General features: G+C 35.6%; 50 protein-coding genes (2 of these 50 running past the window's edge). 39 read left to right on the top strand and 11 right to left on the bottom strand.

The features are described from left to right. Together ABC382_RS11925 and ABC382_RS11920 are read right to left on the bottom strand one after the other, a co-directional pair. On the bottom strand, positions 1-49 hold the 5' portion of the coding sequence (locus ABC382_RS11925) for an ABC transporter permease (protein ID WP_274795716.1). 1,448 nt of this gene lie to the left of the window's left edge; 49 of the gene's 1,497 nt are visible here — the first part of the coding sequence; its start codon is at positions 47-49; its stop codon lies off the left edge, out of view. Positions 50-62: 13 nt separating this feature from the next. Further along, positions 63-1,493, bottom strand: coding sequence for an ABC transporter permease (locus ABC382_RS11920; RefSeq protein ID WP_313469383.1), 1,431 nt, complete (start codon positions 1,491-1,493; stop codon positions 63-65). 121 nt (positions 1,494-1,614) lie between these two features. Here ABC382_RS11920 and ABC382_RS11915 point away from each other — a divergent pair, with 121 nt between their 5' ends. The 13 genes from ABC382_RS11915 to ABC382_RS11855 all read left to right on the top strand — a co-directional run bounded on the left by ABC382_RS11915 (position 1,615) and on the right by ABC382_RS11855 (position 16,453). After that, positions 1,615-3,354 (top strand): ABC transporter ATP-binding protein, encoded by a 1,740-nt coding sequence (locus ABC382_RS11915; RefSeq protein WP_412926833.1) that lies wholly within the window; start codon positions 1,615-1,617, stop codon positions 3,352-3,354. Between the two features lie 363 nt (positions 3,355-3,717). Continuing rightward, positions 3,718-4,500, top strand: a complete 783-nt coding sequence (locus ABC382_RS11910; protein ID WP_407132910.1) for a thermonuclease family protein — start codon at positions 3,718-3,720, stop codon at positions 4,498-4,500. A 571-nt stretch (positions 4,501-5,071) separates the two neighbouring features. Then, entirely contained in the window at positions 5,072-6,223 is a 1,152-nt protein-coding gene (locus ABC382_RS11905) for a Gfo/Idh/MocA family protein (RefSeq protein WP_341385632.1), read from the top strand. 19 nt (positions 6,224-6,242) lie between these two features. Beyond that, complete coding sequence (locus tag ABC382_RS11900) at positions 6,243-7,235, top strand: ABC transporter permease (RefSeq protein ID WP_313469374.1); 993 nt, start codon at positions 6,243-6,245, stop codon at positions 7,233-7,235. Between the two features lie 13 nt (positions 7,236-7,248). After that, positions 7,249-8,127: a carbohydrate ABC transporter permease gene (locus ABC382_RS11895; protein ID WP_313469372.1), complete on the top strand. Its 879-nt coding sequence runs from the start codon at positions 7,249-7,251 to the stop codon at positions 8,125-8,127. Between the two features lie 19 nt (positions 8,128-8,146). After that, positions 8,147-9,760, top strand: a complete 1,614-nt coding sequence (locus ABC382_RS11890; RefSeq protein ID WP_412926832.1) for an extracellular solute-binding protein — start codon at positions 8,147-8,149, stop codon at positions 9,758-9,760. A gap of 216 nt (positions 9,761-9,976) precedes the next feature. Next, positions 9,977-10,642 (top strand): YesL family protein, encoded by a 666-nt coding sequence (locus tag ABC382_RS11885; RefSeq protein ID WP_412926831.1) that lies wholly within the window; start codon positions 9,977-9,979, stop codon positions 10,640-10,642. Further along, the gene (gene nagA / locus ABC382_RS11880; protein ID WP_412926830.1) at positions 10,639-11,817 is read left to right on the top strand and encodes an N-acetylglucosamine-6-phosphate deacetylase; all 1,179 of its coding nucleotides are present in this window, start codon (positions 10,639-10,641) and stop codon (positions 11,815-11,817) included. Before ABC382_RS11885 ends, nagA begins: the two co-directional genes overlap by 4 nt. A gap of 69 nt (positions 11,818-11,886) precedes the next feature. After that, the gene (locus ABC382_RS11875) at positions 11,887-12,618 is read left to right on the top strand and encodes a GntR family transcriptional regulator (RefSeq protein ID WP_313469364.1); all 732 of its coding nucleotides are present in this window, start codon (positions 11,887-11,889) and stop codon (positions 12,616-12,618) included. Between the two features lie 66 nt (positions 12,619-12,684). Next, positions 12,685-13,527, top strand: a complete 843-nt coding sequence (locus tag ABC382_RS11870) for a class II fructose-bisphosphate aldolase (protein WP_322611331.1) — start codon at positions 12,685-12,687, stop codon at positions 13,525-13,527. Further along, positions 13,524-14,453, top strand: coding sequence for a 1-phosphofructokinase (pfkB, locus tag ABC382_RS11865; RefSeq protein WP_313469360.1), 930 nt, complete (start codon positions 13,524-13,526; stop codon positions 14,451-14,453). The genes ABC382_RS11870 and pfkB overlap by 4 nt, the downstream gene beginning before the upstream one ends. 40 nt (positions 14,454-14,493) lie before the next feature. Further along, on the top strand, positions 14,494-15,489 hold the full coding sequence (locus ABC382_RS11860; RefSeq protein ID WP_313469358.1) for an SIS domain-containing protein: 996 nt from the start codon (positions 14,494-14,496) through the stop codon (positions 15,487-15,489). Between the two features lie 88 nt (positions 15,490-15,577). Continuing rightward, on the top strand, positions 15,578-16,453 hold the full coding sequence (locus tag ABC382_RS11855; RefSeq protein WP_313469356.1) for an ROK family protein: 876 nt from the start codon (positions 15,578-15,580) through the stop codon (positions 16,451-16,453). A 450-nt stretch (positions 16,454-16,903) separates the two neighbouring features. Here the strand turns inward: ABC382_RS11855 and ABC382_RS11850 are convergent, their stop codons facing one another. Both ABC382_RS11850 and ABC382_RS11845 read right to left on the bottom strand, forming a co-directional pair. Then, a complete protein-coding gene (locus tag ABC382_RS11850) occupies positions 16,904-18,001 on the bottom strand; it encodes an ABC transporter ATP-binding protein (protein ID WP_313469354.1) in 1,098 nt (365 codons plus the stop codon). Between the two features lie 83 nt (positions 18,002-18,084). Further along, complete coding sequence (locus ABC382_RS11845) at positions 18,085-18,990, bottom strand: PucR family transcriptional regulator (protein ID WP_412926829.1); 906 nt, start codon at positions 18,988-18,990, stop codon at positions 18,085-18,087. 305 nt (positions 18,991-19,295) lie between these two features. Between ABC382_RS11845 and ABC382_RS11840 the strand changes: the two genes are divergently transcribed. Beyond that, positions 19,296-19,475 (top strand): thermonuclease family protein, encoded by a 180-nt coding sequence (locus ABC382_RS11840; RefSeq protein ID WP_322611332.1) that lies wholly within the window; start codon positions 19,296-19,298, stop codon positions 19,473-19,475. A gap of 111 nt (positions 19,476-19,586) precedes the next feature. Here ABC382_RS11840 and ABC382_RS11835 read toward each other — a convergent pair whose 3' ends face one another. Next, positions 19,587-20,462 carry a glycine betaine ABC transporter substrate-binding protein gene (locus ABC382_RS11835; RefSeq protein WP_322611333.1) on the bottom strand — a complete coding sequence of 292 codons (876 nt, stop codon included), beginning with the start codon at positions 20,460-20,462 and terminating at the stop codon, positions 19,587-19,589. 227 nt (positions 20,463-20,689) lie between these two features. Between ABC382_RS11835 and ABC382_RS11830 the strand changes: the two genes are divergently transcribed. From ABC382_RS11830 to ABC382_RS11800, 7 genes are all read left to right on the top strand, one after another. Continuing rightward, positions 20,690-21,262, top strand: coding sequence for a manganese efflux pump (locus tag ABC382_RS11830; protein ID WP_274795721.1), 573 nt, complete (start codon positions 20,690-20,692; stop codon positions 21,260-21,262). Between the two features lie 313 nt (positions 21,263-21,575). After that, positions 21,576-22,103, top strand: coding sequence for a YceI family protein (locus tag ABC382_RS11825; protein ID WP_274795722.1), 528 nt, complete (start codon positions 21,576-21,578; stop codon positions 22,101-22,103). Between the two features lie 185 nt (positions 22,104-22,288). Further along, positions 22,289-23,230, top strand: coding sequence for an NAD-dependent epimerase/dehydratase family protein (locus ABC382_RS11820; protein WP_312504810.1), 942 nt, complete (start codon positions 22,289-22,291; stop codon positions 23,228-23,230). A gap of 103 nt (positions 23,231-23,333) precedes the next feature. Further along, a complete protein-coding gene (locus tag ABC382_RS11815; protein ID WP_412926828.1) occupies positions 23,334-24,611 on the top strand; it encodes an AAA family ATPase in 1,278 nt (425 codons plus the stop codon). Next, a complete protein-coding gene (locus tag ABC382_RS11810) occupies positions 24,608-25,183 on the top strand; it encodes an RloB family protein (protein ID WP_274795725.1) in 576 nt (191 codons plus the stop codon). Before ABC382_RS11815 ends, ABC382_RS11810 begins: the two co-directional genes overlap by 4 nt. A gap of 141 nt (positions 25,184-25,324) precedes the next feature. Further along, on the top strand, positions 25,325-27,391 hold the full coding sequence (locus tag ABC382_RS11805; RefSeq protein ID WP_341385640.1) for a catalase: 2,067 nt from the start codon (positions 25,325-25,327) through the stop codon (positions 27,389-27,391). 27 nt (positions 27,392-27,418) lie between these two features. After that, complete coding sequence (locus ABC382_RS11800) at positions 27,419-27,778, top strand: hypothetical protein (RefSeq protein ID WP_412926827.1); 360 nt, start codon at positions 27,419-27,421, stop codon at positions 27,776-27,778. A 28-nt stretch (positions 27,779-27,806) separates the two neighbouring features. Here the strand turns inward: ABC382_RS11800 and ABC382_RS11795 are convergent, their stop codons facing one another. After that, positions 27,807-27,962 carry a hypothetical protein gene (locus ABC382_RS11795; RefSeq protein ID WP_274795727.1) on the bottom strand — a complete coding sequence of 52 codons (156 nt, stop codon included), beginning with the start codon at positions 27,960-27,962 and terminating at the stop codon, positions 27,807-27,809. Between the two features lie 209 nt (positions 27,963-28,171). Here ABC382_RS11795 and ABC382_RS11790 point away from each other — a divergent pair, with 209 nt between their 5' ends. The 7 genes from ABC382_RS11790 (at position 28,172) to ABC382_RS11760 (ending at position 40,132) form a co-directional block, all read left to right on the top strand. Beyond that, entirely contained in the window at positions 28,172-29,560 is a 1,389-nt protein-coding gene (locus ABC382_RS11790; RefSeq protein WP_412926826.1) for an aldehyde dehydrogenase, read from the top strand. A gap of 313 nt (positions 29,561-29,873) precedes the next feature. Beyond that, positions 29,874-31,340: a UDP-N-acetylmuramoyl-L-alanyl-D-glutamate--2,6-diaminopimelate ligase gene (locus ABC382_RS11785; RefSeq protein ID WP_341385641.1), complete on the top strand. Its 1,467-nt coding sequence runs from the start codon at positions 29,874-29,876 to the stop codon at positions 31,338-31,340. A gap of 135 nt (positions 31,341-31,475) precedes the next feature. Then, the gene (locus tag ABC382_RS11780) at positions 31,476-33,053 is read left to right on the top strand and encodes a peptide chain release factor 3 (RefSeq protein WP_312504803.1); all 1,578 of its coding nucleotides are present in this window, start codon (positions 31,476-31,478) and stop codon (positions 33,051-33,053) included. 188 nt (positions 33,054-33,241) lie between these two features. Next, positions 33,242-36,295: an efflux RND transporter permease subunit gene (locus ABC382_RS11775; RefSeq protein WP_341385642.1), complete on the top strand. Its 3,054-nt coding sequence runs from the start codon at positions 33,242-33,244 to the stop codon at positions 36,293-36,295. 18 nt (positions 36,296-36,313) lie between these two features. After that, complete coding sequence (locus ABC382_RS11770) at positions 36,314-37,399, top strand: SDR family oxidoreductase (RefSeq protein WP_274795732.1); 1,086 nt, start codon at positions 36,314-36,316, stop codon at positions 37,397-37,399. A gap of 322 nt (positions 37,400-37,721) precedes the next feature. After that, a complete protein-coding gene (locus ABC382_RS11765; protein WP_412926825.1) occupies positions 37,722-38,486 on the top strand; it encodes a TerC family protein in 765 nt (254 codons plus the stop codon). A gap of 290 nt (positions 38,487-38,776) precedes the next feature. After that, positions 38,777-40,132 carry a TrkH family potassium uptake protein gene (locus ABC382_RS11760; RefSeq protein WP_274795735.1) on the top strand — a complete coding sequence of 452 codons (1,356 nt, stop codon included), beginning with the start codon at positions 38,777-38,779 and terminating at the stop codon, positions 40,130-40,132. A 316-nt stretch (positions 40,133-40,448) separates the two neighbouring features. On the opposite strand, the gene ABC382_RS11755 is transcribed toward ABC382_RS11760, so the two are convergent. Next, the gene (locus ABC382_RS11755) at positions 40,449-42,188 is read right to left on the bottom strand and encodes a B12-binding domain-containing radical SAM protein (RefSeq protein WP_274795736.1); all 1,740 of its coding nucleotides are present in this window, start codon (positions 42,186-42,188) and stop codon (positions 40,449-40,451) included. Positions 42,189-42,498: 310 nt separating this feature from the next. Here ABC382_RS11755 and ABC382_RS11750 point away from each other — a divergent pair, with 310 nt between their 5' ends. Then, positions 42,499-43,866: an ATP-binding protein gene (locus ABC382_RS11750; RefSeq protein ID WP_274795737.1), complete on the top strand. Its 1,368-nt coding sequence runs from the start codon at positions 42,499-42,501 to the stop codon at positions 43,864-43,866. Positions 43,867-43,987: 121 nt separating this feature from the next. After that, positions 43,988-44,434 (top strand): MarR family winged helix-turn-helix transcriptional regulator, encoded by a 447-nt coding sequence (locus tag ABC382_RS11745; protein WP_274795738.1) that lies wholly within the window; start codon positions 43,988-43,990, stop codon positions 44,432-44,434. Positions 44,435-44,528: 94 nt separating this feature from the next. Here ABC382_RS11745 and ABC382_RS11740 read toward each other — a convergent pair whose 3' ends face one another. The 3 genes from ABC382_RS11740 to ABC382_RS11730 all read right to left on the bottom strand — a co-directional run bounded on the left by ABC382_RS11740 (position 44,529) and on the right by ABC382_RS11730 (position 46,165). Then, positions 44,529-45,218 carry a hypothetical protein gene (locus tag ABC382_RS11740; protein WP_274795739.1) on the bottom strand — a complete coding sequence of 230 codons (690 nt, stop codon included), beginning with the start codon at positions 45,216-45,218 and terminating at the stop codon, positions 44,529-44,531. Positions 45,219-45,279: 61 nt separating this feature from the next. After that, a complete protein-coding gene (locus tag ABC382_RS11735; RefSeq protein WP_274795740.1) occupies positions 45,280-45,897 on the bottom strand; it encodes a CPBP family intramembrane glutamic endopeptidase in 618 nt (205 codons plus the stop codon). 79 nt (positions 45,898-45,976) lie between these two features. Then, a complete protein-coding gene (locus ABC382_RS11730) occupies positions 45,977-46,165 on the bottom strand; it encodes a YkvS family protein (RefSeq protein WP_412926824.1) in 189 nt (62 codons plus the stop codon). Positions 46,166-46,289: 124 nt separating this feature from the next. Between ABC382_RS11730 and ABC382_RS11725 the strand changes: the two genes are divergently transcribed. The 3 genes from ABC382_RS11725 (at position 46,290) to ABC382_RS11715 (ending at position 47,907) form a co-directional block, all read left to right on the top strand. Beyond that, positions 46,290-46,478: a hypothetical protein gene (locus tag ABC382_RS11725; RefSeq protein ID WP_274795741.1), complete on the top strand. Its 189-nt coding sequence runs from the start codon at positions 46,290-46,292 to the stop codon at positions 46,476-46,478. A 92-nt stretch (positions 46,479-46,570) separates the two neighbouring features. Then, a complete protein-coding gene (locus tag ABC382_RS11720) occupies positions 46,571-46,747 on the top strand; it encodes an aspartyl-phosphate phosphatase Spo0E family protein (RefSeq protein ID WP_274795742.1) in 177 nt (58 codons plus the stop codon). A gap of 293 nt (positions 46,748-47,040) precedes the next feature. Then, positions 47,041-47,907, top strand: coding sequence for an NAD(P)-dependent oxidoreductase (locus ABC382_RS11715; RefSeq protein ID WP_274795743.1), 867 nt, complete (start codon positions 47,041-47,043; stop codon positions 47,905-47,907). Positions 47,908-47,972: 65 nt separating this feature from the next. Here ABC382_RS11715 and ABC382_RS11710 read toward each other — a convergent pair whose 3' ends face one another. Beyond that, entirely contained in the window at positions 47,973-48,365 is a 393-nt protein-coding gene (locus ABC382_RS11710) for a DoxX family protein (protein WP_274795744.1), read from the bottom strand. A gap of 154 nt (positions 48,366-48,519) precedes the next feature. Between ABC382_RS11710 and ABC382_RS11705 the strand changes: the two genes are divergently transcribed. The 6 genes from ABC382_RS11705 to ABC382_RS11680 all read left to right on the top strand — a co-directional run. Next, complete coding sequence (locus ABC382_RS11705) at positions 48,520-48,840, top strand: winged helix-turn-helix transcriptional regulator (RefSeq protein WP_274795745.1); 321 nt, start codon at positions 48,520-48,522, stop codon at positions 48,838-48,840. Between the two features lie 756 nt (positions 48,841-49,596). Beyond that, positions 49,597-50,919, top strand: a complete 1,323-nt coding sequence (locus tag ABC382_RS11700; RefSeq protein ID WP_412926823.1) for an MFS transporter — start codon at positions 49,597-49,599, stop codon at positions 50,917-50,919. A 65-nt stretch (positions 50,920-50,984) separates the two neighbouring features. Then, complete coding sequence (locus ABC382_RS11695; RefSeq protein WP_274795747.1) at positions 50,985-51,887, top strand: chemotaxis protein; 903 nt, start codon at positions 50,985-50,987, stop codon at positions 51,885-51,887. A 163-nt stretch (positions 51,888-52,050) separates the two neighbouring features. Continuing rightward, positions 52,051-53,598, top strand: a complete 1,548-nt coding sequence (locus ABC382_RS11690; RefSeq protein ID WP_407132936.1) for a Ppx/GppA phosphatase family protein — start codon at positions 52,051-52,053, stop codon at positions 53,596-53,598. After that, a complete protein-coding gene (locus ABC382_RS11685; protein WP_274795749.1) occupies positions 53,595-55,751 on the top strand; it encodes an RNA degradosome polyphosphate kinase in 2,157 nt (718 codons plus the stop codon). The genes ABC382_RS11690 and ABC382_RS11685 overlap by 4 nt, the downstream gene beginning before the upstream one ends. A 29-nt stretch (positions 55,752-55,780) precedes the next feature. Next, positions 55,781-57,671: the 5' portion of a putative bifunctional diguanylate cyclase/phosphodiesterase gene (locus tag ABC382_RS11680; RefSeq protein WP_274795750.1), read on the top strand. 116 nt of this gene lie beyond the right edge of the window; 1,891 of the gene's 2,007 nt are visible here — the first part of the coding sequence; it begins with the start codon at positions 55,781-55,783; its stop codon lies beyond the right edge, outside the window.

Raw genomic sequence — 57,671 nt, 5'->3', positions numbered from 1 at the left:
ATTCCTGTGTGATCTTCAAGAGTAGTTTGACATGTAAGATGTTTTTCACAGGTGATCCTCCTTTAAGACTTCTTCATTTTTGAGCGAATGCGTGGATCAAAAAAGGCATACATGATATCAATTACTAAATTGACAATTGAGATCGTGATGGCAATATAAACAACGCCTCCAAGAATGGCCGGAATATCGGGGATAAATTGTTTATCGACGATATAGCTCCCAATCCCACTAATGTTGAATACCTTTTCCGTTACAGATGCGCCTCCCAACATACCCCCAAAAAGAAGTCCAATCACCGTAATAATCGGAATCATGGCATTACGAATGGCATGTTTTGAAATCACTTTAAATTCATTTAAGCCTTTTGCTTTTGCAGTAATAATATAATCCTCGTGTATTACCTCAAGCATGCTCGATCTTGTCATTCTGGCAATGGATGCCGTAATGGATGTTCCCAAGACGATAATTGGCATGATGAGCGATAACCAATTATGAGGATTATAGGTTGCTGGAAACCACTGTAGCTTTAATGCAAAAGTCAAAATAAAAATTAAACCTTGCCAAAAGCTTGGGATAGATAATCCGATTAAAGCAATGAACATAAATGTATAATCCAAATAGGAATTTGGACGAACTGCTGAAATAATACCGACTGGAATGGCAATTGCAATAGCCATTAATAATGACAAAACGGCTATTTCCAATGTGACAGGAAATTTAGTAGCAATGCTGTGCGTAATATCTTCTTTACCTGCAAAGGATGTGCCTAAATCAAATGTAAATAGGCCTGATAATGCGTTCCATAGCTGAGATAAATAAGGTTGATCCAAACCGTGAATCCGATTAAAGTTTGCAATTTGCTCTGGTGTTGCTTCGACTCCAAGAAGATTTCTTGCTGGATCGAATGGTGATAAATACAAAATAGTAAATACTAAAGTAGCCACACCAACAATAACAATGAAGCTTTGCAAAATACGTTCAATGATAAATTGCAGGAATGGATTCGCAAATAAGATAAGTACTACATAAAATAAAACAGCTGGTAGAAAGGTAAGAGCAACAAATCGTTTGTTTGTTAGTAGATGAATAAAAAATTGGTCATAAGTTAATTGTTTTATGCCATCTTTAAGTAAATCTTGCTCTACTTGCTGTTGGAGCTTTCCTTGAGCTAATTGCTTAGCTGTTGCCTGAATTTGTGACGCTGCTACTGCCTCTTTAAAAAAATTGGCCTTTGCTATTTCTTGTTGTTCGAAATCTTTTTGCCAATGGGCAACCAATCCATTCTCCAGGTAGTGCTGACTACGCAATGCAAAAGCCTGATCAAAGGTATTAGAATGATTCCTTTTCCGATAAATAAAGTATGTAAAAGGGTGGACTAAAATACTAAAAAGAAAAAGAATGAATTGATAAGGCTTTTGATGCATTAGTTTTTGATAAACCATAGAAAAGAAAATAAATTCTTTTGGTTTTAGATGAATTTTTGAAGTAACCATGCATTTCCTCCAAACGTAAATAAAATATTCAGTGGTATATTGTATAATTCCTATCAGTATTGTAAAGTATGGATTATACTTGAAAGTAAGTCAATCACTAATTTTAAAAAGGATGGGTCGAATGAGTGAAAAGCTTTTAGAAATCAATGATCTGCGCGTGTCCTTTATCACAGGAGAGACAGAATTTGAAGCGGTGAAGGACGTGAGCTTCCATCTAAATAAGGGTGAAACACTCGGAATTGTGGGAGAGTCAGGTAGTGGGAAAAGTGTAACGGCACGTTCCATTATGCGTTTATTGCCATCACCACCTTCATTTCTGAAATCTGGCACGATTGTGTTTAAAGGGCAAGAACTCACTGAATTAAGTGAAAAACAAATGGAGGGGATTCGTGGACAAGATATTAGTATGATTTTTCAGGATCCGATGACCTCTACAAACCCTACTATTCGAATAGGGGATCAAGTGGCTGAAAGTTTAATCAAACATCAGTCCATGTCAAAAACAGAAGCCTATCAGCAAACAATAGAATTATTAAAACTTGTTGGCATTCGAGATGCAGAAGAACGGTATCGACAATACCCTCATGAATTTTCAGGTGGTATGCGTCAGCGCGTGATGATTGCCATGGCCCTCGCATGTAACCCCTCACTACTTATTGCAGATGAGCCAACAACAGCACTCGATGTAACCATTCAAGCTCAAATTTTAAAATTGATGCGAGATATGCAAAAGAAAATGGGGACATCTATTATTTTAATTACGCATGATTTGGGCGTTGTTGCCGGTATGTGTGATCGAATCATTGTGATGAAAGAGGGGGAAATTGTTGAACAGGGTACAACAGAAGAGATTTTTGCAAATGCTCAACATCCGTATACCCAAAAATTATTGAATGCGTTACCAAAGCTACATGAGAAAAAGCAGCCAAAAGAAATGGCCAATATTCAGGCGGGTATTGATAAACATAAGCCACTAATCGAGGTAACACATTTATCAAAGGAATTCTCATTAGGCCGAGGTCAAACGCTGAAAGCAGTTAATGATTTATCATTTTATATATACCCTGGTGAAACACTAGGCCTGGTGGGTGAATCGGGTTCTGGTAAATCTACCACTGGTCGAACAATACTACAGCTTCATCAGCCTACAAACGGTGAAGTTTTGTATCAGGGGATACCCGTAACAAGGCTAACGAAAAAGCAATTAAAGGCCATGCGCCGACATATGCAAATTATTTTCCAAGATCCATATTCATCGTTAAATCCTCGCAAAAAAATTCTAGATATTATTGGGGAGGCTCTTGATATTCATGGCTTAGTAAAGAACCATGAAGAGAGACGACAACGAGTAGAGGAATTGCTAGAGCTTGTTGGTTTAAAGAAAGAACATTCTATGCGTTATCCTCATGAATTTTCAGGTGGTCAACGACAACGTATAGGTATTGCTAGAGCATTAGCAGTTGAACCAAATTTTATCGTTTGTGATGAGCCCTTATCAGCACTAGATGTTTCGATTCAAAAACAAATTGTGGATTTATTGAAGGAATTACAACATAAACTAGGTTTGACGTATTTATTTATTGCACATGATTTATCAATGGTGAAACATATCAGTGATCGTGTAGCAGTCATGTATGGTGGTAAAATTGTAGAATTAGCGGAAAGCGAGGAGTTGTATACTAACCCTCAGCATCCCTATACACAAGCATTATTACGCTCTATTCCAATTCCAGATCCGAAAATTGAGAAACAGAAATATAATGACGCTGAACATACAGAAGATATGAAAGTTCGATACGAAGTAGAAAATAGTCAACTAGTAGAGGTCTCTCCGAATCATTGGGTAGCTGTATCAATGTGATAGCTTGGAAAGATAATGTCTCCAATTTTATTCAGAAATCTTCGTTTGTTTTATGTTTAAAATATCGTATATCTATACCTAAGAGATTATGTATTTACAGTACATAATCTTTTTATTTTGAAAAATTCCTGAATCTATCTAAAAGGAACTAAGGCATGTTATTATTAGTTTAAATAAATAACTGAGGGAGATAATAGTGAAGCAATCAGATATTAAGACACTAATAACTAGTGGAACAATAATTTTGGCTGTTGTTTTATATTTAATATTTAAATAAATATATGTATGAAAATCTTCAGTTGTTACAATGGCTGAAGATTTTTTATTACAGTAACATTTTTATATGGAAAGAGGAATAAATTTATGAAAAAAGTTTTCTTTTTATTATTGCTTTCAACACTACTAATAAGTGCTTGTACAGAAGAAACTACAATACGTAATGACAACCAGAATCAAATTGTATCAGAAGCCTCTAAAGAAGCAGGTTCAAAGCACAATATAAAATCCTTTGAAGAATTTCCACTTGAAGGGGTAATAGATGGAGATACATTGAAAATACAATATAATGGTTCAACTGAGAAGGTAAGGCTACTATTAGTTGATACACCTGAAACTAATCATCCTAGTTTAGGGGAACAACCTTTCGGCCAAGAAGCCAAAGAATTTACTAAGCAATTATTAAAAGATAAAAAAACAGTATACTTAGAATTTGATGTTTCATATAGAGATAAATATAAGAGACTTTTAGCTTACGTTTACACAGATGAAGGTATTAATATTCAAGAAGAACTTTTGAAAAATGGACTTGCCCGTGTAGCTTATATATACGAACCAAATACTAAACATGTTGATTGGTTTGAAACAGTACAAAGAACTGCTCAACAACAGGCAATAGGTATATGGTCAGTTGAGAATTATGTAACGGATAGAGGATTTAGAAAAGAAGTATTTAATAGTAAGGATGAAAATAAAAATAATAACTACAATAATAAATCACAATGTAATATAAAAGGGAATATCAATGCTAAAGGTGCTAAAATTTATCATTTACCTGGCCAACAGAATTACGAAGATGTAAAAGCAGAAGAGCTATTCTGTTCTGTAGTCGAGGCTGAAAATGCAGGTTTTAAGGCAGCAGAAAGATAATATGAAGTTCATCACTAATTCAATAGCTGAGTTTGGTATTTCACTAAACTCTGCTATTTTTATTTTTGTAAATTAGTAGATTTAAATACAAATAAAACGACATTTCAAGTTAACTATTTAGCACTCAAAACTTGCAAAAAGGAAGTAGATGCTATAAAAAATAACAATTGGAGAGGTTCTGTCTCTAAATTAAAAGCTTCCTAGATAGGATACTTTTATATGAAGGTAATTTAAAAGTCTTTATTTTCGGAATTTTTTTATTTATTTTAAAAGAAAAGTGTAATGGATTGAGCTATTGAAGAAGTGATATACTTTCTAATTTTTTGAACGAGTTAACTCATATTGATACCAAATAGTTTATACAGGCGGATAAAACCTGGGGTATTGACATATTAAGTGTTAGAATTATATATTTATTCCAGTTAAATTTTTAGAATATTCATTACATACTTATAATTTAACTTGTACCTACAACGTGTTGACGTGTAGTTGTGTTGTTATGGATAGTTAGTCTAATTTGTAAACGTTTTCGAAATACATGGGCAAAAGTAAGATAAAAGGGGGAATTATAATGAAAAAATTACGAATTGGTGTAATTGGAGCCGGTTTAAGAGGGGGTTTGGCACAATACTGGCATAAACCTGACGGGGAATCGGAAGTAGTGGCATTAGCTGATATCTCTCAAGAACGATTAGATAAGTTTCAGGAAAAATTCGATACTCCTTTATTTTTAACGAAGGATTATAAGGAATTATTATCAAGAGATGATATTGATGCAATAGCTGTTTTATCGCCAGATTATTTGCATGAAGAACATATTATTACTTGCTTAAAAGCAGGGAAGCACGTTTATGCTGAAAAACCATTAGCCATAACAGTGGAAGGTTGCGATCGAATATTAGATGCATGGAAAAAATCAGGGAAGCATCTAATGATTGGCTTTAATATGCGCTATATGGCTATGTATCAAACGATGAAAGGCTTAATTGACTCAGGTGCCATTGGAGAATTAAAGGCTATATGGGTGCGTCATTTTGTTGGATTCGGAGGTTATTTCTACTATCACGATTGGCACGGAAATTCAAAAAATACAACATCTCTATTACTTCAAAAAGGCTCACATGATTTAGATGTAATTCATTGGATTTCTGGGAAATATGCAACGAAGGTATCTGCATTTGGGAGCTTGGATTATTATGGTGGAGATAATCCAAATACGTTAACGTGTCCAACATGTGATCAGAAAAAAACTTGCCCAGAATATGTTCCCCATACATTTACGGAATGTGCTTTCCGTGAAGAAATTGATGTAGAGGATAATAATATGCTCATTATGGAATTGGAAGGTGGCATAAAAGCTTCGTATCTACAATGTCACTTCACCCCCGACTATTCACGAAATTATACTTTCATTGGTACGAAAGGGCGTATCGAAAATGATGATGTAAATAATAAAATTTATTTAAAAACGAGAAAGTCGAATACTTGGGAAGAACTTAGTGATGTTGTTTACGAGATGAAGCCTGAGGAAGGAGGTCATGGGGGGGCTGATCCAAAAATTGCTCAAGATTTTGTAGAGCTCATCCTCTATAATAAAGAGCCTTTAACTACGCCATTTGCAGGACGGATGAGTGTTGCAGTAGGTTGCGCGGCAACAGAATCTATTCGTAATGGAGGTAAAGTTATTGAGATCTTACAGGAATCTACAATTCTGCAACATTGATAAATAGGGGGTGTAGTTTATGACGCTTTTAGATAAAACAACTGTTGAAGAAAAATCATCTAAAACAAAACGTTTTTTCAAAAAGCAATCAAAAGTAAAGAAAAATCACTTGGTAGAATGGAAAAGATCTATCAAAAAAAATTGGGAGCTTTATTTATTACTAGCCCCTGTCATACTTTACTTTTTGGTTTTCCATTACTATCCACTATATGGGTTGCAAATTGCCTTTAAAGACTTTATTGCTACAAAGGGAATTATGGGGAGTCCGTGGGTAGGGTTTAAGCATTTTGAACGTTTTTTTGATAGTTATTATTTTTGGCGTTTAATAAAAAATACAATAGGGATTGGTGTATTCACTTTACTCATATCTTTCCCAGTACCAATCATTATTGCGTTGCTTTTAAATGAAGTAAAAAGCCTTCGTTTTAAAAAATTTGTACAGACAGTTATTTATGCCCCTCATTTTCTATCTACAGTAGTAGTTGTTGGTATGCTGTTACTATTTTTAAAGTCAGATGGGATGATTAATCAAGTAATTATGTTGTTTGGCGGTACACCAATTGATTTTATATCAGAACCAGCATGGTTTAAATCAATATACGTACTATCTGATGTTTGGCAAACGATGGGATGGAGTTCTATCATATATATTGCAGCTCTAGCCGCCGTAGATCCAGCACAGCATGAAGCGGCAATGATAGACGGGGCATCAAAATTCCAAAGAATCATTCATATTAATATTCCTGCAATTATGCCGACGATTGTAATTTTATTTATCTTAAATGTAGGATCTGTAATGGCAATAGGATTTGAGAAGGTATTTTTAATGCAAAATGACTTAAATATGTCGGCGTCAGATGTTATATCAACATTTGTTTATCGTAGTGGGATTTTAGAAGCGCAGTATAGTTTTTCAGCAGCTGTAGGTCTATTCAACTCTATCATTAATTTTATCCTCCTTATTATGGTTAATAGGATAGCTAAAAAAGTGAGTGATACAAGTTTATGGTAAAGGAGAGATTAAAATGAAAGAATCAAAGGGCGATCGAGCGTTTACAATCTTTAATTATATTTTTTTAGCAATTGTAGCACTTGTTGTATTGTACCCACTTATTTTTGTTTTGAGTGCTTCCCTAAGTAATCCAGAGTACGTAATCTCGGGAGATATATGGTTATGGCCAAAGGAATTTACAGTGGAGGCGTACCAAAAAGTATTTCAAAATCCTGATATTACCAATGGATTTGTTAACACACTGAAGTACACATTTTTTGGAACATTGTTAAATATCTTCATGACAATTTGTGCAGCCTATCCACTTTCTCGTAGAAATTTAAAAGGAAAAGGCTTTATTATGGCATTTATGGTATTCACAATGTTCTTTAGTGGGGGACTTATTCCAACATATTTATTAATTCGTGATTTAGGCATGATTAATACTTTTTGGGTCATGATTATTCCGAATGCTGTAGCTGTATGGAACATCATTATTATGCGGACTTTTTTCCAGTCCATTCCTTATGAGTTAGAGGAATCTGCCATGATTGATGGAGCGGGGAATTTCCGTATTTTATGGAGTATTGTACTACCACTATCATTACCTGTTATGGCTGTCATGGTTTTATTTTATGCAGTGGGACATTGGAACTCTTATTTTCAAGCATTGATTTACTTACAAGATCAAGATAAGTTTCCACTTCAACTTATCCTAAGGCAAATTTTAATTCAAGGACAAGCTGACGATATGATTAAAGCCACGTCAGAAAGCTTTTTAGCTCAAAAACTTAGCGTTGAAGGGTTAAAGTACGCAGTTTTAATCGTTGCTAACCTACCAATGTTAATGCTTTATCCATTCTTACAACGATATTTTGTAAAAGGTGTAATGATTGGTTCATTAAAAGGTTAAAGAATAGGAGCGAATTAAAATGAAAATAAAGAAGAAGCATGTTTATGGTTTAGCTGCAAGCCTGCTGTTAGCTACGAGTTTACTAGGAGCATGTTCTGACACAAAAGAAACTGGAGAAAAAACCGGCAATATTGATAACTTGAATGCAACGGGTATGCCGATTACAAAAGAGAAAATAGAAGTAGACGGTTTTGCTGCAAAATTTTTCGCATCGCAAGATTGGAACAATCTAATGTTATGGGAAGAATACGAGAAAATGTCTAACATCCATATTAATTGGACAACGGTTCAAACAGAAGTATTAGCGGACAAAAAGAACTTGCTTTTAGCTGCGGGAAATTATCCAGAAATATTTTTTGCATCAGCATTTTCGAAAACTGATTTAATCAAGTATGGTCAACAAGGCGTATTTTTACCGTTAAATGATTATATTGAACAATATGCTCCAAATTTTAAAAAGCTATTAGATGAATACCCATCTGTAAAACAAGGTGTGACGATGGCAGATGGAAAAATTTATGGCTTCCCTACAATTTACGATCCGAAATTTACATCACTGCGTGTAGGGGCACCATGGATTAACCAGAAATGGCTTGATAATCTAGGTTTACAATCCCCAGAAACAACAGATGATTTGTATAAAGTATTGAAAGCATTTAAAGAAAATGACCCAAATAGAAATGGTTTACAGGATGAACAAGGCTGGGGGACTGGCTATGGTATCGAACAAATTATTTATTATTTAAGAGGTTCATTTGGTTTGAATAAACAAGGAACGATGAATGTGAACTTAGACTTTAAAGAAGGTACTGAGGAATTTCGTTTCGTGCCAACGACAGACGAATATAAACAATTACTTGAGTTCTTAAATAAACTTTACAAAGAAGGTTTAATTAATAAAGATGTATTTACGACAGAGCCTCAGAAATTTGCGGCAGAAGCAGCTAAAGGAACGTTTGGTATGCTTAGTGAAGTGGACCCAAAAGAGTTATTTAAAATAGATGGTTATACTGGTGCACATGTTTTAGAAGGACCGAATGGAGATAGACAATTTACTGCGATGACTAATGGTCTTGGGAATTTAGGAATGTTTGTCTTAACAGATAAAGCAAAAAATCCAGAAGCGATGGTTCGCTGGATTGATCATTTATATGGTGATGAAGGGACTAAAATGTTCTTTATGGGCTTTGAGGGTGTCACTTATGAAGAAAATGCCGATGGTACTATTCAATACGTAAAGGATATTACGAACAATCCAGATGGCAAAAACTTAGATCAAGCGATCAGTGATTATTTAACATGGCCGGGCGGTTATTATCCTGGAATTGTAACACAAAAATATTTCCAAGGTGCAGAGGCGAAAGAAAATTCTATTAATAATGCTAATCAAGTAATGCCATATGCGTTGAAGGATGAGAAAATTATTCCAGGGTTGAACTATACAGTAGAAGAAAATGATCGAGTGTCGGCAGTTTTAACAGACATTCAAACGTATGTAAATGAAATGACGGCAAGCTTTATTACAGGTAAAGAAAGCTTTGATAAATGGAATGACTACAAGAAAACAATTGAGAAGATGGGATTACAAGAATATCTAGAAGTAGCACAGGGGGCATATGACCGTTCAAAATAACTAGGTACAGGTTTTCCTTCAAGCTCAAGATGTAGTAGGTCGCATAAGCCAAATGTTCACTTTTGTTAATAAGGCCTATGTGACCCTCATTTTCTAAACCTTCAATTATTGGTGTATCTAGTGGTTGATAAGCTATAGCTTTTCAGATTTAAAATATAATATGCATGATATAAAGTTGTGTTTGAATTGAATCTCTATCGTTAGGAGGTAAAGTACATGGTATTTGGAGGATGGAAAGGAAAATTGTACTGGGTAGTAGAGTGGATCACATTGTTAGCAGTGTTACAGTTATTATGGACAGGCCTCACTTTACTTGGACTTGTTTTATTTGGAATATCCCCAGCAACCGTCGCAATGTTTACCACTTTACGTAAAAGGTTACAAGGGGAAGATGTCTTAAAACGATTAGTTAAAATCTTTTGGAATACATATAAAGTAGAATTTATTCCATCCAATAAAATAGGTATTATCTTACTGGTTTTTGGATATTTTTTATCTATTAACTTCCAAATTATCACATCATTTCATGGCATACTTGGTTTATTGTTACTAACTTCGATTATTACAATTAGTATTCTTTTCGGTATTATTGTAGTTAATATTTTCCAATTATACGCCTATTATGATTTGCCAACATTACGGTACTTTACTGCTTCGATCATATTTAGTATAGCTTATCCATTACAAATGATTAGCACTATCGTAGGGCTTGCTATATTATATAAAATTTATAGTTTGATTCCTGGCCTATTACCGTTTTTTGGTATTAGTTTAACTGCATTATTTTTATCTTGGATATCATCCCAGATGTATAAGAAAGAATTAGAATTAGAGGAACAAACCCATCTATCAAACTGTTCTGGGGGAGGGGTAACCTCATGAATAGCACATTTATTATTAATGCTAATATTGTTTTGGAAAATCAAATTTTAAACAATGGATTCCTTGAATTATTAGATGGAAAAATCGCTGAAATTGATATAATGGAAAACTGTCCTCAACTAGCATCGATAGAGAATGTGATAGATTGTCGACTAGAAGGCTATATTATTCCAGGAATGATCGATATCCATGTACATGGTGCTTTAGGACATGATTTTATGGATGCTGACCATATTTGTTATTCAAAAATTGCAAAGCATTTAGCAAGTGAAGGTGTAACAGCTTTTTTAGCAACAACGATGACTGGCCCTTTGTCAGAAATTGAAGCGGCTATTGAGGCGCTTTCCTATTATTATAACAATCAACCTACAGCAGTAGCTGAAATGTTAGGAATTCACTTAGAAGGTCCATTTATTAATCGAGCTAAAAAAGGCGCTCAATCAGAAGAATTTATTTTAAAGCCAAATGTACAACAATTTAAATATTTGTACGATAAGTCCACTCAATTAATTTGTCTTGTTACATTTGCACCTGAGGAAGATAACAACTTTGCATTACTTCAAGAGTTAAACAGTAAAGGTGTTATTGCATCTATTGGTCACTCTGACGCCGATTATAATACAGCAATCCATGCATTAAAAGCTGGTATTACTCATGTAACACACCTATTTAATGGTATGAGTGGTCTTCATCATCGTGATCCGGGAGTTGTAGGAGCAGTACTTTTATCAGAAGATGTGTATATTGAAGTAATTCCAGATAATATCCACTTTCATAAAGATTTACTACGAATGGTTTACAAAATGACAGGCTTACACCGTTTGCTAGTTATTACAGATGGTATGCGTGCAAAGGGAATGCCAGATGGTATGTATGATTTAGGCGGCAATGAAGTAGAAGTAATCAATAATCAATGTATTCAACATAAAACGGGATCCTTAGCAGGGAGTGTATTGAATATGAATACGGCAAGGAAAAACATAGAAGAGTGTCTTTCACTTTCAATCGTTGAACAAATTCGTCTTGTTTCTTTGAACCAAGCAGTCCATTTAGGGTTGGACAATCGTAAAGGGTCTATTGCTGTTGGAAAAGATGCAGATGTTGTTTGGTTGAATGAAGAAGGAGAAGTGGAGAAAACTTTTTGCTTAGGGAAACTTGCCTTTGAAAAGGATTGATATATCAATAGGCATCTTTTTATATAGATGGTATATTGATTACAAAACCTAGAGAAGGAAGGAAAAAAGATGCATTTGTTAGATCAATCCAGTGTAATCCCACTTTATCACCAATTAAAACAAATTTTATTTGCGAAAATTCAATCAGGTGAATGGAAACCGGGTGATAAAATTGACTCAGAAAATCAGTTAATGGAAATGTTTCGAGTTAGCCGAAATACAGTAAAAAAAGCAATTGAGGAATTAGTAAAGGAAGAGAAATTATATCGTATACAAGGAAAAGGGACTTTCGTTTCGAAGCCAAGACTTGAACAATCTCTTGGTGGATTTTACAGTTTTAGTCGCATGATTCAGGAAAAAGGTTTAAATCCTAGAGATGAAGTGTTAGACATACAGAAGGTTTATCCCTCGACTAAGGTTAGAATCAATTTAGAATTAGAGGAAAACGAACAAGTGGTAGAAATGAAGCGTTTGCGATTTGCAGATAATGAACCCATTATTTTGGAATCATCATTTTTACCTTTAAGCATTATTAAGGATAGTGAAATATTACAAGAAGTAACTACTTCTTCTTTATACAGCTTATTAGCAGAACGGTTTAACGTTATTGTTGTAAGAGCTAGAGAAGCTTTTGAACCTGTACTTATTAATAAAGATGAAGCGCACTTATTGAAAACAGATGTTGGAAAACCTGCTTTATTATTGGAACGGACTGCATTTGATACTTCAGGAAAACCAGTTGAATTCTGTATTTCGATTGTAAGAGGAGACCGTTGTCGATTTTATACGGAATTAAATTAATATAGCTTGCTTAATCTTTTTATATTTTCAATTATACCAACAACCCATTGAGGGAGGAATTCTATTATGCCATTAGTGACAACTAAAGAAATGTTAGAAGACGCTTATAAAAATAACTATGCAATAGGGGCTTTTGGGGCACATAATTTAGAAATTATAAAAGCAGTAATTGCTGGAGCAGAAAAAGTAGGTGCACCTGTAATTTTGCAAACAACTTCAAGTACCTATAAATATGTAGAGATGCCTTATATGATTGCACTTGCAAAAACAGCAGCTGAACAGGCAAAAGTACCCGTAGCATTACATCTGGATCATGGTGAGTCTTATAAGGTTGTTATGGAATGTTTACGAGCAGGTTATACCTCTGTGATGATTGATGGTTCTTCCTTACCTTATGAGGAAAATATTATATTGGTTAAAAAAATAGTAGAAGCTGCAAGTGCTTTAAATGTGCCTGTTGAAGCGGAGTTGGGGACAATCAGTGGTGTCGAAGATAGTTTGAGCGTAAATGAGGGGACTACATTCTTTACTGATCCAAAGGAAGCAGAACATTTTGTGAAGGTTACAGGAATTCAATCATTTGCCCCAGCATTTGGTACAGCACACGGTAAGTATAAACAAAAGCCAAAATTGCAATTTGATCTTTTACAAAAAATTTATCGTTCTACAAATGTTCCTTTAGTCATGCACGGAGCATCTGGAGTGCCAGAAGAAGATGTGCGTAAATCCTTGAATTATGGCATTGCAAAAGTTAATTTTTCTACGGAACTAAAGGACTTGTTTGCTGAGCAATTAAGAGCTTTTTTTAATGATAATCCAACAGAAAATGATCCAAGAAAATATTTCCTTCCAGCACGTGAATCTTTAATTGAATTAGTAGAGCAAAAGGTTGTGATGTTACAAAAATGATTACTACATTAACCTTAAACGCTGCTATTGACAAAGTGCATGAGGTAAATTCTTTAATGGTTGGTCAGACTAATCGTGTATTACAGAAGTCACAACAAGGTGGGGGGAAAGGTGTTAACGTAGCCCGTGTTATCGTAGCACTTGGTGGTGAAGTGACTATTGGCGGTTTTGTAGGCGGATTAAACGGGAGTAAAATAACTGAACTTTTACAGGACGAAAATTTACAAACAGAATTCATACAAATAGAGGAAGAAAATCGAATTTGTTTAACCATTATTAATCAGCAAACGAAGGAAATGACGGAGCTTTTAGAGGTAGGACCAACTATTCAAGAACATGAATGGCAGAAAATGCTTAATTGGGTTGTGAAACAAGCCGAACATGCCACTTATTTTGTGTTGTCAGGAAGCTTACCTAAAGGTGTACAAAAAAAAGCATATGCGACAATTATCCATTTATTAAAGGAAAAGGGTATTCGAGTCGCACTTGATACAAGTGGAGATGCTTTGAGACAAGGTGTTAAGGCATTACCATTCATTATTAAGCCTAATGAGGATGAAATTGCTCAATTGATTGGTAAGTCAGTTCTGACTCAAGAAGACTTAGTTCAAGCTGGTATAAAACTACAAAAATTAGGAATTGAACATGTGTGTTTCTCATTGGGTGAGCAAGGTGCTTTATTTGTTAATTCGTTAGGGATTTACAAAGTTAATGCACCACAAATACATGTTGAAAATACAGTTGGAAGTGGCGATGCCTTTTTAGGAGGGCTTATTTATAAACTCTCTCTTGGTGCAGACCATACAGAGGCATATAAATGGGCTGTCGCATGTGGTTCTGCGAATGCAGAGAATAAAGAGATTGCTAAAGTACAACGAGAGGCTGTTGAAAGACTCTTAGACGAAATACAAATAACTAAAATATAAGAGAAGTAGGGATTTGTTTATGTACACTTACAATGAGATTATGACACAAGATCAAAAGTTAGAAAAAACAAAAGATATTGTTCAATCAATTACATTTAATGAAAGTGCTGTAGATGTAGTTCTATTCACCGGATGTGGTACATCATTTTATTTAGCTATTGCAGCAGCACGTTATTATCAAGCTGTTACTGGAGAGTTTGCTATTGCAGTACCTGCATCTGAATTATTCTTACACACTGAAACGTATATTCTAAAGAATAAAAAGTATCTTATTATTGGAATTTCACGTTCCGGAACAACTTCGGAAATAATTATGTCATTAGAACATCTAAAAGGTGACGAAAAAATACGTACTATGGCAGTTACATGTAATGGTGGCACTCCTATGGCTAAATTGACAGATGAATTAATCGCTTTAAATGATATATCAGAAAAAAGTGTTGTAATGACTCAATCATTTTCTAATATGTTATATGCTCTCCAATTATATGCAGCGAAAATTAGCCGACGAACGGATATGATGGAACAACTAGAAAAAATTCCTGCACTTGTTAAATCGGCATTAGGTAATGGAAAACAGCTATTACAGGTAACAGAGGATGCCACAAAAAAACGTTTTATATTTTTAGGATCAGGTGCATATAATGGGTTGGCTAAAGAAGCGACATTAAAGCTTAAGGAAATGACACAAACTGAATGCGAAAGCTACTCAAATTTAGAATTCCGACATGGTCCAATTTCTATTGTAGATCATGAAACAGTTGTGATTTTATTTACACAAAATGAAACTAAGGAATATGATCAGGCATTAATAAAAGATATTCAAAAGCTTGGAGGTTTTGTTGTTGTCATAGGTATAGTTTCAAAAGAATTACAAGCAGATTTAATTCTCAATTTATCAAATCAAGTAGATGATTTGAATAGACTAGTAGAAGCTGTTCCATACTTCCAACTAATAGCTTATCAAAGTGCTATATTTAAAGGTTGTAATCCAGATAAGCCACGTAACTTAACGCAAGTCGTAAATCTATCATAACAAACGCATAGTCATTGAATTTTAGGCATAAGGGTAACTTTTACTTTCAGAAAATTGAAATTTCTAGCGAGGGACTGGCGGTGGAATAATGGGTAATATCTTAGTAGCAGATGTTGGTGGAACAAAATTAGCCACGGCTTTATTCAATCAAAACCAGCAGTTAGTAATTAAAAGAGATGTACCTAGTGACGTTTCAAATAGGGAAGCTTTATACCAGTGTTTAATTGATAGTTTTAAAATTCTCTGTTTAGAGAAGCAAATTTCATTTAATGAAGTCTCTAAAGTATGTATTGGTGTACCTGGTATTGTTGATATACAAAAAGGTCTAGCGGTTTATCAAAATAATATACCGTGGAGTAATTTCCCGATTTATGAGCGTTTGTTTGAAATTTTTGCACATGCGCAGATAATGATTGATAACGATGTTAACATGGCAACCTGGGGAGAATATAATGCTAGAGGATTTAGTAAAGAAACAATGATATATGTAACATTAAGTACTGGAATATCATGTTGTACTGTAGTAAATGGCGAATTTCTAAGAGGAACAGGATTATCTGGTGAAATAGGTTTTAATATCGTAGGTAAAAATGGAGAAACATTAGAAGAAAGTGTCGCAGGACCTGCTATAGAAAAGTTGGGAAGAACGTTACTGGGGAATTCGGAAATCCGATTAAAAGATATGATGGAACTCTATTACAAAGGAGACCCTATCATCGATAAGATTTTGCAACAATTAATTTATTGCATGGTTAAACAATTGCATCAAATGATTTTGATGCTTGACCCTCATAGCATAGTGTTAGGTGGAGGTTTTTTTAATCACCACCCGAAAATTATAGAGCAGATTAAAGAAAAGATTCAGCAACGATTATTAAACACACCTTTTGAGGGAAAAGAACAAATTATAGGTAGCAGTATTCATAAAAGTGATGCTGGACTATACGGTGCAGCCTTGAAATAAAAAAGCATAGTATAGATTTTACCTTAAAGATACTTAAGGAAAATAGAGATTTACACGAATAAGAAAATTTAACCCAACTTTTTCAAAAGTAATGAGAAAGTTGGTTTTTTATTTATTGCTGAAGCTAATAGGATTTATATCTTTTTTTATAATGTGTAGAAAATTGTATTTTATTTCACAAGAGGTAGCATTTGAATCTTTGTTAAAATAGTTAGAATTTTATTATCAAAGCTTTTGTTGATTAATTTCTGTCTTTTCTAATAAAAAGTACTAGCAAAGTTTCATCTAGAAAGGGAAAAATATTTGTTGTGAAAATAATTATTGGTTATTTTCTAAAATTGGACCAGCACAACTTGTAAACCAGTTTAAGTTGAAAAAGTTGAAGAAGGGGAACAGACAATTTGTCTGAATCCCTATCTTTGAAGATAATACTTGTGCAATTTATTGCTCCTAACGAATCCGTTTTTCTGTTTCTAAGTCAAAGAAATGCGCTCGAGACATATCAATTAGTAGATTTACGACTTGACCTTGTGTGATTTTTTTATCAGAATTAACACGTGCAATATAGGGTTGTCCATTTAACTGTGCATGTAACATCAGCTCAGCACCCGTTAATTCGGATACTTCAATAATAGCTTCGATAGACGATAGGGGCAGTTCAGAAATTACTGAAGAATTTTCATAAATATGCTCCGGACGAATACCGAGAATCAGTTCTTTTTGTAAATAGCCTTGTTCTTTTAATAACTTAGATTTTTCTGCTGGAATAGTTAATAAAATATTACCTATTTGAAATCCCTTTTCATGGAAAACCCCTTTAAAGAAGTTCATTGATGGAGAGCCTATAAAACCGCCAACAAATTTATTTTCAGGTAAGCCGTATACTTCTTCAGGCGTACCGATTTGTTGAACAATACCATCCTTCATCACAACAAGGCGTGTTGCCATTGTCATTGCTTCTGTTTGATCATGTGTTACGTAAATTGTAGTTGTTTTTAAACGCTGATGAAGTTTGGTAATTTCTGCACGCATTTGTACGCGTAGTTTTGCATCTAAATTGGACAATGGCTCGTCCATTAAGAAAATATTAGCATCTCGGACGATTGCTCTACCTAGGGCGACTCTTTGCCTCTGACCTCCAGATAAAGCTTTTGGCTTGCGATCTAAATAATTTTCTAAATCAAGAATGGCTGCAGCATTGTGGACACGTTCCTTAATTTGTTGTTTTGAAAATTTTCGAAGCTTTAAGCCAAATGCCATGTTGTCGTATACCGTCATATGTGGGTAGAGTGCATAGTTTTGAAAAACCATTGCAATATCACGTTCCTTTGAAGGCACATCATTCATTTTCTTGTTATCAATTAAAAAATCTCCTTCTGAAATTTCTTCTAAGCCGGCTATCATACGCAATGTTGTTGATTTCCCACAACCCGAGGGACCAACAAGTACAATAAACTCTCTATCTTGAATAGTTAAATTAAAGTCGGATACAGCCGTTACACCACCGTCATATATTTTATAAATATTATTAAGTATAATCTTCTCCATGTTCAATCCCCTTTGTTCTTTTTTTACAGTTTAAAGAAAGTGAAGAAGAAAACCAATGTTTAAAATGCATAATTTTCAGTCAATTAATTTTGTGCATTTTGTAAAGATGACCAAAGATAACTAGCAAAGTAAACAAGTATAGCACCATCTAAATTTTTCGTGTTAATATTCGTAATTTCTTGGAATTTTGATAAACGATAAGTTAATGTATTGCGATGCATATGTAGTTCCTTGGATGTCAACGTAATATTTAAACCGCATTCATAAAAAGTTTTAACAGTATCAAGTAATTCTTTGTCAGACTTCAAAGGTATAATAATTTGTTCTTCTATAAATTTTAGTATAGAAACAGGCAATTGTTGTATTAAAAAAATAGGAAATATTGATTGAAATGAATAATAAGGTTCAGCGAATCTTAAATTTAAGCATTCCTTGAACCATTGAGCTTCTCTTTGGAATTTAATTGGGAACTCTTTGTTGATTTCATAATACTCACCCACATACAAATGGATTCTGATATAAAAATCTGTTTCAATGGTACGAATAAGTGCGATGAAATCTTCTTTCTCATTCATTGAACGACTCACAGGTTCCATAAGTAAAAAATGATTAGTAGCAACTTGTATTAATATCGTATCTTCCTGAAAAAAATTATAAAGTGCTTCTTTTAATTCCTCTAAAGGAGGGTTTTCGTTTATAAAAGTTAGTTGAATAATTCGAGCTTTGTTAAAGGATAAATTAGATGGTATGTTACCATTTGAATAAATAAAGTTGTACCAAGTATCCGATGACTGAAATAGTGACGAGGTAACTTCAGTATAGAAAACGGTAAGCCATTGGTAATCTCGCTGTGTAACCTCATGCTTGGAGACAGAAAACCATTCTTTAGTTTGATGATGATAGAAAATGAAAGTGCTATTTGGTAGCTGAGTTGGTTTTGTTCGATAATACTGATATGAAGGAAACAATGCTTTGAGATTTAGGTTCATTAAATACACCTCTTCATTTTAAAATGTAGAAAAATATACAACAATTAAAATTCTTACCTTGAAAAATCATAAAGGGCATAGTCTAGGTAAAATATGTACAAATATAAAATATTTATTTAAAGAATTTCCTACTATAATAATAAGTGGTGGGTAAAAAAAAGTTAATAAGAAAGCCACTAATATTAATGGTGCCAAACGGAAAATTCAACTTCTCATGACTGTTTCCTCAAAAAAGCGATGCCCAGCTAAATGCTGTAAAAACAAATGAGGCGAATGTTGTTGGAACCGAAACAGAAAATTAGCTCTTGCAGGAGTCCTTATTAGATGAAGGTCTTGCTGTGGTACGGTATATTCTTAAACCAAATAAAACATTTGAAGATGATTTCAGAGCTATTCAACAAAAGGCACAAGAGGCAAAGTTAACTATTTGGTCACATGATGATTACTTCCAAAAAGATGGCTTCCATCCAGAAGTCATTGACTAAAGGCTGAACGAAAATTAACCTGTCTTGCCAAACGTTCTTTATTGCAGTGACACCATCCTTTTTAACAACATAAAATCCATTTACTAGTGATTAGTAAATGGATTTTTTCATTTATGCTTTTGCGTCTTGTGTCCAATCGGCTACTTTGTCCTGATTGTTGTCAATCCATTTTTTTGCAGCTTCCGTGGCACTCATTCCCTCCATAATATCAAACATCACACTTTCTATATCCTCGGGGGTCCAGTGGAAACGATCAAGGACATTGTAGGCTTCAGGGGAATCTTCTTTTAAGCCATTGCGAGCAAAGGTACCAATATACTCTTCCGTACCATATAAACCTTTTGGATCGTCTAAATATTTTAAATCGTATGCATTAAAGATCCAGTGTGGTGACCAGCCAGTAATGATAATTTCTTCATTATTAGTGATGGCTTGACTCAAGGCCGCCGTCATTGCCCCAGCTGAAGAGGTCAATACATTCCAGCCTTCCAGATTTTTATATTCTTTATAAGCATTTTCCGTTGTGGCCATCATATTAGCTCCTGGCTCAATACCAGTAATAGTTTGATTAGCTTGGTTTGTTAAATCCTCAATTGAATCTACATCCATATAACTCGGAACAACTAAGCCAATCTTTGCACCCGTTAGATTTTCTCCTAGATTATCAATCTTAGTTTTGTATTTCTCTACTTGTGGGGCATGTGTCTGGGGCAACCAGGCAGATACCATACCATCGACTTCTCCGTTTGCAAGTGCTTCCCACATAATGCCATTATCGAGTGGTGTCAATGTCACCTCATATCCTAAATCCTCTAAAACTTGTCCTATTACATGGGTAGAAGCTACCTCAGTATCCCATTCAACATAGGCTAAGTTTATTGCATTTTTATTACTACTTTTTGAATCTGCATCTGCTGAACTACATGCAGTTAAAACTAGTAGACATGCTATAGCTAATCCTATTTTCCACAATTTCAAATATCTCATAAATATACCCTTACCATCCTTTCTTACTTTCTAGTGAAAATTAAATAATATTAACAAGTAACAACTTAAGTTTATATACAAGTTGTTACTTTTGTCAAATTGCAATTTTCAAACAACTCAGCCTTTAAGATGAGATTCGACGAAAGCTATATTGGGCTGCCCATAAATATTTCAAGCGTTAACATATGATAGGTGAAAATGGAGATTGGGCTTTGAGGAGGCTTAGTATGCATTGGGTTACCATTATTCTAATAGGAATTGCAGCAAATTTAGATAATTTGGGGATTGGCTTGGCTTATGGAGTTAAACAAGTTAAAATTCCGATTTTATCAAATGCTGTGATTGCTATCATGTCAATGATTATCACATATGTTGCAGTAACAGCTGGCAGCACGGTTGTTGAATATATTTCACCGCATACTGCCAATTTATTAGGAAGTTTACTATTGTGTGTAATTGGTATATGGACCTTGATGTCCAAAAATTTTTCTAATCAACGGATAGCTGGAAATCCTGAATTATTTGATGAAGATAAAAACTTAGTGATTTCAACTCGAGAGGCGATGGCACTAGGCTTCATTTTATCAGCGAATTGTTTAGCAGGAGGCATTGCTATTGGAGCTAATGGTATATCTGCCCTTTGGACTGTTATTTCGATTGGTGTGTTCTCGTTTATAACGGTGGGAGTGGGTAGTCGATGCGGCTCTTTACTTTCAAAAACGTTTATTGGTAAGCATTCAACAGCGATATCAGGATGGTTGCTTATTATGATAGGTATTTTTGAGATTTTTGCTAAGTAAATAATGTATCATTTTAAACTTAAAGATGGAAAGTGAGAATCGTCTCATAGTACAAGGCAATAAAATCTAAGATAAAGGATGTACCGAAAATTCGGACATCCTTTTTAAATAATTTTATTTAATTACTTGACGTAACTTAATTATTAATATATAGTAGGTTACAGAAAGTAATTAATTACATTCGTTTCTTACAATAAAGTAACTACAAATGTTTATCCTATTAAATTTTGGGTAACATAAATTATGTAGTTGCTTCATATTTTAAAATATATCTCGAAATCGAGATAAAATCAACTTATTGGAGGAATTTAAAATGGCAAAATGGAATATTGATTTAGGACACTCAGCAATTAACTTTCAAGTGAAGCACATGATGGTATCAAAAGTTAAAGGTGTATTTGACAGCTACTCAGCAGATATTGAAGCAACAGATCTTGCAGATTTAACAACGGCTAACATTAGCTTTACAATTGATCCAGCAAGCATTAATACGCGTAGTGAGGATCGCGATAATCATTTAAAAGCAGCAGATTTCTTTGATGCTGAACAATATCCAACAATTACGTTTAAATCTACAAACATTACTAAAAAATCAGGCGATAAATATGCAGTAACTGGTGATTTAACAATTAAAGACGTTACAAAATCAGTAACATTTGATACAGAGTTCAATGGAAAAGGTACAAATCCATGGGGTCAAGAAGTATATGGTTTCGAAGCTGAAACAACAATTAACCGTGAAGACTTTGGCTTAACTTGGAACGCAGCTTTAGAAACTGGTGGAGTTCTAGTTGGTAAAGATATTAAAGTATCTGTTGAATTAGAAATTAACCCAGCTTAATAATAGGGATTCGGGCATGCTTGAAATAATATTCAAGCATGCTTTTTTTTTATAAAAACATAGAAGGTTATTAAATAAAATGTCTAGTAATACTATTGTGGGAAAAATTACTATCAAATAAGTTTCTTGCATATTTTTAGTAAATACTGCATATAAATCATCATATTGTTTTTGGGGGCGATAGGATGAATGTATTAGTGACAGGTGGCTATGGTTTTATTGGGAGTGCGGTAGGAAGGCGTTTTTTTGAAGAAGGTGCCACGGTTTATATTATTGATAATTTAAGTACGGGTCATTTGCGAAATGTTGACTTTGAGCATAAATCCTATCTCTTAAATGTAGAGGATGAGGTTTGTGAACACCTTTTTAAAGAAATTCACTTTGATGTGGTCGTCCATTGTGCAGCACAAACGAGCGTACAACAATCCATCCAAGAGCCAGTAAAAGATATTTTGACAAATATAGTTGGACTTAGCCAAATGCTTTTTTTATCATCCAAATATAAAATTCAGCACTTTGTCTTTGCCTCATCGGCAGCTGTTTATGGGGATAGTCATTATCCGCCATTAGAAGAATCAGATGTCTGTGAACCAATATCTATGTATGGATTAAATAAAAGCATTGGCGAAACCTATTGTGAAAAATGGCAAAAAGATTATCGTTTACCTATTCTTATTTACAGATTCGCTAATGTTTTCGGGCCAAGACAACCAATGCAAGGCGACGCAGCAGTGATCCCAAGTATGTTAAAAAGCAGTATGGAGGGGAAACCCTTTACCATTTATGGTGATGGTGAACAAACGCGTGATTTCATTTATGTCGATGATATAGCAGATGCTATTTATGCTGGTGTATCCGCCCGTTTACAAGGTACGTATAATGTTTCCACAAATGAAGCTTGGTCTATTCACCAAGTTATTTTACTTCTCCAACATTTAAATCATCCGCTTGAGATTCAATATGCCCCAGCACGAGAAGGAGATATTGAACATTCTTTCTTAAATAATGATAAATTGGCCAAGGCCATTGGTTGGAGACCTAAAACTTCTTTTGCAGAGGGAATTGAACGTACATTGCAAGCAATCGAAAATGAAAGACTAGCAGAAATTCAACAAAAAAGTGGCTAAAGGCGCTTCAAAATGGAGGCATATTACATTGCGTAATATGTCTTTTTCAATGTCTATAGTATAATAATTCATTAAAGAAATGGTTGTGGACGGAGGTTTACGGATGCTTGTAGATTTTAGAGTAAAAAATTGCTTAAGTTATAAAGATGATACATTATTTTCAATGGTAGCGGGCAGTCGTCTGCGAAAATGGAAGGATACCCACACAATGCAGTTTGAATCACTGCGCCTTGTGAAAAGTGCATTTATTTTTGGTCCAAATGGCAGTGGAAAATCTAATCTATTTACGGCTATAAAAGTGTTACGTACCTTACTATTTAATTTTGAAAATTTAAATAATGTAAAACAGTTACGTCTACCCTATCAACCATTTAAGCTAGGGCGGCAGCAAGGTAAACCAACAGAATTTATGATATCACTTTTTTTAGACGGGGCTTTATATGATTATGAAATCCAGTACAATGCATCACAGGTTCTCTATGAGCGTCTTGTGAAAACAAGCAGGTCATTAAAAGAGGAGTTGTTTAGTAGACACTGGGATGGTACACAGTATGCGTATACAACAGCCCAAACAACAGCACAGGAATTGACAAAATATACTCGCAACAACACCGCCTTTTTGTCAGTATTACATGTATTTAATGATCCAGATGCTTTAAAAATATTCGATTGGTTTTTACATAAAATTCTGTTTCTTGATGAAGCAAATCGGTTATCAAGTCATCCTCTGATTCGTAAACTTGAAGAAGAACCCTTTAAAAAGGAAGTAATCAAACTACTAAAAATTGCAGATCTGTCAATCCAAGACGTCACAGCTAGACGTGTGGAACGCAGAGAGAAAAATACGATCGGCTATGAATTTGATTCATCAGAAGTCATTCAAGAAGTAGATATTGATTTACATTATTTATCATTTGACGAAGTCGGTGCACCGATAGGGACAGAAACGATTAATTGGACAATGGATTCAAAAGGTACAGTGCGAATGCTACATTTAGCATGTGTAATGGTGGATGCTTACGATAAAGGAAAGACGATTCTGATAGACGAATTTGATACGGCATTCCATGTATCAATTTGTGAGTTTTTAATGGCTATTATGAACAGCCATCGTAATAGGAATAATCAATTTATTGTGACCAGTCATGAAATAGAACTGCTAGATCAGCCGCTGCGCTCAGACCAAATTTGGTTTGTGAATAAAAGTTTTAAAAATGAATCGGAGCTGTACTCTTTATTTGATTTTGCAGACTTACAAAAGAAACGTGGAGATCTTTCATATGCAAAACGTTATCTAAAAGGGGAATTTGGTGCAACGCCTATCATCAATGAGTATTTATCTGACCAATACTTAAAAGAAGCGGAGGTATCGGAGCCGTGAGAATACGTCAACAAGGGAGCCGAACATTACGTAAAACCGTTTTAATTTATTGTGAAGGTGAAACAGAAAGAATTTATTTTGAACAAATGCGTATATTAAAACGCTCTAAAATGGTAAGTGTCAAAATAAAAAACGTCAAACGTTCCGCAATTAAGCTTGCTCAACATGCTTATCGAGATTCTAGCTATCAATATTTTGATGAGGTTTGGATTGTATTTGATAAGGATGATTTAACCGAAAGGCAATTAGAGGAAGTGAATCAATTTTGCGCGGAAAAAAATATTCATATTGCCTATACAAATGAAGCATTTGAATTGTGGTTACTCTTGCACTTTGAAGAAGTTGACAGTACAGAAAAGTATCCTCGTGCGGTCTTAAATGACAAAATGGAACAGCATCTAGGCGTCAGTCGTTATTTTCGTCATAAGGCTGATGAGTCCGTCATTGCGCCCATAGCATTACGACATGAGGTAGCCATTAAAAATTGCACAGACATGATGGCTCTTCGAAAGACGGAGAGCCGTGATAACCCCTACTGTAACATACATGAAATGATACGATACATATTTTAAGGATGAGTAGGTTTTCTATTTTTGAATAGAAACCTACTCTTTTATTTTTGAAGGAGAGCTTTGTCGAATGAAGGCATGTTTATTTTTTAAAAACATATAGTGGATATGGAGCGATAGTAGTAATGACTGAAAGGGGATTGCGTGGATAACTCAAAGCCAAATCAAGGTAAAAATATAGAGGGAAATGCCAAGGATCATCAATTAGAGCCGTTTCGTGTTGAGAACGATGGAACAAAAATGACAACGAATCAAGGGCTAAGGGTGTCCAATGATGAGGATTCCCTTAAAGCTGGAGTTCGTGGACCAACCATTATGGAGGATTTTCATCTTCGAGAGAAAATCACCCATTTTGACCATGAACGTATTCCAGAGCGTGTCGTGCATGCAAGAGGATTTGCGGCACACGGTGAATTTGAATTGTATGAATCGATGAAAGAGTATACGAAGGCAAAGTTTTTACAGGATACCAAAAAGAAAACGCCTGTCTTTGTCAGATTCTCGACAGTAGTAGGGAGTTTGGGGTCAATGGATACAGCTCGTGATGTACGCGGGTTTGCAACGAAATTTTATACGGATGAAGGAAATTATGATTTAGTAGGGAATAATATTCCAGTCTTTTTTATTCAGGATGCCATGAAGTTTCCTGATTTAATTCATGCTGTCAAGCCAGAGCCACATAATGAAATGCCACAAGCAGCCTCAGCCCATGATACGTTTTGGGATTTTGTGGCGAACAATCAGGAAATTGCCCATATGATTATGTGGCATATGTCTGATCGAACAATTCCTAGAAGCTTCCGCATGATGGAAGGATTTGGTGTGCATACATTCCGCTTTGTTAATGATAAAGGTAGATCAAGATTTGTTAAATTCCATTGGAAGCCTGTGTTAGGTGTGCATTCTCTCGTGTGGGATGAAGCACAAATTATTGCTGGGAAGGACCCCGATTTTCAACGACGTGATTTATGGGAAGCCATTGAAATTGGAGATTACCCGGAGTTTGAGTTAGGTGTACAAATACTTGAACCAGAGGATGAATTTAAATTTGATTTTGATATTTTAGATGCGACAAAGCTTTGGCCAGAGGAACTTGTACCGGTGAAAAAAATTGGCAAGATGACATTAAATCGCAATGTGGATAATGTCTTTGCGGAAACAGAACAAGTTGCGTTTCATCCAGGGAATGTTGTTCCAGGCATTGACTTTACCAATGATCCACTGTTACAAGGTCGACTCTTCTCTTATTTAGACACTCAGTTGATTCGTTTAGGGGGACCTAACTTTACAGAAATTCCTATTAATCGCCCGATTTGTCCCGTTCACAATAATCAGCGAAATGGCTTTAGTCGACAGACAATTAACTTAGGAAGAGTTAGTTATCATAAAAATTCCCTAGCAAATAATACGCCTGCTACCTCTACTGCACGAGAAGGAGGGTACGTTCATTATGAGGAAAAAGTTGAGGGACGAATTACAAGAGCACGAAGTAAATCCTTTGATGATCATTTTTCACAAGCAAGACTATTTTGGAACAGTATGTCCCCACCCGAAAAACAACATATTATCGATGCCTTTAGCTTTGAAGTTGGAAAAGTAAAAAGCAAAGCAGTTCGACAGCAGGTAGTCGATATGTTTGTCCGTGTGGATAAAGAAATGGCTACAATTGTTGCGGACAATGTCGGTGTAAATCGCCCTACTGGAGAACAGTCTAAGGTTACAGCCTCCTCACCTGCACTTAGTCAAGCCAATACGATTAAATTACCATACACACTTAAAGTAGGGGTCTTAATTGGGGATGGCTTTGATGCCAATGAGGTCGGTGAAGTATTAAAATACTTAACAAGACAAGGTGTACGCTACAGTATTATCTCTGATCGTTTAGGTGTTGTCACAGGTAATAACGGTGTTCAATTAACGGCAAGTGACACCTTTATCACAACCGATGCAGTATTATTTGACTCGTTATATGTTGTTGGTGTTAAGGGAAGTAATCAAGCAAAATTCAATACGTATATCGTCAATTATATAAATGAAGCCTATCGTCATTATAAGCCAATAGGTTTCGCTACAACTGGCACAACATTTTTCAATATGTCGAATGCTAATGTAGGGCCAGGTATTGTGTTAGCTACTGGTAATAAAGATTTTGCAAAAAAGTTTGTAGATGCCATTGCTCAACAACGATTTTGGCAACGAAATATTTATTAAATATCTTTAGACGTTAGGATTGGATACTTGCGGAAGCGGAGCGAATACCGCGGAAGCGAGGGGAATACCCGCGGAAGAGAAGCGAATACCCGCGAAAGCGAGGCAATTACCCGCGGAAGTGAGGGGAATACCCGCGGAAGCGAGGCGAATACCGCGGAAGCGAGGCAATTACCGCGGAAGCGAGGCGAATACCCGCGGAAGCGAGGCGAATACCGCGAAACCGAAACGAATACCCGCGGAAGCGAAGCGAATACCCGCGGAAGTGAAGCGAATACCCGCGGAAGCGAGGGGAATACCCGCGGAAGCGAAACGAATATCCGCGGAAGTGAGGCAAATACCCGCACAATCGAATTAGCAGTATTTAAACATGATAAAAGCGCATTATAAGGATAGTCCTCCCTATAATGCGCTTTTTTTAATTAACTTCTGAATTTTCATCATTCTCTACAGGTGTTGTAGAGAGATATAAGAAAGCTTCATCTTGCAATAGCGCTATCTTTTCTTCACAAATTCCATGTGATAATGGTCCAGAAAAAATGGACTCCCACCATGTTCCAGTTGTTGTTGTCATTCATCTACGCCCCCGTTTCGGTTTTAATATGTAGTTGTATATTTCCCGAGATGAAAAAACTAAAACATTTATTTTGACATAAAGCCAGTTCACCCCCTGATGCAGAAAGAGGATTTTTGCCTCTCGATGTTGTATCGTATAGACAAAGATAGTTTGTTTCAAAACGAAAAAACTATGTATGCCATTTTTAAAAAAGGGGTGCTTTATTGATGAATTTTACGTCTCAAGATGTGGAAAATATTATAACAGAGCAACGTCAATTTTATTTTTCTCGCGCAACGAAAAGTGCGAAATTTCGAAAAGAGCAGTTAAAGAAATTAAAAGCTTCCATTTTAAAATATGAGAAGGACATATTGAACGCGTTGTATTTAGATTTGCGTAAAAGTGAATTCGAAGCTTATGCAACAGAAATTGGTATTGTATTAGATAGTATCTCATATATGGTGAAGCATGTGGAAGAATGGATGGAGCCAACAGCAGTTAAAACACCGATTCAATATCAGATGGGTAAAAGTTTTATCGTTCGTGAACCATATGGTGTTACTTTAATTATTGGACCTTTTAATTATCCTTTTCAACTCGTAATGGAGCCACTGATAGGTGCCATTGTTGGAGGAAATACAGCAATTGTTAAACCGTCAGAAACATCTGTACACACAGCTTCCATCGTCAAAAAAATAATTGAAGAAACATTCCATCCTTCCTTTGTACGTGTAGTTGAAGGTGAGAAAGAAGAAGTTACAGCTCTGATTCATGCTTCATTTGATTATATCTTTTTTACAGGCAGCGTAGCCGTTGGAAAAGTAGTAGCCAAGGCAGCGGCAGAACGTTTGACACCAGTTGCCTTAGAACTTGGTGGAAAAAGTCCCGCGATTGTCGATCAAACAGCTAACCTTGAAGTAGCAGCGAAGCGAATAGTATGGGGCAAATTCACAAATACTGGACAAACGTGTGTGGCACCCGATTATTTGCTTGTTCATAAAGATGTTTATGACCGCTTTATGAAAATATTAAAAGAAACTATCCGTTCGTTTTATGGCAAAAATCCTTTGAAAAGTCCTGATTACGGTCGGATTGTGAATTTAAGACAATTCGATCGACTACAGCAAATTATTAGGGAAGAACGCGATGCCATTACATTTGGTGGAAGAATTGATCGTGATGATTTATATGTTGAGCCAACAATCATCGAATATGTAAAATGGACAAGTCCATCTATGCAAGAAGAACTCTTTGGTCCTATCTTACCTGTGATGATGTATAATGATTTACCACTTGCAATTCATCAAATTCGTCAGTTACCAAAGCCTTTAGCGGCGTATTTCTTCTCGGAACATGAAAAAGCAATACAATATTTTTTAGAGGAATTACCATTTGGTGGGGGATGTATAAATGATACCATCACCCATGTTGGAAATTTACACTTACCATTCGGTGGTGTTGGACCATCAGGCGTGAAAGCTTACCATGGGAAAGCGAGCTTTGAAAACTTTACACACCCTAAATCTATCTTAAAGAAATCCTCCAAGCTCGAGACGAATGTATTGTTCCCACCGTATAAACAAAAAGTGAAAATTGTACGATCCATTATGAAATAGATTAATTTGGGAGATATCTTTGGATGTCTCCCTTTATAAGCCTCATGTGCATGTAAAATTGTTCTCTAATAAACCATCCTTCAAATGTCGAAAAATGCCGATTTGTGATTATAAATGAAAATTTCGAGGAAAATAGGATTTTTTCTTCAAATGAAAGCGTTTTCGTTAAAAAAACAGACCGGAGGCATTTTATTTATCGTGAAATAAGTAGTAAAATAAGTTCAATAGAACGTGGGGGGATTCATATTGTCGTTTTTTGTCGAATGATCAAAAATGATGACATGAGTGTAGAGATTGATTGGAGGACTATGAAATGTATGCAGAGGAATTGTTAAGCGCATTACCTTTGAAAAAAATAATTGGCGTACTGCCAGATCAAGTTAGTGATATCGTAGTGGATTCTAGAAGTGTGCAACCAAATAGCATGTTTGTTTGTATCAAAGGCTACACAGTGGATGGGCATGATTATGCACAAAAAGCTGTTGATGGTGGCGCAACAATTGTGGTAACGGAACGAAAATTACCATTAGGAGAGTCGATTGCACAAGTAATTGTAAAAGATACAGATCGCGCAGTAGGCTTACTTGCAGCAAAGTTCTTTGATTATCCTTCTAAGGATATTACGATGATTGGGGTAACTGGAACGAATGGTAAAACATCCGTCACAGGGATTATACAAAATATCATGCATGGGATGGGTGAAAAATCCGCCCTATCTGGTACAATTGGCTTTAATTTAAATGGTATTTTATATGAATCAGCCAATACTACGAGTGATGCGCTATCGACACAGCAAATGATTTTTCGAGCAAAAATGGAAGGCTGTCGGTTAATGACAATGGAGGTTTCATCACATGGGTTAGCACTTGGACGTTTAGCAGGTGTTGATTATGATGTTGCTATTTTTACAAATCTAACGCATGATCATCTTGATTTCCATGGTACGATGGAGGAATACGGCCATGCAAAAGGCTTATTATTCTCCCAACTTGGACAAGATTTAGAAAAGAATAAATTTGTTGTGTTAAATGCAGATGATGCCTGGTCAGAGCGGTATGCAGCGATGACACCATTTCCAGTGTGGACATATGGTTTAAAAAACGAAACGGCAGATTTCCGTGCCATTAATTGTGAATATCACGATTATATGACATCATTTGATGTGGAAATGCCAGAGGGAATTTATCGTGTGAAAATGAATTTACTTGGTGAATTCAATATTTACAATGTGTTGGCGGCAATGGTTGCATTTTATGCACGAGGTTATTCTATGGAATCTATTATTGAGCAAATTGAACAACTACCACCTGTCAAAGGACGTATGGAAAAAGTATGTTCAGATCTTCCAGTGCAAATGTTTATTGACTATGCTCATACACCAGACGCGATTGAAAAAGCGATTGAAGCAGCGCAGCCTTATAAAAAGGGCAAATTAATATTCTTAGTTGGAACAGGTGGTAATCGGGATAAATCAAAACGTCCTGCGATGGCTGAGAAAGCGTCAGCTGCGGAGTATGTTATTTTGACGACAGATGATCCACGCTATGAAGACTATGATAGTATTACAAGTGATCTTGCTAAAGGGATGCTTCATGATAATTATGCATGTATTGGCGATCGTGCAGAGGCTGTTCGTCATGCCATAGAAGTTGCAGAACCTGGAGACATGATTATTTTTGCTGGAAAAGGCCATGAGGATTATCAAATCATTGAGAATACAAAATTCCCACATAGTGATGCAGAAATTGCAATAGAAGCTGGCCGATTAAAATTCGTTTAATGAAAGAGAAAATCCTTGGAAACCCTTTTAGTTGTAACTAAAGGGTTTTCTTTTTGGAGATTTCATGTAAAAAGGTTGTACGAAAGGCAAGTCTTCTTTTATTATTATTAAGTATGAAAAAAGGAGAATGACGAGATGAATTCAAATTTAGAAAAAGATATACTATCGCGTCGTACTTTTGCCATCATCAGTCACCCTGATGCTGGGAAAACGACGATTACAGAAAAGCTTTTACTATTTGGTGGCGCCATTCGTGACGCAGGGACAGTAAAAGGGAAAAAAACAGGTAAGTTTGCAACATCTGACTGGATGGAAATTGAAAAGCAACGTGGGATTTCAGTTACCTCTTCAGTTATGCAATTTGATTATAACGGTTCACGAGTAAACATCTTAGACACACCTGGTCACCAAGATTTCTCTGAGGACACATATCGTACATTAATGGCTGTTGATAGTGCTGTCATGGTAGTAGATGCTGCCAAAGGGATCGAGGCACAAACATTAAAGCTATTTAAAGTTTGTAAAATGCGTGGTATTCCTATTTTTACATTTATTAACAAATTAGACCGTCAAGGGAAAGAGCCACTTGAGCTAATTGAAGAGCTTGAGGAAGTTCTTGGAATCCATGCCTATCCAATGAACTGGCCAATTGGTATGGGTAAAGAGTTCCTTGGTATTTATGATCGATACAATAAGCGCATAGAGCAATTCCGTACGGAAGAAGCTGAACGTTTCCTACCAATTGACGACAATGGAGAGCTTGCTGTGGAGCACCCGATGAAAGTAACTTCTTACTATTCGCAAGCAATGGACGATATTATGTTGCTTGATGAGGCTGGGAATCAATATTCAGAGGAAAAAATTCGTCGTGGGGAATTGACACCTGTTTTCTTTGGTTCAGCATTAACAAACTTTGGTGTGCAAACATTTTTAGAAACGTATTTACAATTTGCACCGACACCACAACCTAGAATTACGGAAGATGAGCAATTTATTGACCCTGTTGAACATGAAGAGTTTTCAGGTTTCATTTTCAAAATTCAAGCGAATATGAATCCTGCACACCGTGACCGTATTGCTTTTGTACGTATCGTTTCAGGGAAATTTGAACGTGGTATGAATATGACACTATCTCGTACAGGTAAATCATTTAAAGTAACACAATCTACACAATTCCTTGCAGATGACCGTGAGACTGTGGATGAAGCCGTTGCTGGTGATATTATCGGTTTATATGATACAGGAACATATCAAATTGGTGACACGGTTGTAGGTGGTAAGAAAACATTCCAATTTGAGAAATTACCACAATTTACACCAGAGTTATTTGTACGTGTCACAGCGAAAAACGTTATGAAGTCGAAGCAATTCCATAAAGGGATTTTACAACTGGTACAAGAGGGCGCCATTCAATATTATAAAACATTGCATACAGAGGAAGTTATTCTTGGAGCAGTTGGTCAATTACAATTCGAAGTATTTGAGCATCGCATGAAGAATGAATATAATGTTGAAGTGAAGATGGAGCCAATTGGTTCAAAAATTGCACGTTGGATTGAAAATGAAGAGGACGTGAAAGAGTCTATGTCTTCAGGTCGATCTATGCTAGTGAAAGACCGATTTGACAATCTTGTTTTCCTATTTGAAAATGAATTTGCTATGCGTTGGTTTGCAGATAAAAACGAAAACATTAAACTATATAGTCTTTTATAATAGTGAAACACGAGTCGACAATTTTGCGATTCGTGTTTTTTTGCAAGGGAAATTGACACTGTTTGTAGAATAAAACAGTATGAGGAAATATATTACACAAATTACTCGAAGGGAGCTTAGTCTATTTATAAAATAATCTCCTTTTCGGCTATCCTGAAAGGAAGAGGTAGAAAAAGGAGTTTGTTTATATGAATATTAGTCATTTTTCAATTAAAAGACCCGTCTTTACTATTGTTACAATGCTTCTTGTCATCTTACTAGGAGGCGTATCTTTATTAAAAATACCAATTACACTAATTCCAGAGTTAAATCCCCCTATTGGTGTTGTTGTCACTTCTTATCCTGGTGCAAGTTCAGCAGAGGTAAATGAGAAGATAACAAAGCCTTTAGAAGCTACACTTGCCACCTTACCAGGTATCAAAAAAATCCAATCAACCTCTCAAGAAGGTTCTAATTTAATTGTACTTGAGTTCAATTGGTCTACGAACCTGGAAGATGTCCAACTTGATATTCTTCAAAGAATAGATATGACACCACTGCCAAATGATGCAGGGAAGCCTAGCTTCTTAAAATTTGATCCATCACAATTCCCTATTATTCAACTATCATTGCGTGCTGAAAATAAAAATGTAGATGTGCGTTTGTTAGCGGAGGACTTAGAGCAAGAGCTTCGACGGACAGAGGGTGTTGCTAGTGTAAATGTTTCTGGCAAATTGATAGAGGAAATACAAATCATATTAGATGAAGCAAAGCTAGTAGAAAAAGGTCTAACACAAACAGACATTGTGCAAATAGTTCAAGCCAATAATGTTTCTCTTCCTGGTGATCCTGTCTCAACAGATGATGGCAAGATGTTAACAACACGTATTGTAAGTACATTATCTTCACCAGAAAGCATTGCTGATTTAATCGTTTCGGTAAACCCTTTAACAGGTGAAGCCATAACTGTTGGTGATCTTTCAACAGTGGAAAGAACAGAGCAACAATCTAGTACGACAACACGCGCAAATGAGTATCCAGCAGTCCTGATGTCTGTTTTGCAGGAATCTGGTGCAAATACCGCAGAAGTTTCGAAAGCGTTTCAGCAGACATTAGATGATTTATTAAAAAAAGAACAGTATGAGGGTATTACAGCAGATATATTAGTCGATCAAGGTAACTATGTAGATTTAGCTATTAGTAATATTGGTACTTCCTTAATTCTAGGTGGACTATTTGCGATGTTTATCCTATTTGTTTTTTTACGTAGTGTAAAAAGCCCGATTATTATTGGTATTGCCATCCCTTATTCGGTTATTGTGACATTTGTGTTGATGTTTTTTGCAGATTTTTCGCTCAATATTATGACGCTAGGTGCCCTGGCATTGGGAATTGGTATGCTTGTAGATAATGCCATAGTCGTGATTGAAAATATAGAAAGACATTTAGGCTTAGAAAAGGATCCGATTACTGCAGCTAAAGAAGGGACGAAGGAGGTAGCTCTTGCTATTACAGCTTCGACGTTAACAACAATAGCTGTATTTATTCCTGTTATGTTTATCGAAGGCTTGATAGGTCAAATTTTTACAGAATTTGCCTTAACCATTTCGTTCAGTTTAATAGCTTCGTTAGTCGTGGCCCTTACAGTTGTGCCAATGTTAGCAAGTCGACTTTTGAAAACGAAAAGTAGCAATTTTGATGTACAGCGCAGTAACTCGTTATTTTATAAGCGTTTCAAATCTTCGATTGTATGGGTATTACAGCACCGAATGTTAATCCTTGTTTTCACAGTAGTCTGTTTTGGTCTATCCTTTTTTGGGCTTACAAAAATAGGAACTGAATTTTTACCACCTACCGATGAAGGATTCACATCTATAAATATTAACCTTGAGAAGGGTGTCGCTGTCTCTGAAACAGAAAAAGTTGTTAAGCAAATTGAGGAACGTTTAAAGCAGGAAAAAGATGTGGAAGTTTATGTTAGTTTAATTGGCGGTACACAACAATCACAGGCACGTGGACAAGCCAGTCCTAATCAGGCCGAAATGTATGTGAAACTAGTGCCGTTAGAAGAAAGGCAACGTTCCATTTTTGAATTTGTTGAAGAGCTGGAGCAAGATTTACAGGGAGAGCTTGGGGAGCAAGCAGAGGTTACCTTTAATGTATCGACGGCAACAGGCTCTTCACCACATACGTTAACGTTCCGATTAACCGACTCGGACGAGCAAAGACTTCAGCAATCTGTTGATAAAGTGCTGCCAGCGCTACAAGCAATTCAAGAAGTAACAAATGTCACAACAGACTTAGATAATACTGTGGAAGAAATTGAAATTGAGGTTGATCGCGAAAGGGCAAAAGACTATGGTTTTGTACCCGCACAAATTGCTCAAAACGTCAATCAAATGACAAAAGGACAATTAACATCCCAACTAATTACAGAGGACGGTGCTGTGTTACCGGTTTATACAAGTTTTGGACAGACATTTAATAATAGTATAGATGCGCTCAAAACGATGCAACTTCGTTCCCCAGCAGGACTGTTTGTGAAATTAGAGGATGTAGCTACTATATCTATTCAGGAAGGTCCAGTATCCATTCGCCGTTCTGACCAGGCAGCAGCAGTAGCCTTTTTTGTTGACTATGAAACAAAGGAATCATTAGGGGGAATATCGGCAAAAGTAGATAAAGCATTAGAAGAAGTTAATTTACCACCTACTACGGAGATTGTTTTTAGTGGGGATCGTGAGCTTTATGATAGTGCAATTGATGACATGCTACTAGCAGTTATGTTAGCAATTGTCCTTGTATATATTGTTATGGCTGCTCAATTTGAGTCTTTTAAATATCCATTTGTTATTATGTTTTCAGTCCCATTAATGATTATAGGTGTCGCTATAGCTATGTTTTTAACACGAACTTTAATTGGTGTGACGTCTGTCATAGGCATCCTAGTGCTTGTAGGAATTGTCGTGAATAATGGTATTGTGCTGGTTGATTATATTAATCAACAAAAAGCGAAGGGTATATCAACTTATGAGGCTATTTTACAGGCTACTCAAGATCGTCTTCGTCCAATTTTAATGACAGCGTTAACGACTATTTTAGGGTTGTTACCACTTGCATTAGGTATAGGTGAAGGGACAGAAATGAACCAACCGATGGGGATAGCTGTAATTGGAGGACTTGTAACCTCTACTTTACTTACGTTGTATATTGTACCCATTATTTATAGTTTAGTGGATAAAGAAACAAGAAAGATGCGCTAGATATAGGGGGAATGAGATATGAAAGTTCACTTTTTTACTGGTTTTCCAGGTTTCATTTCGAGTCAGCTCATTCGAACATTATTCCAAGAGAAACAAACGCAGCAGGTGATTGCCATTGTGCTGGCTGGTGAAACCATTAAAGCACAGAAGGAAAAAAACAAAATAGTAGAAGCGTTTCCTGACTGTTCGATTCGTATTATAGAGGGCGATATTACGTTGCCGAATTTAGGTTTAGACGATCAAATAATCAAAGAGATTGTCCCACAAATCGAGGTATTTTGGCATTTAGCCGCTATTTATGATTTAGCGGTGCCGCGAGATATTGCATGGAAAGTGAATGTCCATGGAACAACAATGGTCAATGACTTTGTGCGCACCTTACCTAATTTAAAACGCTATATGTATTTTAGCACGGCCTATGTAGCAGGTACTCGAGAAGGAGTCTTACGTGAAAATGAACTTATTCGACCACAAGCATTTAAAAACTATTATGAGGAAACAAAATATGAGGCTGAGCTTCGAGTGGAAGATTTAAAATCAGAAATACCTCTGACGATTATTAGACCTGGGATTGTAAGGGGGCATTCTAAAACTGGTGAAACCATTAAATTTGATGGACCTTACTTCTTTTTGAATTTGGTGGAACGCTTGAAGGGTCTACCGTTGATTCCCTATATTGGTCAATCTACATCGACGATTAATGTTGTGCCAATCGATTATATTTTAAATGCCTCTATTTTTTTGGCAAACGAACAAGGTGCAGAAGGTAAGACTCTTCATTTAACAGATCCCAAACCTCATCCTGTGCAGGAAGTATACCGTACAATGGTGAAACTGATGACAAATTCTTATCCAAAAGGGCGTATACCATTTACTCTGGCAAAGCTATCATTACAGATTCCTTTTATTCGAAAAAAACTAGGTGTCGAACAAGAAACATTAGATTATCTAACATGGAATGCCACATTTGACACCTCTGAAGCACAGTATATTTTACAAAAAGGTGATATTACATGCCCGGATTTTATACAGACAATGCCAAGAATGATTGATTTTTATTTAGCCCATAATAAGGATGAGAGCTATCACATTCAAATTAAGTAAAAAATAATATAGATATTTTTGTCAGTAGTAAATGATAGTGCTATAATGATTGAAAGAAGATACCTTCGACATTTGTCAAAGGGGAGTAGCTAACAGGAAATTAATTTACCTGGTTTCACATTCGTCAAGACATGGTTTTTGCCATCGGATGTGATAGTGAATGGCTCTATACGTAATGACGTGTAGATTGATGTACCAAAAAGAAATAAGGTACGAATTTACTTAGCGAGACCTTTGCCTGAATAAAGGCAGGGGTTTTTTTCTTTTGTACTTTAGATGAAATGGTCGTTTTTGGTATATAGAGCTTAGAGGAGGCACTAGAATGGAAACAATTTTATTACAATATGGCTGGGTATTGATTGTCCTTGTTGTATTAGAAGGATTACTCGCGGCTGATAACGCGGTAGTGATGGCTGTTATGGTCAAGCATTTACCACAAGAACAGCAAAAAAAGGCACTATTTTATGGATTATTTGGAGCACTGATTTTCCGATTTTCAGCGCTTTTTGTAATAACAGTGTTGGTATACTATTGGCAAATCCAAGCGGTAGGAGCTGCCTATTTACTATTTATGTCTGCGAAAAACATCTATGATTTGCGTAAACATAAAGACGATGATGATGAAGAATCTACTGAAAAATCTGGGAAAAAGGGTTCTGGATTCTGGTTAACGGTTCTGAAGGTTGAAGCGGCAGATATTGCATTTGCTATCGATTCAATGCTGGCAGCAGTTGCTATTGCCGTAACTTTACCGCATTTAGGAGAATTTGATATAGGTGGTATCAATGGAGGACAGTTTATTGTTATGCTCCTTGGTGGATTTATCGGCGTCATTATGATGCGTTTTGCAGCACAATGGTTTGTTAAAGTATTAAATGACTATCCTTCACTTGAAACAGCCGCATTTTTAATCGTGGGATGGGTAGGTGTGAAGCTGGTTGTTTTAACATTAGCCCATGAAAAAGTTGGAATACTACCTGAAGAGTTTCCACATTCCACTGCGTGGGAGTTAACATTCTGGGTTGTCTTGCTAGCCATTGCATTTGTTGGCTATCTAGTAGGAGTTCGTAATAAAAAGAATAATTAGGGTTTTAAATACAATAAAGACAAGCATGAGAAAAAGAATTCTCATGCTTGTTTTTATTATTAAAATTTATTAACCTCGATACTATTCCTCCCCCATTTGACCACTTACTCCTTATTTTTTCTCCTCTGATTTGGTTATTCAACAAATGAATAAAGGTTTTAGTATACAAATTAAACCTTTGTCGACAAACTAGGATGTTTAGGTGTAACTATTCCTCTTTCTTTTTTTATGTATTTTTTCTATACTATTATCTATCTAGTTGGGCATCATATGTGGAAGGGGTTGTTAAAGTGCCTTGGAAAAAATCATCAAATAAACTTGTCACACCATTTCAGGTACTTGTTTCTTATTACTTTATAGCCATAGCGATTTCCTTCCTGTTATTACGGCTTCCAGGCGTTCAGCAAGAAGGTGTAAAAGTTTCGTTTTTAGATAGTTTGTTTACCGCAGTGAGTGCAGTAAGTGTCACAGGTTTAACAACTATTAATATTTCAGAAACCTATACAACCTTTGGACTTGTGATGATTCTTGTTATTTTACAGTTAGGTGCCATCGGTATTATGTCACTCGGTACCTTTGTATGGCTGCTAGTAGGGAAAAAAATTGGAATGCGTGAACGTCAATTAATTATGATTGATCATAATCAGTACAGTGTGTCAGGTGTTGTTAAATTAATTCGTGAAATTTTGAAAATTTTATTTGGTATTGAAGTGGTAGGTACGGTTATTTTAACACTACACTTCACCAATTACTTTGATACATTGGAAGAAGCGTTCTTGCATGGTGTGTTTGCTTCAATTTCGGCAACAACTAATGGTGGGTTTGATATTACAGGAATGAGCTTATTGCCTTTCCATGATGATTATTTTGTTCAAATGGTTACGATGGTGCTTATTGTGTTAGGTGCTATCGGTTTCCCGGTATTAATCGAATTGAAGACGTTTTTGCTTAATCGACGTGCGAATTTTCGCTTCAGTCTGTTTACCAAAATTACGACATCAACATACGCGGTATTATTTGTTGTTGGTGCTCTTGTCATTTTACTCCTTGAATCATTCCATTCCTTTAAAGAAATGTCTTGGCACGAGGCTCTTTTTTCAGCGATGTTTCATTCAGTATCAACGCGCTCCGCTGGATTAACAACTTACGATGTCACGACATTCAGTGAGGCAACAGATATTTTTATGAGTTTTCTCATGTTCATTGGTTCTTCGCCAAGTTCTGTTGGTGGGGGTATTCGAACAACGACATTTGCCTTGGCCATTTTATTTTTAATAACCTTTGCAAGGGGAAGAGAAGATATTCAAGTATTTGGGCGGGAAATTCATTTAATAGACGTCTTTCGTTCATTCGTGGTAATCCTATTAGCATTTTTTATGGTGTTAATTGCAACGATCATTTTGCTCATTACAGAACCACAAGCGTCACTTATTCAAATTATTTTTGAAATTACTTCTGCGTTCGGAACATGTGGTATGTCGTTAGGAATCACTTCCGATTTATCTGTGATTGGAAAAATCATTATCATTATTTTAATGTTTATAGGCCGAGTAGGTTTAATTTCATTCCTTTATACACTTGGTGGTGGGGGACGAGGTAAAAAATCAAGCTTCCATTATCCGAAAGAGAGAGTAATTATTGGGTAATTTTTTAGAAGTATACGATGCTAATGTGTCATCATTTCATCGTATACTTCATATAAAAAAATAAATTCCTTAAATTGTCATATAATTTTCAAAAAATTTAAAATTATATTTCCCGAAAGTAAAATTTCCTTGTGGGTATTATTTACAAAGCTTTTAGAGTATGTCTTTAAGGCATTTGCCCTAAAGTTTTGAAGCTTAGCTATGAATACTTGACTAATTATCTATTAATTCAGGAAGTCCATAAATAAAGGTTTTAGAAAAGTTTAAGACAGAAAAAAAGCTAGTCCTGATCGTTAGTAAGGACTAGCATTTCGTATTACATAGAATGAATTGTTGCAAAATAAGGTGCTTGGCCGTGACGGAAATAGGTTAACAAATAGCCATTTTTTTGTACAATTTTGCCATTCTTAAAATCTTGGTAATCGAGAGCATGAGGGATAATTAGTGTATGCTTAAATAATTCCTTCTCAGACAGCTTAAAGCTTGCAAATTCCTCACCTGCGATAGTTGGATCTTCACGTAAGGCATGATAAAGGGCCTTTTGTTGTTCTTCAGTTGGGCGTTCATTCCACCATAGTTTACGTGGCTGGAACTGCTGAGCCATTAAATAATCAAGCTGCATTAAGCTTTTGACAATGTTTAAATTTACACCATCCACCGTTTCTAAAAACATTAATAAGCGTTGGAATAAATCCTCCAACTGATGACCAATACGGGACCAACCTTTTGTTTCCCAATAAGTTCCGAAGTTTTGGAAAAAGTCAAAAGGTGTGTCAAAGACCTCTGTAACTAAATATTCGATGGTATGATCCATACGGTGATCATTCCAGTATTTCTCAAGAACATCCTCTGCATGTTTAATGCGAACGATATCATCAAATGTTAGAACATTATTAGAGAAAATTTCATATGGAGATATATCTACATAGGTATAGCCAAACTTTTCAGCCTCTAATCGAAGTCCAGTACCACGTAGAAGCTTTAAAAATCCAAGCTGTAATTCCTCTGGACGCATAGCAAAAACGTCATTAAACGTCTGACGGAAGCTTGCATAATCTTCCTCTGGTAAACCAGCAATTAAATCTAAATGCTGATCTATTTTTCCGCCCTCTTTTACCATTGTCACCGTTCTTTTTAGTTTTTCAAAATTTTGGCGGCGTTTAACGAGTGTATTTGTTAAATCATTTGTAGATTGAACACCTATCTCAAAACGGAACAACCCTCTTGGTGCATTGTCATTTAAAAATTGGATAACTTCAGGTCGCATGATATCGGCAGTAATCTCAAACTGGAATACAACACCAGGTTGATGTTCATCAATTAAAAATTGGAACATTTCCATTGCATAGCTACGGCTTATATTGAAGGTACGATCTACGAATTTAATTGTTCGAGCACCATTATCCATTAAGAAACGAATATCTTCTTTAATTTTTTCACGGTTAAAATAGCGAACGCCTACTTCAATAGAAGATAAACAAAATTGGCAACTAAACGGACAGCCTCGACTTGTTTCGATGTACTGAATTCGTTTGCTAAGATGGGGAAGGTCCTCCTCGAAACGAAATGGGCTTGGCAATTCCCGTAGATCAATTTTTGGCGGCTGTGCGTGAATCTTTACTTTTCCATCCTCTAAATAACAAATCCCAGGAACATCCTCCAACAGTATCTCTCCGTGGAAATAGCGCAATAATTGTTTAAATGAAGTTTCGCCTTCACCCATAACAATAAAGTCTACTTCAGGTATACGGCGTAGCCAATGGTGAGAATCATAAGAAACTTCAGGTCCACCGAGCAAAATTTTAACATTTGGACAGACCGTTTTTAACATTTTAATCACGTGAATGGTTTCTTCGATATTCCAGATATAACAGCTAAATCCAACAATATCAGGTTTTTTTTGGAACAAATCTGATACAATATTAAAAGCAGGGTCTTTAATTGTATACTCTGCTATAATTGGATTAAACTCTGGTAAAGCTGCGCCTTTTAAATAGCGCAATGCTAAATTTGTGTGAATATACTTTGCGTTTAAAGTAGTTAAAATAGTATTCATTTAATAATCTTCCTTTCAACATCTTATTGTATCAGTCAAGTATCTGACATACAATATAATTCTTTTTACCTATTTATTTTGTGAACGGTTCGTGAAATAATTTAAAATACTTAAATTTACTAAATTTTGTAATAATAGAATCGTGCTGTCATAAAGTATAGTAAAGGCTCAAAATTCGATTTAGAGGTTTTTTACTCTTGTGAAAGGTTCGGTGAGAAAGTTGAAGCAAAATGATATTAATCAATGTTTTGGAAATCTTATGAAAAGTACTTCGTCACCAACACTTATACTGAATAAAGCAGGGAAAATTTTGAACGTCAATGAAGCTGCTATTAAGCTTTTTAATCTTAATTTAACGTATATTGGCTATTTAGCTATGGACGAGCAATCTAATTTTAAATGGACTAAATTCGTCAAACAATTACAAAATGATTTGCGCTCGGAAGAAATTTTCAATATCCGCACAGCTGGAAACGACTACGAAATGCTATCTTTTAAATGTTTTTATGATCCGAATACAGAGGAGATTGTTGCGCAAATTTCAACACTAAATGATGATGTTGCCCATAAATTATACGTTAGCCATGCGCATGAAAGATCACATTCCTTCAATGCGTACGATTACTTACCTTATGCTGTTATTGTAAGTGATGCTAGCGGTATTATTCTTGGGCTTAATAAGTATGCGGAAATGTTTTTAAAAGTAGAGAGCACGCAGCTACTTCATAAAGCGCATCAACATATATTTGATTCATTTACCTTAAAAAAGGGACAAATCACTACGTACCTTTCAAAGCTGATGGGTGAAAAGCATGCAAGTATACATGTAGTAGATGAAACTCAAGTAAGTAGAACATGCTATTATGAAATTTCCAGTATTTTTGATGAATACAATAATATTATTGTCACAGTCATTAATGATGAAACAGAGAAAAAGCAACTTCAGCATAAAGTCGAGCATCAGCAAGCTTTAAATGTTGTCGGACAGATGGCAGCAAGTATTGCACATGAAATCCGTAACCCATTAACTTCTTTAAAGGGGTTTACAGAATTATTAAAGTTAAATGCGGATGATGAATCACGTATGTATCTCTCTGTCATTGACAGTGAGCTTCAACGGATGGAACAAATTCTTTCTGAGCTTTTAGTATTGTCCAAGCCAACGACTATGAAAGTTGAATTATTAGAGCTGGATCATATTGTAAAGCAAGTCATTGAGTTTATGCTACCAGATGCACTCATGAAAAATATTATGATCCGATATATTTCAACTTCTAATCAAGTATATATTGGTGGCAATGAGAATCGCTTAAAGCAAGTACTTATGAATCTCATTAAAAATGCTATGGAATCCATGAATAATGGTGGCACGATTACTGTTGAAATGGCTACAAATGACGGAGCGATAGTCGATCTAATGATTAAAGATGAAGGTGTTGGCATGGACAGCACGACACTTCAAAACCTATTCCAGCCTTTTTACACGACTAAATCAACAGGGACAGGACTAGGCCTTGCTTTCGTGAAAAAGGTAATTGAAGAGCATGATGGCGTTATAGGCGTAAATAGCGAATTACAGAAGGGGACATGCTTCCATCTGCAGTTTCCGATTTATACGTTTAATCAAATGGATACAATGGAAGTATCCACAAAAGATTCTGCTTATTTAGTAACATAAAGAGAGTAAAAAAGGTTGCATGGTTCCTAACAAAACCTTCAAATCGGTTAATGCTTTTGACAAGGCTTTTCTAATATCGCTATAATGTCATGTATAAAGAGCGAAGTGAGAGGAAAAGAATATGACGTCAGAAGATGTAAAACAATCTTTAAAATTATATATTGTGTTATCACGTGCATTGAAAGCGGTCAACGAGACGACCCATCAATTATTTCAGGAAAATGGTTTAAACCCAACAGAATTTGCTGTTCTAGAGCTTCTATACCATAAAGGGAGACAGCCATTACAGCAAATTGGCAATAAAATTTTACTTGCCAGTGGGTCTATTACGTATGTCATTGATAAGCTTGAAAAGAGAGGCTATTTATTACGTGTTTCTTGTCCTTCAGATCGTCGTGTTACCTATGCTGAAATCACTGAGGAAGGTGAAGCATTTATGGGGGAGTTATTCCCGAAACACGAGCAGCATTTGCATGAAATAATGAGTGTTCTATCACCACAAGAAAAAGAACAAGCTATAACATTATTAAAGAAAATTGGCCTTTCTATTAAGGATTTATCTTATTAAAAAAGTTGTCTCATTCATTTGAGACAACTTTTTTGGAATTAAAACAAGGACTTTCGACATTGGCATGTCGAAAGTCCTTGTGTTTTTATTATTATTATTTTTTAGAGATAGTTGCTGCCATGTTAAGCATAGCATCTGTTAAATCTTGTTCATCATTATCATGAATTGTTAATTTTGTAATAAGGCCATCTTTTTCAAAAACAACCCCAATAACTTTTTCTGTGTCAAAGTCCACAACATAACCTTCGATATTTTGAACATCTTTAAATGCTGTTAATTCATCAGCAGGTAAAGCTACTGTTTCGCCGACAGCATTCATATAATCTTGCATAGTCGTTTTAACTTCATCAAAGCTTGATTGTGAAGCTTCGATTGTTTCAATACGCATAAACACTTCGTCATCAGCGTTGGACACTAACATGTCTTTACCTGGCTCTTCTTGTGTTAGTGTGAATCCTGGAAGCTGTTGTAGTTTATAGCTTTGATCTACACTTTCAGACGCAGTTGCCTTTTCAGTTTTCTCTTCACCTTTTTGTACGTATTTTACATCTTGTTGAGGCTGTTTAGTTGCATCCTCTGTATTTGTATCATTTGATGCAGGTGTATCTTCTTCCTCTTGTGATTCGCCTGCTGTTTCATCTCCAGATGGTTTTTGATCGGCAGCAGTATTTGATGGCTCATTTTGTTGAGCATCTGAATCCTCTGTTTTATCAGAGGTGTTGCACCCTACAACTAATACGGCTGTTAGTAATAATGCAAGAATTGAAAATAATTTTTTTTGCATAAAAAACCCTCCTTTTCTAAATTAAACGTTAGTAAAGATAAAATGTTTCCAAATTTTAATGTTATGATGTTAAAGGCAACACTAAAAATAATAATAGTACAAAAACGACATGAGCTACAATAACAAGTGGCATGCTTTTACGCCATTCATATAAAAAGCCCCAAATAATACTTGTTACAAGTGCAGCAATAACGCCGAGAATAAAACCACTTAGCGCAATTGAAATCGCACATAATAGAGAGGTCACTATAATAGCCAATGTTGGACGCATAAAGCGTTTTAACTGCTGTTGGATATAACCACGCCAAAATAGCTCTTCACCGATGGCAATGATAAATACTAGTAAAACATAGTGCCAAATATTCTGTGGTCCATAGTTTGTTAAAAATTTTTGAACGGATTGTACTAAACTATTATTAATATATGGAGCAAGCCAGTAACCGAAGCGAATAACACCATATGTGATGGTACCATATCCAATACCAAAGAGTAAAAATTGCCATGTTGGTAATTGATCTTCAATTGAGCCAGCTAAAATGGCAATGGCAATACATACTAATAAAGTAAATGCGTACATGTACCAAAATACTGCTTGGTTAGCAAAGGTAAAAGCAAGCATACCATAAACGAATAATAAAGAAAGGAGAAATAGTATTGTTTGTTTCGAATTAGTTAGCATATTCGACCTCCATACTTTAATTTTATCAAAAAAAAAGCCCCATATCATCTATAAAGACAAATAGGGACTATTCAGACTATTAAGCTTCATTAGTATATAAAATTTTATAGCGTTTATGATTGACGACCGTTTTCTCTTCGATTTCAAGGGAATCAAAATTCTCCATATATGTTAAGTTAACGATTACCGAATTTTCATTTACTTTTTCGACAATTCCTTGGAGACCATTTTTAAACTCGATAATATTTCCAACTTCAGCTATTTCCACAGACAGTCAGCTCCTTCATCGACTAATAATATACAGTTTGCACGAAAAATTGGTAAACGTAAAGCTTTTTTTAAATAATTCATAATTTATTACACAAAATATGATAATGAAAGGAATAAAACAAATGGAAAAATACGAAAATATGCTTAAACAATTACAAAATGGGGAAATAAAAAGTATTGAAATTCAAAAGGAAGAATTTTACGAATTTCGGGAAATACTAGTAAAGCATCCTTTATTTAAACACTATAGGGGTGAGGCCAAACAAAATGGACGAATTATATATACTTATACTGAAATCCCAAGAAGTTAATTTGTCGAACATTGTCGTAAGTTAATGCTGTAAGAAATGAAATATAAATGTATAATAATGGTATGATTATTTGTGTGTGGAGGGTTGTATGAATGGTCAATCTACTCTTGAAACAAATGGAACAAACTCGTGAGATGATGATTCGCTCAGGTGTAGAAAACGGGTTACAAAATGCAAAAACCATTCAACTGAGTCGCAGATTAGATCAGTTAATGAATACTTATTATAGACAGATGGCATTTGATGAAGAAAAAGACCAAGAAGACTAAAAGATTGTTCCAGTATTCAGAGTAAAAACATTTTAAAATATATGTTTAAAATGCATTTCAATGGGGAATAACTTACTATGAACACAGCAACATTCTCATTTCCCCCTTTAGAGCAGTGATCCCCCAATCACTTGCTCTTTTTTTTGCTTATTCGGTATATATGCCATACATATAAAATTTAGTACAAATAGTAGGAAGAGTTTGAATTATTTTATTCATTCACCTAAACTTAAAATATAGGTTAGGACTCTTAAAGAGTGCTTAGACAATTTATAACAAAGGAGCACGTACATATGACAAAAAAACGTATTGCATTTATTGGAACAGGTGTAATGGGCGCTAGTATAGTTAAACATTTATTAAAAAATGGTCATGATGTAACAGTGTATACCCGCACAAGAGAAAAAGCAGAGCCATTGGTGTCATTGGGGGCGTCATGGGCAAGTTCGCCAGCAGAGGCATTTAGAAATCAGGAGATTGCTTTTACGATGGTTGGATATCCTTCAGATGTGGAGGAAGTATACTTTGGGCGAAATGGCCTTTTCCAAACAGCACATCAAGGCAATATAATCATAGATATGACGACTTCAGAGCCATCCTTGGCTAAGAAAATTTATGAGCATTCCAAATCAATCGGTGTCGAAGCTTTAGATGCCCCTGTTTCAGGCGGAGATATTGGTGCACAAAATGGCACGTTGTCCATCATGGTTGGTGGTGATCGAGATGCATTTGATAAGGTATTGCCAATAATGAAGCATTTCGGGGAAAACATTGTTTATCAAGGTGAAGCGGGCGCTGGACAGCATACAAAAATGTGCAATCAAATTGTCATTGCTTCTGGGATGATTGGAGTTTGTGAATCGCTAGCGTATGGTTTAAAGGCAGGATTAGATTTACCGACTGTATTACAATCAATATCGTCAGGTGCAGCTGGCTCATGGTCTTTAAGTAACCTAGCACCTCGTATGATGAAAGAAGATTTTGCTCCAGGCTTTTATATTAAACATTTTGTAAAAGATATGAAGATTGCCTTGGATGAATCGAAGAAAATGGGTATCACTTTACCAGGGTTAGCACTAGCCTATGAGATGTATGAGAAATTGGTTGAAGAAGGCTATGGTGATAATGGTACACAGGCCCTTTTAAAGTTTTATAAATAGATAGCAACAGGATAATTGTAAGCCTGAAGTCTCTTCATGTAGAAAAAGACTTCAGGTTTTTTGCTTTACTCTTTTCCAAAAAGTAAAGCATCTAAGGAGAGGCTAGACGCCCCTGCAAAAGCAAAGAATAATGCCATAGCACCTAATGCAAGGTCTAACTCATAACCAGCCAATCCATTAGCTCCGATAAAGCCGATGCTAAGTTTGGCAGTAAAGATAGCTACAATCATAGTAATTGTTAGTAAAGCCCCAAAAATTCTTGTTGCTAATCCTAAGATAATGGAAATTCCCCCAACTAATTCAATAATTGCAACGATGTATGCCATAAATCCTGGTATACCTAAACTGTCAAAGAAGTCAGCAGTATAGCTGATTCCACCCTGGAACTTTTGAAAACCGTGTACTGCAAAAATAATGCCGAGAACGACACGTAAAATAGTTGAACCAATATTTTGCATAATTAGTAACTCCTTTTCTATAACTTACATTTCGTAACTTAGTTTATTTTTAAAAACAAGTTTTGTCAAGTAACCTAATGTATTTTTAGAACTGAAAATTTTTAAAAAGTGATATACTGTTAAATAGGAACTAATGACAATGGAGGCTAGTAAATTGGATCAAAAAAATATTTGTCCACGATTTGAAAAAGCACTCATGATCTTAAATCATCGTTGGAATACCTTGCTGATTTATCAGCTATTAGATGGTCCACAACGATACTCAACCATTAAAAATCAGTTAAATATTAGTAGTCGTGTATTGACAGAGCGATTAAAGGAATTAGAAATGGAGCAAATCGTATTACGTACGGTCATACCCTCTACACCAGTAGTCATTGAGTATGAGCTTACGGAAAAAGGATATGCCATTGCACCAGTGCTAAAAGCAATTGAACAATGGTCCTCTGAATGGGTAACAGTTAACGAAGAGTGATAAAAAAGATATTCAAGCGAGGGGGCTTGAATATCTTTTCATGTTGTTAAAGAAAGAGAATGTCAATAGTAGAATAAAACGTTTGGCAAGGTGTGAGATTGATTTCCTTTCCGCCAGCGTCCTTTCCAGGGGGCGTCCGATGAGCCGCTTCACTCACTACGTTCGCTCCAGGGTCTTATCTGTGACGCTAATCCCCTAGGAGTGACACGGGCTCCTCTCCAATCAACCATGCTGCAAATAATGTCTTTTCTTTGTATTACACACAAGCAATAGTAAACAAAGAGCCCATTCTTTCCATCTTTTGTGAAAGAATAGGCTCTTATTTTATATGTAGAGAATGGATTAGTCACAACATTCATTAACAAAATGAAAAGTGAACATTTATTAGTGAAACCTTTGCTAAAAGATAAAAGTTTTGAGGATTAAAGTAGAAGAATACTTAATCTCATAGGATAGCAGATAGGCGTGACCCTGTTTGAAATGTTAGCGTAACTGTTTTAGCTACTAAAGCGTAGCGACAATAGGAAACAAGTAGTAAGGAACGGAAAGCTTTTTTCACCTTTCTCAAAAATTCGATTACTTGTTTCGTTTTTCTTGACATGAATGGTGTTGGGTATTCATTTATCGTTTATTTAATAGTTATGTTTCAGTAAAATTACTGATATATTGTAAATAATATTAATTTTCTTTAAAGAAAGATATTTTTTATTACAGAGGAAAATTAATGGATTATTATAAGAGTGAGAGGAGGGTTTTATGAAGAAGGGTTCAGCAATAGACATACAACATCGAAGTCAGTTAGCCATTTATTTATCATTGCCGATACTTTCATGGGCATTTTATGATTTTGCGAATACTATCTTTTCTTCAAATATAAATACAATATTTTTCCCATTTTACATGGATGAGGTTTTAGGGACGAACGAAGTCATGCAACAGGTGGCAAGTACCTTTATATCCTATGCAAATGCTATTGCAAGTTTGTTACTTGTGATTTTTTCACCGCTTTTTGGTGTATGGATTGATAACACAGGTTATAAAAAGAAGTTTATTGTATGGTTTGCATCCATTTCTATTCTTTTTACATTTATGATGGGGATATTTGCGAATGTGCAGACAACAACGAATTACTCTGGTGTACCTCTTAGTTTATTTTTAGTTGTGGCAAGCTTTGTTATTGCTAAATTTTTCTTTAATTCAAGTCTGGTATTCTATGATTCCATGATGGGAGATCTAGGAACAAAAGAGGAAATGCCACTAATTTCAGGTTTTGGTGTTGCCATTGGCTATTTGGGTACACTTTTTGGATTACTCGTTTATTTATATGTTGGTAATAGCGATTTCCATCGAGCATTTATTCCAACGGCTATTTTGTATTTATTATTCTCATTGCCATTATTTTTTATTAATAAAGATACACCGATTCCGAAATCACAGCGAAAATCTTTAAAATTTTTAGATGGTTATAAAGAAATCCTTCAAACATTTAAGGATATGAAACAATATAAAGCGATCTTTACTTTTATGATTGCTTATTTCTTTTTAAATGATGCCATTGCTACGACGATTGCTATGATGGCGGTTTATGCTACAGCGATTGTCGGCTTTAGCTCTGGTCAATTTATCGTTCTTTATTTGGTCTCTACTGTATCAACAATCATTGGCTCACTTGCATTTGGCTATATCACAAAGTCCATAGGGGCAAAGCGTGCCATAACGATCGTTGCGCTTATTATGATTATCGCTTTGATGTTCGCAGTTTTTGCCACAGCACAATGGATGTTCTGGCTTGCAGGTAGTCTATTTGGTATATCCCTTGGATCAATGTGGGTGACATCTAGGACCTATATTATTGAATTATCACCAAACGAAAAACGTGGGCAGTTTTTTGGCTTGTTTGCATTTTCGGGTAAAGTATCCTCCATTATTGGACCGGCAGTATACGGAACGGTTACATTATGGATGAAGGATTATGGTACGCTTGCTAGTCGTGTCGCATTATCGACATTGATTGTTATGACAGTCATTGGCTTATTGGTACATCTAAAAGTTAATGATAAAAATGGAAATAGCAAGTAGGAGAAATGTATTGCCTATGATACAATTGAATTATAAATAGATGTAGAGAAAGGAGCGGGGTTGCATTGGAACATAAAGGAATATTATTAGAAAGTGGCACAAATGAGCTAGAGATCGTTGAATTTGAAGTAGCGAACAATAAATTTGGTATTAATGTTATTAAAGTAAAAGAAATTATTCAACCGATACCAGTAACATTTATTCCACACGCGCACCCGCATGTAGAAGGAATCATTCAATTACGAGGTGAAGTATTACCAGTTGTAGATATGCTGCGAGTATTAGGAATTCAAGGTGCAGAGCGTAATCCACAACAAAAATATATAGTGGCAGAATTTAATAAACAACGTGTCGTTTTCCATGTGGATAATGTGACACAAATCCATCGTATATCGTGGGACCAAATTGAAAAGCCTTCAGATATGTATCAAGGTGGAACATCACAAGTAATTGGTGTGATTAAACAAAATGAACAAATGATTCTATTACTGGATTTCGAACGAATTATGGTGGATATCAATCCTGAATCGGGAATCAGTGTGGAATCTGTTAAAAAGCTTGGTAAACGTGAACGTTCTGAAAAACGTATTTTAATTGCAGAAGATTCACCATTATTACGCAAATTATTATTTGACACGATGAGTGAAGCTGGTTATGACAATGTTGAATTCTTTGAAAATGGCCGAGATGCATATGATTACTTAGAGGGAATTGCTAAGAGTGGTAGTGATATTGCAGAGCATATTCAATTAGTGGTAACTGATATTGAGATGCCGCAAATGGATGGACATCATTTGACACGAAAAATCAAAGAGCATCCGGATCTTCAAAAGCTTCCTGTCATTATTTTCTCCAGTCTCATTACAGACGATCTTCGTCATAAAGGGGATCAGGTAGGAGCAGAGGATCAAATTAGTAAGCCAGAAATTGCAGAGCTCATTTTACGTGTTGACCAGCTTATTCTGTAGTAATTGTGGCTTACATGATACTTCACAATTTTAATAATGGGTATCCTGAAAGTATAAATAAATGAAAGAAAAAGTCGGATGCCTTAAGAGGTACCGACTTTTTTGTATATGTCCACATAGGTATGAACAAAATAAATAAAAGATACTTGAAGGATGTGATGATTTGAATGAGCTAAAAACAGCCATTATTGATATCGGCTCCAATACCATTCGATTAGTATTATATCAGTATGATAATGAAGAAGGGCTACGTGAGCTTGGGAATATTAAAACGGTAGCTCGTTTGCGTACATATATTCAGCCCTCAGGAGAGATGTCTGTAGAAGGTATCCAAGTGTTATCAGAAACTTTATTAACATTTAAAGCAATGCTTGAGGATTTTGAGGTGACAGATGTTAAAGCAGCTGCGACTGCCGCTATCCGACAGGCTACTAACCGGGATCGGATTATTAAGGAAATGAAGGAACGAACTGGTATTCAAATAGAGCTTTTATCAGAAGAGGAAGAAGCTTATTTTGGATATGTTGCTGTTGCCTATTCTATGGGAACGCAATCCGCAGTGACGATAGATATTGGTGGTGGTAGTACTGAAATTACGCTGTTTGAAAATAAAGAGATTCAGCAATCACATAGTTTCCCTTTTGGGACGGTATCTTTAAAGCAACGATTTGTAAAGGGCGATATTATGAATAGTAGCGAAAAGGGGGAGCTCATTGCTTATATAAAAGAGCAATTTCAATCGCTTCCTTGGATAAAAAATGTGGCTTTACCTATTATCGCTATAGGTGGTAGTGCGAGAAATATTGCTCAAATGCATCAACAAAAGCATGATTATCCTATTGCCAGTGTCCATGGTTACGAAATGACAAAGGAAAATTTAGATGATTTAAGCTTGTTTTTAGGGCGACTAAGTTTCCAAGAGTTGAAGCAGCTGGATGGGCTATCATCTGATCGGGCAGATATCATTGTTCCTGCATTAGAGGTTTTTAGAGTGTTAATGGAGGTAGTCGATAGTAAGGCATTCCAACTGACCAAAAGAGGCTTGCGTGAAGGACTTATTTATGACCGAATTTTGCAAACAGATGCACTTGCCTTTGATAAATACAATGTATTTGAAGGAAATGCTAGAAGATTAGCACGTCAGTATGGACGGACTGAAATGGAAGTTGATTATTTGATGCATTTAGCAGATCAATTATACCGAGAATGTTGCCATTTAGGGTATTTGCAGTATAATCCCGAAGATTTACATTTGTTAACAAAGGCTGCGAAGGTTTTCAATATAGGAGAATACATTGAATTAAGCTCATCAAGCCAACACACCTTTTATTTAATTGCGAATCAATCAATTGATGGTTTAAATCATTTAGAACGAGTAAAACTAGCACTTCTTGCATCCTACAAAAATAAGGATTATTTCGAACGATTTGCTGCTCCATTTGCAACATGGATGGACCGTGAAGAATATCGCAAAATCAGAGACTTTGGAGCGTTATTAAAATTTGTCTATGCGTTAAATGTTTCAAAGCGCAATGTTGTCCATGCTATTGAGATGCATACAGAAGAGGATCATGTCCAACTCGATATTTATGTAAAAAAGAATGCTGCTGCTGAAAAGTATCAAGCTAATCGACATAGGAAACATTTAGAGCGGGCATTAAAAATCCCCATGAAGATCAATTTTATTGAAGAAGGGTGGAACAATGGATGACGACTGAAGTAACAAAAAATGAGCTTAATGAAGAAGAGTTTTCAGAAAATCATAATCGATTGTTAGAAGAAATTGCTAAGCCACAGTATTATAATAATCGTGAATTGAGCTGGCTTGCCTTTAATGAGCGAGTTTTAGAGGAAGCAGAGGATGTAAATAATCCTCTGCTAGAGCGTTTGAAATTTTTGGCTATATTTAGCTCGAATTTAGATGAATTTTTTATGGTTCGTGTCGCAGGACTACAAGATCAAGTCCGTGCGGGTTTCCATAAGCCTGAAAATAAATCCGGATTAACACCAAAGGAGCAGTTGGCGAAAATTGCAGAACGAACACAAGCATTAGTTCGTCGTCAAACGGAAGTTTATCGACATTTAATCTATGATTTACTCCCACAACATAATGTACATATTGCAGATATGAAAGATTTAAATAGCGCTCAAAAAGCGTTTATTAATGAAATGTTTGCAGAAACAATCTTCCCTGTTTTAACACCCGTTGCGGTTGATGCATATCGTCCTTTTCCAACATTGCTTGGGAAAACTTTAAATTTACTAGTCCTATTAGAGCAGGACGAAACAGATGTCGAGAGTCGTGAAAAAGTGGCAATCGTACAAGTTCCATCTGTTTTAGATCGCTATATAAAAGTTCCATCTGAAGAAGGGAAAACGGTTGTTGTTTTATTGGAGGATGTGATTGTTGCGCATATTGAAAAATTATTTTATGGCTACAGTGTAAAATCAGCACAAGCTTTCCGTTTAACGAGAAACGCAGATTTAACTATCCATGAAGAGGGCGCTCGTGATCTTCTAGTTGAAATTGAAAAAGAACTGAAAAAACGAAAATGGGGAGTAGGAAGCCGTTTAGAAGTTCGAGTTGGAGAAATGAATGATGAGGTGCTTCAATACTTACTAGATGAATTTGAAATTGAAGAAACAGATGTGTTCCATATTGATGGTCCTTTGGATTTAACCTTTATGTTCTCTTTTGTCAAAGGCATATCTGTAGGTCGAGAGCATCTAGAATATGAAAGCTTTATTCCACAGCCACCTTTAGACTTACAATCAGATGAAAATATTTTTGAAAAAGCTTTACAACAAGATATTTTTTTCCACCATCCTTATGAGTCGTTTGCCCCTATTGTTGATTTTATTTCAGAGGCTGCCGTTAATCCGAATGTATTAGCTATAAAACAAACATTATATAGGGTGAGTGGGAATTCACCGATTATTCAAGCGTTAAAACTTGCAGCTGAGAATGGCAAACAAGTAACCGTATTAGTGGAGCTAAAGGCCCGATTCGATGAAGAAAATAATGTGCACTGGGCAAAACAACTAGAACAAGCAGGTTGTCTTGTGATTTATGGCATGAATAATTTAAAAACACACTCCAAAATTACACTAGTAGTTAGTCGTCGTAATGGCAAAATCGAACGTTTTGTTCACCTTGGTACTGGAAATTATAATGATGCAACTGCAAAAATCTATACGGATATGGGCATAATAACTACAGATAAAGAGTTTGGCATTGATGCGACAAATTTCTTTAACTACTTAAGTGGTTATACAGAAAAACCTACCTTTAATCATTTAGTAGTTGCACCATTTGATATTCGAGATGAGTTTATTCGTTTAATGGATGAAGAAATTGCCTGTCATAAAAAATATGGCAATGGTTTTATTCGTGCAAAAATGAATTCATTGACGGACAAAGACTTAATGATGAAGCTTTATGAGGCATCTATTGCAGGTGTAAAGGTAGAGCTCATTATACGGGGGATCTGTTGTATTAGACCAGGTATTCCTGGTATTAGTGAAAACATCACCGTGACAAGTATTGTTGGTCGTTTCCTTGAACATTCTCGTATCTATTGGTTCCATCATAATGGAGAGAATAAAGTCTATCTATCTTCTGCTGATATGATGACACGCAATATGATTAAACGTGTAGAAATTTTATTCCCTGTATATGCAAGTGAGGCAAAAACCCGTATTATTGACATAATGAATGCACAATTAATGGATACTGCCAAAGCACGTATTCAAGACTCTAATGGTAAATATCATTACAAAGAGTTTGACCGTAGTGAAGATCCATTGAATAGCCAAGAAATTTTCTTAAAGGATGCATTAAAGCCTACGCTAGACGAAGAATAGAGCAAAAACGCTACTTAGTGAGGGATAGGATGAAAAAATATAGAGAGAGTGTAGCGCCATTTGCAGATTATCAACAACTCATCCAGCTGAATCCATTTGATGCAGTCGTATGTTTGAGAAAAGTTGATACGACAGCGTTTGAGGTCGTTGAATTTAACGATAAGCTATTATCATTGATTGAGCTGCAGGATCGTACAGCCAAAAAAGCAGAGAACTTTTTTTCAAAACAATGTTGGCTGCAATTGTCGAAATTTCTAAATCAAGAATTCAATAAACAGCATGTCCTAAAATTAGGTATAGGTCCACAAGAAAAAACATTTGCAATTCATGTACAGCACTTTGCTAAATCAATGGTTGCCATTATTCTTCGGGCAACACAATTTGACATCAATCCATATTTACAATTCATAGAACAACATGTGAGCCCAGTGTTAACAACAGATTTACAAGGTCGAATTATTCACCAAAACGTTGCTGCTACCCAAGCACTGTCAATGGAACACAACAGTCTATTAGGTCTAGATATTTTTTCATTATTAGAAAATAAATATGTCAATGAGTTTAAATTGCTATTTGACAAAACAATTGAAGGCTCAGCATTTGGCATGCCAAAATGTTTATTGAAGGGTCAATTGTTAAGTAAAGAACCCTTTTACTTAAGAACGCATCCAACGTATTATAACGGTGAAGTGATAGGTGTACATTTATTTGTTAAAGATGCCAATTCATTTATGAATGATCATGAGGCATTTTATTACCTAGCATTAATGGATGAATTAACAGGTATTTGGAATCGAAAAGCCTTTAAAGAACACTGGCTCCATCATTTAAATGACAAGAAGCAAGAGCACAAGCAAGCTGCCCTGATTTTAGTTGATATTGATCGCTTTAAAAAATTCAATGAATCTCTTGGTGAGAGCAGAGGAGACGAACTCATGCGCATGTTTAGTCACAGACTTCGTGAGCTCTGTTACTCAAAATGCTCGCTCTACCGCTATAACAGTGATGAGTTTATCTTTGTGTTAAAAGATGCAACGATACAAAAAATTGAGCGGACAGCTAATGCTATTCTGGATATTTTAAAACAGCCTTTTATGATAGATGGGCAGGAATATTTTATTAGTGTATCGATTGGTATTTCTCTTAGTCCTGCAGATGGGAAAGATTTAGAAACCCTTGTACGAAAAGCGGATAAGGCTTTATTTTCTGTTAAAGAACATGGTCGATCACATTATCGTTATTATCGTGAAGATATGACCGCTATTTTTCCAAATGAAGCCTTGATGGAGGCTCATTTACGTCGTGCAATTGAATTTAATGAGTTAAGCCTTCATCTGCAACCACAAATGGATTTAGCAAATAATAGCATCAATAGTTTTGAAGCCTTATTAAGATGGAACAATCGTAAATTTGGTTTTGTATCACCAGCACAGTTTATTCCAATTGCAGAGGCATCGGGCTTAATTATTGAAATAGGGGATTGGATTATTGATGAGGTTTGTCGTTACCAAAGCGAATGGCAGACAAAGGGCTACCGTCCTGTACGAATAGCGGTTAATATATCACCAAAACAATTTAGAAAAGAAAACTTTGCGCGAAAAATTAAAGAAGCGTTGAAGAAATATGATGTTCCTCCAGAATTACTAGAGGTAGAAATTACGGAAAGTTCAATGACCAACGTCCATGAAACATTTTCAATTCTTACAGAGTTAAAGCAATTAGGTGTTTATGTATCAGTGGATGACTTTGGAACAGGCTATTCCTCATTAAGCTACCTTAAACGTTACCCGATTGATATTATTAAAATCGATCAATCATTTATTGCCGATATTGCAAAAGATGATAAAAACGAGGCCATTATTAAAGCAATTATTTCGATGTCTCATAATTTAGGATTAGAGGTCATTGCTGAAGGAATTG

Source organism: Lysinibacillus phoenicis (assembly GCF_047238325.1).
Taxonomy (GTDB): Bacteria; Bacillota; Bacilli; order Bacillales_A; family Planococcaceae; genus Lysinibacillus; species Lysinibacillus irui.
Note: the sequence above shows the minus strand (reverse complement) of the source record. Positions and strands in the feature narration are given on the sequence as shown.

Excerpts from the sequence above, each read along its gene's own strand:
- ABC382_RS11920 (WP_313469383.1), bottom strand. The coding sequence starts at position 1,493 with ATGGTTACTTCAAAAATTCATCTAAAACCAAAAGAATTTATTTTCTTT.
- ABC382_RS11915 (WP_412926833.1), top strand. The coding sequence starts at position 1,615 with ATGAGTGAAAAGCTTTTAGAAATCAATGATCTGCGCGTGTCCTTTATC.
- ABC382_RS11910 (WP_407132910.1), top strand. The coding sequence starts at position 3,718 with ATGAAAAAAGTTTTCTTTTTATTATTGCTTTCAACACTACTAATAAGT.
- ABC382_RS11905 (WP_341385632.1), top strand. The coding sequence starts at position 5,072 with ATGAAAAAATTACGAATTGGTGTAATTGGAGCCGGTTTAAGAGGGGGT.
- ABC382_RS11900 (WP_313469374.1), top strand. The coding sequence starts at position 6,243 with ATGACGCTTTTAGATAAAACAACTGTTGAAGAAAAATCATCTAAAACA.
- ABC382_RS11895 (WP_313469372.1), top strand. The coding sequence starts at position 7,249 with ATGAAAGAATCAAAGGGCGATCGAGCGTTTACAATCTTTAATTATATT.
- ABC382_RS11890 (WP_412926832.1), top strand. The coding sequence starts at position 8,147 with ATGAAAATAAAGAAGAAGCATGTTTATGGTTTAGCTGCAAGCCTGCTG.
- ABC382_RS11885 (WP_412926831.1), top strand. The coding sequence starts at position 9,977 with ATGGTATTTGGAGGATGGAAAGGAAAATTGTACTGGGTAGTAGAGTGG.
- nagA (WP_412926830.1), top strand. The coding sequence starts at position 10,639 with ATGAATAGCACATTTATTATTAATGCTAATATTGTTTTGGAAAATCAA.
- ABC382_RS11875 (WP_313469364.1), top strand. The coding sequence starts at position 11,887 with ATGCATTTGTTAGATCAATCCAGTGTAATCCCACTTTATCACCAATTA.
- ABC382_RS11870 (WP_322611331.1), top strand. The coding sequence starts at position 12,685 with ATGCCATTAGTGACAACTAAAGAAATGTTAGAAGACGCTTATAAAAAT.
- pfkB (WP_313469360.1), top strand. The coding sequence starts at position 13,524 with ATGATTACTACATTAACCTTAAACGCTGCTATTGACAAAGTGCATGAG.
- ABC382_RS11860 (WP_313469358.1), top strand. The coding sequence starts at position 14,494 with ATGACACAAGATCAAAAGTTAGAAAAAACAAAAGATATTGTTCAATCA.
- ABC382_RS11855 (WP_313469356.1), top strand. The coding sequence starts at position 15,578 with ATGGGTAATATCTTAGTAGCAGATGTTGGTGGAACAAAATTAGCCACG.
- ABC382_RS11850 (WP_313469354.1), bottom strand. The coding sequence starts at position 18,001 with ATGGAGAAGATTATACTTAATAATATTTATAAAATATATGACGGTGGT.
- ABC382_RS11845 (WP_412926829.1), bottom strand. The coding sequence starts at position 18,990 with ATGAACCTAAATCTCAAAGCATTGTTTCCTTCATATCAGTATTATCGA.
- ABC382_RS11835 (WP_322611333.1), bottom strand. The coding sequence starts at position 20,462 with ATGAGATATTTGAAATTGTGGAAAATAGGATTAGCTATAGCATGTCTA.
- ABC382_RS11830 (WP_274795721.1), top strand. The coding sequence starts at position 20,690 with ATGCATTGGGTTACCATTATTCTAATAGGAATTGCAGCAAATTTAGAT.
- ABC382_RS11825 (WP_274795722.1), top strand. The coding sequence starts at position 21,576 with ATGGCAAAATGGAATATTGATTTAGGACACTCAGCAATTAACTTTCAA.
- ABC382_RS11820 (WP_312504810.1), top strand. The coding sequence starts at position 22,289 with ATGAATGTATTAGTGACAGGTGGCTATGGTTTTATTGGGAGTGCGGTA.
- ABC382_RS11815 (WP_412926828.1), top strand. The coding sequence starts at position 23,334 with ATGCTTGTAGATTTTAGAGTAAAAAATTGCTTAAGTTATAAAGATGAT.
- ABC382_RS11795 (WP_274795727.1), bottom strand. The coding sequence starts at position 27,962 with ATGACAACAACAACTGGAACATGGTGGGAGTCCATTTTTTCTGGACCA.
- ABC382_RS11790 (WP_412926826.1), top strand. The coding sequence starts at position 28,172 with ATGAATTTTACGTCTCAAGATGTGGAAAATATTATAACAGAGCAACGT.
- ABC382_RS11785 (WP_341385641.1), top strand. The coding sequence starts at position 29,874 with ATGTATGCAGAGGAATTGTTAAGCGCATTACCTTTGAAAAAAATAATT.
- ABC382_RS11780 (WP_312504803.1), top strand. The coding sequence starts at position 31,476 with ATGAATTCAAATTTAGAAAAAGATATACTATCGCGTCGTACTTTTGCC.
- ABC382_RS11775 (WP_341385642.1), top strand. The coding sequence starts at position 33,242 with ATGAATATTAGTCATTTTTCAATTAAAAGACCCGTCTTTACTATTGTT.
- ABC382_RS11770 (WP_274795732.1), top strand. The coding sequence starts at position 36,314 with ATGAAAGTTCACTTTTTTACTGGTTTTCCAGGTTTCATTTCGAGTCAG.
- ABC382_RS11765 (WP_412926825.1), top strand. The coding sequence starts at position 37,722 with ATGGAAACAATTTTATTACAATATGGCTGGGTATTGATTGTCCTTGTT.
- ABC382_RS11755 (WP_274795736.1), bottom strand. The coding sequence starts at position 42,188 with ATGAATACTATTTTAACTACTTTAAACGCAAAGTATATTCACACAAAT.
- ABC382_RS11745 (WP_274795738.1), top strand. The coding sequence starts at position 43,988 with ATGACGTCAGAAGATGTAAAACAATCTTTAAAATTATATATTGTGTTA.
- ABC382_RS11740 (WP_274795739.1), bottom strand. The coding sequence starts at position 45,218 with ATGCAAAAAAAATTATTTTCAATTCTTGCATTATTACTAACAGCCGTA.
- ABC382_RS11735 (WP_274795740.1), bottom strand. The coding sequence starts at position 45,897 with ATGCTAACTAATTCGAAACAAACAATACTATTTCTCCTTTCTTTATTA.
- ABC382_RS11725 (WP_274795741.1), top strand. The coding sequence starts at position 46,290 with ATGGAAAAATACGAAAATATGCTTAAACAATTACAAAATGGGGAAATA.
- ABC382_RS11720 (WP_274795742.1), top strand. The coding sequence starts at position 46,571 with ATGGTCAATCTACTCTTGAAACAAATGGAACAAACTCGTGAGATGATG.
- ABC382_RS11715 (WP_274795743.1), top strand. The coding sequence starts at position 47,041 with ATGACAAAAAAACGTATTGCATTTATTGGAACAGGTGTAATGGGCGCT.
- ABC382_RS11710 (WP_274795744.1), bottom strand. The coding sequence starts at position 48,365 with ATGCAAAATATTGGTTCAACTATTTTACGTGTCGTTCTCGGCATTATT.
- ABC382_RS11700 (WP_412926823.1), top strand. The coding sequence starts at position 49,597 with ATGAAGAAGGGTTCAGCAATAGACATACAACATCGAAGTCAGTTAGCC.
- ABC382_RS11685 (WP_274795749.1), top strand. The coding sequence starts at position 53,595 with ATGACGACTGAAGTAACAAAAAATGAGCTTAATGAAGAAGAGTTTTCA.